Origin of the sequence: Patulibacter sp. NPDC049589 (assembly GCF_040675535.1) — a bacterium.
GTDB lineage: Bacteria > Actinomycetota > Thermoleophilia > Solirubrobacterales > Solirubrobacteraceae > Patulibacter.
Genome location: NZ_JBFAPC010000028.1, coordinates 1 through 45,131, shown reverse-complemented (window position 1 = coordinate 45,131; position 45,131 = coordinate 1). Strand labels below are relative to the sequence as shown.

Here is a 45,131-nt window from a genome sequence, read left to right as displayed (position 1 = left end):
CCGCGGTGGGCACGGCCTGCCGAGCGCCGACACGACTGCCCCGCGGCCGACCCGCGACCCGATCCGGGCCGGGCGCGACGCCCTGCTGGCCTCGCTGGACCGGCCGATCGAGGGCAGCTCCGGTCGCCCGATCGAGCGCCGGCCGGTCGCCGGTGGTGCCGCGGCGCTGCTCGGCGGGGGTTCCGGCTCCGCCTTCGACGACGACGCCGACCTGCCGAAAGAGGTGCCGGCTGTGCCGTCGCTGGCGGTTCTGCGGCCGCGCCGCACGGTGGGCCAGCCCGCCTCGGCCAACGCGGAGTCCGAGGAGAGCGGCAACAAGCCGCGCAAGCGGTTGCCCAGCTGGGACGATGTGCTGTTCGGAGGCGGCCCGGCGGCCCGGGAGTCCTCCTGAGCCTGTTCGTCGCGGTCTTTCCCACCGAGGACGCCCGGTTCGATCTGCAACGCCGGCTGCCGGCCGGCAGCCGGCCCACCCGCCCGGAGAAATGGCACGTCACGCTGGCCTTCCTGGGCGAGGTGCCGGACGAGCGTACGGCTGACGTCGCCCACGCCCTGTCCACGGTGCCGCCGCCAGGCCCGATCACCCTGCGACTGGCCGGCGGCGGCCGCTTCGGTTCGGTGCTCTGGGCCGGCCTGGCCGGCGACCTTGAGGTGCTCGCCGCGTTCCGGGCGCGGATCGGGTCGGCACTGGCCTCGGCCGGCTTCCCGATCGACGGGCGACCGTTTCGCCCGCACCTGACCGTGTCCTACCGCTTCGACCCCGGCATCCAGCAGGCGCTGACGGACTATGCCGGACCGTCCTGGCCGGTCACCGAGCTCGCCCTGGTCCGGAGCGCGGCCGGTGAGTACCACCGGCTGCAGGGATGGCCGGTGACATCGCAGCCCTGTTGATCGGGAGGCTCAGCCGAGGTCGTTGCCGGAGCTCGGCCGTCGCAGGGTCAGGCCGGCCGCTTCCAACTGGCCCTCGACCCGGACCCGCTCGATCTCCCGGTCGACGCCCTGCAACGGCTGCAGGTGCTCGGTCACCCCGAGGCGCCGGCAGGCCAGCTCGAGCCGGGCGTCGTAGGCCCTGAGCACGGCCGCCAGCCACACCGCGGAGTAGCGCGTCGGGCCGCTGCGCCGCTGGTGGTCGAGCCGCCGCAGGTCGTAGGCGATCTGCTCGATCGCCGGATCGTCGAGCGCGGCCAGCCGGGGACCGGGGTCCAGCACCCGCAGCGTCCGGTCGAGCTTGCGCAGCGCCCGCAACTCCTGCCGGCCGTGCCGGGTGAACAGGCGCCGCACGTGGCGCGCGTCGGGGCCGAGGAGGGCGGCCGCGGCGCACGGCAGTAACAGCAGCGCCGACAGCGCCGCCGAGAGCACAGCAATGTGCGCGATTGCCACGGATTCGACGCTAGGCGTTGTCCGGTCAGGCTGGAATACCCGTTTGGTGGAGGTGCTCTGCCAGGTTCCGTCGAGCATTGGCGGATCTTGACGAGTTCGGGTTCGAACTCGCCAAGATCTTGAAATCCGGGTCAGACCCGGGCCACCGGCTCGGGTCGGTTCAGCGGCTCGGCGTGTCCGCGGACCCCCGGCAACGACGGCTCGGACCGGACGGCCAGTCGCGGGGCCTCGCCCGGGTCGATCTCGGCCGCGGATTCCGCCGGAGCGGGCACCAGCCGGACGCTCAGCCGCGGCCGGACCCGTACCTCGATCCGCTCGCTGCTGGCGCGCAGCTGCCAGATCAGCGCGCCCACCGCGGCCGCGAAACTCACCAGACCGGCCGCCCAGATGCTCGACGGCACGCCGTAGTGCTCGCCCCACCAGCCGGCCAGCGACGCGCCGATCGGGGTGGTGCCCAGGAAGACCAGCACGTAGAGGGCCATCACCCGGCCCCGGTACTCCGGGTCGACGCCCATCTGCACCCGGTGGTTGGCACCCTGGGCCAGGTAGATCGAGAAGAAGCCGGTCGGCACCAGCAGCAGCGCTGCCACCACGAAGTTCGGCGCGAACCCGACCGCGAACTCGCACCCTCCGAAGATCAGCGCGGCGCCGATCACCTTGTAGGCGCCGGGCCGGCTGCGCCGCCGGGTGCCGGCCAGCGCGCCGCCGAGTGAGCCGATCGCGAGAGCGGTGGTGAGCAGGCCGAACGACGACGGGCCGGCGTTGAAATTGATCTTCGCGAGGGCGGCCAGGGTGACCGGGAAGTTGAAGCCGATCATGCCGATCGCGGCCATCAGGCAGATCGGCAGCAGCAGGTCGTGCCGCTTACCGACGTACCGCAGGCCGTCGATCACCCGGGCGCTGGCGCCCTTCTTGCGTTCGGTGCGGATCAGGTCTGCCGGGCGCATCCGCACGTAGGTGAAGACCGGGGCGATGGCCAGCGCCGTCGAGATCAGGAACACGCCGGGCGTGGAGAGCACCGCGAGCAGCACGCCGGCCAGCGCCGGGCCGCTGATCCGGGCGGTGTTGAAGGTGGCCGCGGAGAGCGCCAGCGCGTTCGGCAGCAGCCGCAGCTCGACCAGCTCGGAGACGAACGCCTGCCGGACCGGGGTCTCCACCGCGTTCGCGATGCCGAGCAGCAGCGCGAAGACGAACACGTGCCAGAGCTGCACCACCCCGCTGGCGACCAGCACCGCGAAGGCGACCGCGAACACCGCGAAGGCGGCATTCGCCGCGATCAGCAACTTGCGCTTGTCGTACCGGTCGGCCAGGCGACCGCTCCAGAGGGTCAACAGCATCACCGGTACGAACTGGAGCGCGGTCACCGTTCCGAGAGCGCCCGGGGAGTTGTCGGAGAGTTCCAGCACCAGCCAGTCCTGGGCCGTGAACATCATCCACACACCGATCAGCTTCACCAGTTGCCCGCCGGCGAAGAGGCGGTAGTTAGGGACCTGCAGGGATCGGAAGGTGGAGTTCAGGCCTGCCCGCACGTGGCTGCGCCCCCTTGTTCGGTCGTACGCGTCATCGTCATGTGACGAAGCGGAACGACCTTGGGGTCGGGCTTTTCAGCCCTTGGCGATGCGCTGCAGGATCTCCGCAGCCTGCGCCAGGGTGGCCCGTTCCTCGGGGGTCAGCTGCTCCAATTCCTTGGCCAGCCATTCGTTACGTGCCCGCTCGTGCTGTGCGTACACCGTGCGCCCCTGGTCGGTGGCGGCCAGGATGACCTGGCGCCCGTCGGTGGGATGCGGTGTCCGCGCCACCAGCCCACGCTCCTCCAGCTTGCCGACGATCTTGGTCATCGTCGGCGGCTGGACCCGCTCCACGTCGGCGAGCTCACGGGGGGTCAGCGCGCCGGCCAACTGGAGGCTGGTCAGGGCGGAGAGCTGACTGAAGGTGAGATCGCCGACCGGACGGGCCTGGCGGACTCGGCGGCCGAGTCGGGTGATCGCGTCCCGCAGCGTCTTGGCCAGCGGTTCCGCTGTCATACGCTCCGTCGTCATCACCCGCTCCATCACGATCCTTAGCCTAACTAATGAGCATGGCTAACGACCATCTAAATACCCTGAGACCACCGTCACCGGCACGTTAGCGCACCCCGGCGACGGTGGTCATCAGGCGCCGAATCAGAGAATCCCGGCCTCGAGCGGACCCCGGGCGAAGTAGAGGACGAACAGGACAGCGACGCCGTACAGGATCGGGTGGATCTCCCGTGCCTTGCCGGTCGCGGCCTTCAGCACCACGTACGAGATGATCCCGGCCCCGATGCCGTTGGAGATCGAGTACGTGAACGGCATCAGCGTGATCGCCAGGAAGGCCGGCACCGCGATCGAGTAGTCGGTCCAGTCGATCTGCTTCACCGCGGTCATCATCAGGAAGCCGACCACCACCAGAGCGGTCGACGCCGCCTCGAACGGCACCACCTTGACCAGCGGCGACAGGAACATCGCCAGCAGGAACAGCACACCGGTGACGAGGTTGGCCACGCCGGTCCGGGCGCCCTCGCCGACACCCGAGGCACTCTCCACGTACGACGTGTTGCTGGACACACTGGCCGCACCGCCGGCCGCCGCGGCGATCGAGTCGACCAGCAGGATCTCCCGGGTCCGCGGCGGCATGCCCTCGGCGTCGAGCAGGTCGCCCTCCTGGCCGACCGCGACCATGGTGCCCATGGTGTCGAAGAAGTCCGTCACCAGCAGCGTGAAGACGAACATCAGGACGACCAGCCAGCCGGCCGTCGACCACGAGTCCAGCACGTTGAACTGGCCGAGCAGCGAGAGATCCGGCTTGTCGACGATCTTCTCCGGCAGGGCGGGCACGTTCAGCGACCAGCCGTGCGGGTTGTCGACCGAGGAGCCGACCTTGGCGATCGCCTCCACGATGATGGCCAGCACTGTGGTGCCGAGGATGCCGATCAGGATCGCGCCCTTCACCTTGCGGACGAAGAGCACCAGCGTGAAGAGCAGGCCGATGGAGAAGACGAACGTCGGCCAGGTCAGCAGCTTGCCGCCGAGGCCGAGCTCGACCGGCACGGTGGTGTTCGCGGCGTCCGGGATGCGGTGCACGAACCCGGCGTCGACCAGCCCGATGATCATCAGGAAGAGGCCGATGCCCACGCCGATCGCGGTCTTGAGCTGGGTCGGGACCGCCTTGAACACCTGGGTACGCAGCCCGGTCAGCACCAGGATCGCGATCAGCACACCCTCGATCACGACCAGGCCCATCGCGTCGGCCCAGGTCATCTCCGGCGCGATCTCGTACGCGACCAGCGCGTTCACACCGAGGCCGGCGGCCAGCGTCACCGAGGACGATCATCCGTGTCCGCGGCGTCACGACGGCCAGCAGCGCCTCCGGGTCCAGGGACGCCACGCGCACCGGCGTCGCGCCGGTGTCCCGCGCGAGCAGCGGGTAGAGCGGGTAGCCGGGCCAGGGCAGGACGAGCTCGTCGCCCGGCGTCAGCAGCGCGCGGGCCGCGCGGTCCAGGAGGCCCGAGGCCCCGTCCCCGATCGCGACGCGGTCGTCCGCGACGCCATGGCGCTCGGCGAGCGCCGCCTGCAGCTCGGCGTCGCGACCCTCCACGTAGCGGTTGAGGCCCTTGCGGGCGTGGAACGTGATCGCGGAGACGACTTCCGGCGGGGGCAGCTCGTGCCAGGTCGTGCGGGAGAGGTCGAGCGGCTCGACGCGTGCGAGCGCCTTGCCGCGCTCCTCCTGCGCGCGCTCGCGCAGCCCGTGGTTGACCTCCTCCTCGCTGAGGCCCTCGAACTGGCGGTAGTAGCGGAACAGCCCCACGGTCAGAGCCCGCCGGTGGTCGGCTGGAGACCACCGATGAACAGGAGCCAGACGGTGAAGGCGGGCACGACGACGATCGTCGTCAGCAGGAAGAGGCGGCCGAGGACGCCCTGGCGCTGGTCGACGCCGGCGGCGCGGCGGACGAGGATCCAGACGCCGTCCAGGCGCCGGAGCAGCGAGAGCGACCCGAAGACGAAGACGAGGACGAGCGCGAACGCCAGGGCGATCCAGAGCCCGACGTTCTCGGACGCGACCTGCGAGGCGATCCACATCGCGGCGACCGGCAGGGGGCCCCACACGGCGGCGGTGAGCAGGACCATCAGGCCGAGCAGCACGGCCGAGACGACGGCGTCGAACGCGACCCGCCGCGCGGACCCGCGCTCGGGCAGCCGGCCGTAGCGGACGGGCGCGGTCCCGGGACGGCGGCCGAGGAAGAGGCCGCCGTTGTCGGTGGGATCGGTGCGCACGGGACGGATCCTACCCGGGGACGGAAGTCGCCCGGCCGGGGTTCACGACGCGTAGAGCGCGTCGAGCTGGTCGGCGAAGCGCTCGTTGACCACGGCGCGCTTGACCTTCAGGGTCGGCGTCAGCTCGCCGGTCTCCTGGGTCAGGTCGCGGTCGAGGATGAGCACCTTCTTGACCTGCTCGACCGGCGCGAGGCGGGCGTTGGCGGCGTCGACGTCGGCCTGGATCATCGCGACGACCTCGGGGTGGCGCGAGAGCTCCGCCAGGTCGTCCGGCAGCCCGCGCGAGGCCGCCCACGGCACGAGCGTCTCGGCGTCGAGCGTGACGAGCACGACGGGGTACGGACGGCGGTCGCCGTGCATCACCGCCTGGCTGATCCACGGCGAGCGCTTGAGGTCGTTCTCGAGGTTCGCGGGCGTCAGGTTCTTGCCGCCCGCGGTGATGATGATGTCCTTCTTGCGGCCGACGATGAAGACGTAGCCGTCCCCGTCGATCGAGCCGAGGTCGCCGGTGTGCAACCAGCCGCCCTCGATCGCGCCGAACGACGCGTCCTCCATCCCGTGGTAGCCCTGGAAGACGTTGCCGCCGCGGATCAGCAGCTCGCCGTCGTCCGCGATCCGGGCCTCGACGCCCGGCAACGGCCGGCCGACGGAGCCGAAGCGGTGGTCCTCCGGGGTGTTGACCGACGCGCCGGTCGCGGTCTCGGTCATCCCGTAGCCCTCCATCACCGGGACGCCGCAGCCGTAGAAGAACTCGAGGATCTCCTTCGCGATCGGGGCCGCGCCCGTGACGGCGCGCGTGAGGCGGCCGCCGAACAGCGACCGGACGTTCTTGTAGAGCGCCTCCTCGGCCTGGTCGAACGGGCCCTGGAGCTCGGGTGGGACCGGCTCGCCGCGCTGCCGGAGCTCGCGGACCCGGACGCCCAGGCGGGCGGCGCCGAGCATCCGCTCCTGCTCCTCGGCGGGCTTGGAGCCGACGGCGAGCGTGTAGATCTTCTCGAAGATCCGCGGCACCGACGGCAGGACGGTCGGCGCGGTCTGGATCAGCTCGGGGACGATCCGCGCGGGGTCGCCGCCCCAGTAGACGATGGTGGCCCCGCCGTCGAGGGCGCAGAGCTGGAACAGCAGCGCGAACGCGTGGGCGAGCGGCAGGAACAGGTAGAGGACGGCCTCGTCGCCGTTCAGCGGCGTCAGCGCGCTCGACGCCGCGATGATGAAGCGGTAGTTGCCGTGGGAGAGCACGCAGCCCTTCGGCGGGCCGGTCGTCCCCGACGTGTACATGAAGACGTAGGGGTCCTCCGGGCGCACGGCGGCGGCCCGGTCGCGGAGCTCCTGCGCGTCGCGGCCGGCGCCGAGCGCGCGCAGCTCCTCCAGCGACGTCGCGCCCTCGGCCTCGCCCTCCAGCACGACGATCCAGCGCAGGTCGGGCAGCTGGTCGCGGACCGCGTCGATCTTCGCGACCTGCGCGGCGTCCTCGCAGACGATGCCCGTGGAGCCGGAGTCGCCGACGACCCACGCGCACTCCTCGGGGGAGTTCGTCGGGTAGACCGAGACGTGGACGGCGCCGGTGGCGACGATGCCGAGGTGGGCGATCGTCCACAGCGGGCGCGTGGAGCCGAGCACCGACACGCGGTCGCCCGGGCGGATGTCGAGACCGAGCAGCCCGAGGCCGAAGTCGGTGACGTCGTCGGCGAGCTGCCGGTAGGTGCGCTCCGCCCACTGCTCGGGGGCGGTCTGGTGCTTGGCGAAGGCGTGGCCACCGAACGCGTCCGCGGCGCGGAACGCCAGGTCCGCGACGGTGTCGCCGACGACGGACGTGCCGGTGGACGTCTGGGGGCTCGTGCTCATGCGACCTCTTCCGCTGGGGTGGGGGAGCGCCGGCCCCGGAGGGCCCGGCGGCGTCCGTGACGCGATCCTACGCGGGGTAGTGGGGCGCCGGGGAGGTTCTCGACGGGGTGTCGAGCGGGCCGGACCCGGCGCTCGCCGCTCAGATCGGGTTGCCGGTGTCGACGAAGCGGTGGGTCACGCCGAAGCGCTCGGCGAGCCGGGCGCCGAGGGCCTGCACGCCGCCGGTCTCCGTCGCGTGGTGGCCGGCGCAGATCGCGTGGACGCCGTGTTCGCGCGCGAGTCCCCGCGTCTGCTCGCGCGGCTCGCCCGTCAGCAGCCCGTCGAGCCCGTCGGCCGCGGCGCGCGGCAGCATCCCGGCGGCCGCGCCGGAGACGATCGCCAGGCGGAGGACGGTCTCCGGTCCGCCGGGGAAGTGCAGGGGGCCCGGCTGCGTGGCGGCCGCGACGCGCTCCAGCAGCTCGGGGACGGGCAACGGCGCGTCCCAGGTCGCGACCACCCCGATCGGGGGTGACCCCGAGCCCGCCCACGGCTCCCAGGTCGCGCCGAGCGCGTCCGCCAGCAGCGCGTTGTTGCCGACGGTCGCGTGGCCGTCGAGCGGCAGGTGGTAGGCGGCCAGCGCGATGCCGCCCGCCAGGAGGGCCCGCAGGCGGGCCGCGGCGACGCCGTCGAGCGCCCGTGGGTCCCCGTCCCAGAACAGCCCGTGGTGGACGAGCACCAGGTCCGCACCCGCGTCCGCGGCGGCCGTCAGGGCCTGGAGATCCGCGCTCACGGCGCTCACCACGGTGCGGACCTCGGCGTCCGGGCCGTCGGGGTGCGGGACCTGCAGCCCGTTGGGTCCGTAGTCGCGGAACGCGGACGGGTCCAGCAGGTCGTCGAGGTCGTCGAGCAGATCGCCGAGGCGGGCCATCGGCGCATCGTGGCACGCTCCGGCCGGCCGTCCCCGTGTCGACCCGGGTGCGGACGCGTGCGTCGGCCGGTTGGCGGACGTCCGTCCCAAGGGGTGACAGCGCCGGTCCGCGCGACTATCATCGGCGGGGTCGCGATCGGCACCGATCCCCGGGTGACCGTCGCAGGCTGATCACGAGGGTCTCCCCATGCCCGTCACCGCTCCGCACCGCTCGACCCCCACAGGCTCATCGCGTCGGCAGCCGTTCCTCACGGCGGCCACGACCCCGGACTCCACGCTGGTGCAGCTCGCCGCCGCCGGCGACGAGCGGGCGTTCGAGATCCTCTTCCAGCGGCACCGGACGGACGTCCTCGCGTACGCGACCCGGATGCTGCGGGACCACGGCCGCGCGGAGGACGTCGTCCAGGACGTCTTCGTCAGCGCGATGCGCGCCATCCTCGGCGCCGCCCCGGACGAGCAGCCGGTCCACGTGCGCGCCTGGCTGCGGGAGATCGCCCGCCGCACGTGCATCGACCAGTGGCGCGGGACGACGCGCCGCGGCGAGGTCAGCCTCGACGCCCCGGAGCGCCTGCGCCCGGCCGACGCGGACCGCCTGGCCGACGACGACTCGCTCGCCCGCACCACGGACGGTCGCGAGGCCGTCGCCACGCTGCGGCTCGCGTTCGACGACCTGCCCGAGCTGCAGCACGCCGTGCTGGTCCAGCGCGAGCTCGAGGGCCGCTCGATCGCCGAGATCGCCGCCCGGCTCGACGTCTCCCCGACGGTCGTCGAAGGTCAGCTGGCCCGCGGACGCCGGGCCCTCGGCCAGGCCTACAAGGAGCTCGAGAGCGGCCAGCGCTGCATCTCGGTGCGGGCGCTGTGCGACGCGTCGGTCGGCGGACGCCTCGGCGTGCGGGACCGTCATCGCGTCGGCCGGCACGTCCAGGGCTGCGACGGCTGCCGCCGGTACGCCCGCGACGCCGGCGTCGACTCCCGGCTCGTCGACCGCCAGCTGCTCAGCAAGGCGTCGTTCCTGCTGCCGCTGCCCCTGCTGCGCCGCCTGCCGGTCGAGCACGCGGCGGCCGGCGAGGCCGCCGGAGGCGTCCTCGGCGCGAAGGTCCTCGTCGGTGCCGCGGTCCTCGCGGCCGGCAGCAGCGGCGTCTACGCCGCGCGCGTCGTCCCGCCGGCCGACTCGTCGTCATCGTCCACCGACGCGGTCCGCTCGGTCTCCGCCCCGACGCCCCTGCAGACGGACGCCGAGGGCCGGCCGGTGCTGCGGATCTCGGGCCCGGGGGGCCGCACGACGACCGTCCGCCTGCCCGGCGGCGCCGCCGCCCCGCTCACCGGGCGCGGCATCGCGCTCTTCCTGCCGCCCTGGTCCGCCCAGGCCGGCTCCGGCACCGACGCCCCGGAGGCGTCGTCGCCCGCCCCGGCCCGTCCGCCGGTCGCGGACCCGGTCGCGGCCCCCGCGGCCCCGACCTCCGGCGCGACGCCGCCGCCCGCGGCGACGACCGGTCCGTCCCGCGGCGCGACGAACGGCGGGTCCACGACGCCCACCCGCACCGCCCCGCTGACCCCGACGGCCCCCGCCGCCCCGGGCGCGGCCGACACGACGACCGCCGACGACACGCCGTCGACGGCGGCCCCGGCGTCGACCGCCGGCGCGGCCGACGTCCCGTCGGACGACACGCCCGCCCAGGCCGACGCGCCGGTCGTGCCGGAGGCTCCCGCGCCGACGCCCGACACCCCGGCCGACACGCCCGCCGCGGACCAGACGGCCCCGGCGCCCGACGCGCCGATCGCGGACACGCAGGTGCCCGCGGACGAGCCGGTCGCCGACACCGCCACCCCGGTCGCCGACACCGCACCCGACTCCTCGACGACGGCGCCCGACGGGGGCGCCGCCGGTGGCGACTGAGCGGGAGGGCCTGATCGACGTCGCGTCGCACTCGACGATGTACGCGATCGGCGCCTACTTCTGCGACCGGCATCCGGACCTCGTCGACGACGTCCTCGCGGACGCCGACGCCATCGAGGGCGACGGCCTGCGCAGCTGGGCCGCGCGCGAGGGCGTGGCCGTCCAGGACGCCTTCGAGACCCTCGTGACGGGGCTCGCCATCCGCTTCTACACCGCGCTCGCGGGCGAGCCGATCGCCGACGCCGGGTTGCGCGCGGCGTCGACCGGCGGCGCCTGACCCCACGGGCTCCCGCTTCCCAGGGGCGTCCTCGGGACGCGGGGGAGGCAGCGGACGCCGGAGGGGTGATTCGTGCCATACTTTCGGTCGCATCGGGGCGTGGCGCAGCTTGGTAGCGCGCGCCGTTCGGGTCGGCGAGGTCGGAGGTTCAAATCCTCTCGCCCCGACTGCAACACATGAGGCCCGCCGTCCATTGGACGGCGGGCCTCAGTGGTTCTCCGGGGCCCGGGGCCGGCTCAGATCGGCAGCGGCTGGGGCGTCGGGCGCGGTGTCGGCGGCGACGGATCGGGCGCCGGGGTCGGCGGCAGCGGGTCCGGGAAGGGCGCGGGCGGCACCGGGTCGGGCCCGGGCCCGGGCGGCGCGGGATCGGGGTGCGGCACGGGCGGGGCCGGGACTCCGGCGGTCGTCGGGGGCACGAGCGTCTCTTCTGCAGGGGGATGCGGTCGCCCGTCGGCTACCCACGAGACCGCCCGCCGAAAACGGCGGGCGGGGCTGCTGCCGGACGTCGAGGGCGACGACCGGGACGGCGGTCGCCCCGCGGGGGAGCGGCGAGAGGGCCGGGTCGGGAAGCGGCGCGGCGGGCGGTGCACGGGGCGCCGCGGGTCAGGGCGCGGTGGTGGTGCTCGCCGCCGTCGTGGTGTCGGGGCGGGTCCCGAGCTGCACCTTCGCCGTGTGCTGCTGGCCGCCGCGGGTGTAGGTCACCTCGACGGTCTCGCCCGGGGCGTGGGCGTCGACGGCGGTGCCCATGATCTCGGCGTTGGTGATCGTCGTGTCACCGATCTTCGTGATGACGTCGCCGGTGCGCAGGCCGGCGTCGGCGGCGGGGCCGCCGGACGCGACCGACGCGACGGCCGACCCGACGACGTTCGAGGTGCTCGTCGCCTCGTCCGCGGTGCCGACGCCGAGGTAGGCGTGCTTGGCGGTGCCGGTCTGACGCAGCTGGCTGACCACCCGGGTCACGGTGTCGGACGGCACGGCGAAGCCGATCCCGACGTTGCCGCCGCTGCTGCCGTCCGACGTCGACCCGGACGTCGCGATCTGGGAGTTCACGCCGATGACCTGGCCCTCGGCGTTCAGGAGCGGCCCGCCCGAGTTGCCGGGGTTGATCGCCGCGTCGGTCTGCAGGACGCCGTTGATCGCGTAGCCGTTGGGCGACTGGATGCTGCGGTGCAGCGCGGAGACGACGCCGGTGGTCAGCGTGCGGTCCAGGCCGTAGGGGTTGCCGATCGCGTAGGTCGCGTCGCCGACCTGGACATCGTTGGACTCGCCGAGCTGCAGCGCCGTCAGCGGCTTCGGGGTGCTCACCTTGAGCAGCGCGATGTCCGTGGACTGGTCGACGCCGACGACCTTGGCGGTCAGCGTCGCCCCGTCGCCGACCTTGACCTTCACGGAGTCGGCGCCGTCGATGACGTGGGCGTTGGTGACGACGTAGCCGTCGGAGGAGACGACGAAGCCGGAGCCGGTGGCCGTGCCCGCGGAGGATCCCTGGTCCTGGCCGTCGGAGCCGCCGTAGGGATCGGCGCCTGAGCCGCCGAGCCCCAGGCCCTGCGACGTCGACTGCGAGGAGCTGCCGTTCGTGGTCGCCGTGATGTACGCCACGGAGTCGCGGCTCTGCGCGTAGATCTGGCCGGCGGTCAGCGTGCCGGTGGGGTTCGAGGCGTTGCGGGTGACGACCTCCGGGGCCGTGGCCGTCGCCGTGACGGTCCGGACGTGGTCCCCCGTCGCGTCCGAGGCGATCACCGCGCCGCCGGTCCCGCCGACGAGAGCGGCGGCGCACATGACGATGATCGAGCGGGTCGGCTGCTTCATGTCCGACACGCTGACGGGCCGCCCTGACCCGACCCCCAAGCGACCCGAAGACCTTCCCCAAGCGGCCCGAAGACCTTCCCCAAGGGCGGCGAAGAGCCGCCGAAGGGACGAGCGGACCACGGTCCGTCTACGACGGGCGCGATCGACCGGAGCGCGTGCGACGATCGCCCCGTGGCCGAGACGATCGAGCTGCGGCTGCCGCGCCGCGAGCCCTACGCCGGCCGGGCGCTCCTGGCGGTGCTCGACGCCCGGGCGGTGACGGGACTGGAGCGGATGGGGCCGGACGGCTCCTACGTCCGGACGCTCGCCCTCCCCGGCGGTCCCGGCGTCGCGCACCTGCGTCCCGCCGACGGCCCCGACGTGCGGGGCGAGCTCCGGCTGACCGACCCGCGCGACGCCGACGAGGCGGTGCGGCGGCTGCGCCACCTGCTGGACCTCGACGCCGACCCCGGCGTGGTCGACGCCCTGCTCGGGGCCGACCCCGCGCTCGCCGCCTCCGTCCGGGAGCGTCCCGGGCTGCGGGTGCTCGGGACCGTCGACGGCCTCGAGCTCGCCCTGCGCGCCGTGATCGGGCAGCAGGTGTCGGTGGCCGCCGCCCGCACGGTCCTGGGCCGCGTCGTCGTCGCCCACGGCCCGGCCGTGCCCGCCGCGCTGGACCCCGAGCCCGGCCCGGAGCCGCTGCGACTGTTGCCCGCCGCCGCGACGATCGCCGCGCTGCCCGACGAGGCGCTCGCGATGCCGCGCTCCCGGGCGGCCACCGTCCGCCGGGTCGCCGCAGCCGTCTCCGACGGCACGCTGGATCTGCGGGCGGGCGGCGACCCCGCCGCGGCGACCGCCGCGCTCCTGGCCGTGTCGGGCGTCGGGCCGTGGACGGCGGGCTACGTCGCGATGCGCGCGCTCGGCGACCGCGACGCGTTCCCCGCCACCGACCTCGTGCTCCGGCAGGCCGCGGCGCTGCTCGGCCTGCCGTCGGAGGCCCGCGCGCTGGCCCGCCACGCCGGGCGCTGGGCGCCGTGGCGCGCCTACGCCGCCCAGCACCTGTGGGCCGTCGCGGCGGCGTCGCGGGTCGCCCCGCGGGGGTGAGAGTCCGTCGGCCGCCGCCGGGCGCTGGGAGCAGGGGTCGCGTTCGGTGCGGCGGCGGTGTCGGGCGATGGCGTGCGGCGCCGCTGCCGACGGCGCTGGCCTCAGTCCGCCCGGGCCGGGGTCGTCGTCGCCGTCGTGGCGCCCGCCGCGCGCAGCTCGTCGACCGCCCGATCGCCGTCGCCCGGCGCGACGTCGACCGCGGCCACCGCGTCGGTGATCAGCACGGTCTCCAGGCCGCCGTCCAGGGCGTCCAGGACCGTCGCGCGCACGCAGTAGTCCGTCGCCAGGCCGCAGACGACGGCCCGGCGGACGCCGGCGGCCCGCAGTCGGTCCAGGAGGCCCGTCCCGTCGAAGGCGGAGTACGCGTCGCGGTCGACGTCGGTCCCCTTCTCGAGGACGACGCCGCCGGTGAGATCGAGGTCGGGGTGCAGCTCGGCGCCGGTCGTGCCCGCGACGCAGTGCGGGGGCCACGGGCCGCCCCGGGCGGCGAAGGAGACGTGGCCCTCGGGGTGCCGGTCGCGGGACGCGACGATCGTCGCTCCGGCCTCGCGCGCGCGGTCCAGCAGGCGGCCGATCGGCGCCAGGACCCGGTCGCCGTCCGGCACGCCGAGCGCGCCGCCGGGCAGGAAGTCGTGCTGGACGTCGACGACCACGAGCGCGTCGTCGGGGCCCAGGAGCAGTTCGCCGGAGAGCCCGGAGCGCAGCTCGCGCAGCGCCCGCGACCGGCGGACGGGCGGGGCGGTCGTGCCGGCGCGGGCGAGCTCGGACGCCGCGCGCTCGCGGGCGGCGGAGAGGTCGAGCGCCGCGTCTACGGGCACACCGAGGCGCACGACGGGCCGCAGCAGCGGCTCGCCGGGGGTCGCCTCGTGCGCGAGGTGGATCTCGAGCTCCGTGTCGTCCCCGGTGCCGCGCCGCGCGAGCCCGTGGACGCCGGGATCGGTCTCCTTGCCCGGCGAGCGCTTCATCACGACCCGGCGGGCCGGGTCGTCGACGTCGTGCTGGGCGCAGAGCTTGTAGACGCCGCCGAGCGGCTCGCCGGCGCGCAGGCGCGTGCCGAGGCCGAAGTCGTCGACGGGGACCCCCTCCCGGACCATCGCGCCGATCGACGCGGCGTCGAGGTCGCCGCTCAGCATGATCCGGGTGTCGCCGAAGCCCGCGGCGTCGAGCCGGGCCCGGGCGTCGCGGGCGCCGGCGGCGAGGTCGCCGGAGTCGATGCGGATGCCGCGCAGCGGGCTGCCGGTCCGCCGGGACGCCGCGATCGCTCGGTCGATCCCGCGCGGGGTGTCGTAGGTGTCCACGAGGACGGCGGTGCCCTCGGGGTGGTCGGCGAGCGTCTCGGCGAAGGCGTCCTCCTCGTGCTCTTCGCCGTGGGCCATCACCGCGTGGTGGGCCATCGTGCCGACCGTCGGGATGCCGTGGAGCAGGCCGGCGAGCGGCAGCGCGGTGCCGGCGAACCCGGCGACCCACGCCGCCCGCGCGGTGGCGGGGCCGGCCTCGGGCCCGTCGAGGCGGCGGAGCGAGAAGTCGTAGATCGGCCGCCCTGCCGCGGCGCGGACGGCCTCGGCGGCGGTGGTGGCCACCCGGGTCCCGTAGTTCAGCGCCGCCAGGACGACGGGCTCCACGATCGTCGCCTGCACGCGCGGCGCGGTGACGCGCAGCAGCGGCACGCCGGCCGGCAGGCAGGTGCCCTCGGCGACCGCCCAGACCGTCCCGGTGAAGCGCAGGCCCGCGAGGGCGTCGAGCAGCGCGGCGGAGAAGCGCCCGTCGTCGCGCAGCCACGCGAGCTCCTCGGTCGTGGCGGACAGGCCGAGCAGCCCGTCGACGACTTCGCGGACGCCGGCGACCATCATCCACGGCCGGCCCGGTGGCGGGCGGCGGACGGTGACCTCGAACGACACCAGGTCGTCGCGCCCGTGGCGGACGAAGGTGTCGGCCATCGTCAGCGTGTAGAGGTCGGTGGTGAGGACGCTCACGGCTCCTGCCCTGCCTTTCGGGGGGACGACGGACGGGTCTTTCGGGCGCCTTGACGCTCGTCCGCTACCCTTCCGCCGGAGAAGGGCAGTATCCCGCAAGCGACGTCGCCGTCATCACGGCCCTCCGGGGCCCGGTGCGTCCACCCCGGCGGTGGGAGAGACCTTCGACCCATCCACCCCACGGTCGGAGTTCCCTCCATGTCCCATCTCCTGCTCGCCAGCGGCGGCGGTGCCCCCGGTGCCGGCGAGACGCACTCGATCTTCGTCTGGATCGGCTTCACGGCGTTCATCGTCGCGATGCTCGTCCTCGACCTCGTGCTCCACTCCAAGACGGAGGGCACGCCGGAGGACCCGCACACGCCGCCCTTCCGCTCGACGGTGATCTGGAGCATCTTCTGGACGCTCCTGGCGCTCGCGTTCACCGGCTACATCGCCCTGACGATGGGCGGCCGTGAGGCCAGCGAGTACGTCACCGGCTACGTCATCGAGCGCAGCCTCTCGCTCGACAACCTCTTCGTCTTCACGATCCTCTTCAGCTTCTTCGCGGTCCCGATCGCGTCGCAGCGGAAGGTGCTCTTCTACGGGATCATCGGCGCGATCGTGCTGCGCGCGATCTTCATCCTCGTCGGCGGCGCGTTGCTCGACACCTTCTCGTGGATGATCTACGTCTTCGGCGTGTTCCTGGTCATCACCGGCATCCGCCTGGCGACGTCGCACGACACCGAGGTCGACCCGGAGTCCAACCCGGTCCTGAAGCTCCTGCGCAAGGTCGTCCCGATGTCCGACGACTACGACCGCGACCGGATCTTCACGATGCAGAACGGCAAGCGGCTCGCGACGCCGATGTTCGCGGCGCTCGCCATGGTCGCGACGTTCGACGTCGTCTTCGCGATCGACTCGATCCCCGCGATCTTCGCCGTCACGCAGGACACGTTCATCGTCTTCGCCGCCAACGCGTTCGCGCTGCTCGGCCTGACGTCGCTGTTCTTCCTCGTGGCCGGCCTGCTCGAACGCTTCCACTTCCTGAGCTACGGGCTCGCGTTCATCCTCACGTTCGTCGGCGTGAAGATGCTCCTGACCGACGTCTGGCACATGCCGCCGTGGGTCTCGCTGCTCGTCATCGTCGCGACGCTGGGCGTCGCCGCCTGGGCGTCGCAGAAGTGGCCGAAGGACGAGGACGGCGACGGCGGCGACTCCGGCACGCCGGCCGGCACGGGCGACGCCGTGCCCGCGCCGACCGTCTGAGCCTGTCGGGGCGCCGGGCGGAGGGCCCGCCGGGCCGCCGGCCGGCGGCGCCCCCGCCGGACGCACGGCGCCGGCCGTCGGCGCCGCCCTCGCGCCGGATGGCGACGGATACGCTGCCCGGCGTGTCCGCGCCCGTCGTCTCCGTGGTCGTCCCGACCCGCGACCGCGCGGTCCGGCTCGGCCGGCTGCTCGAGGCGCTGCGGGGCCAGACGCTGGACCCGGCGTCGTTCGAGGTGATCGTCTGCGACGACGCGTCCGCCGGCCCGGAGCCCGGGCGCGTGCTCGATGCGGTCGCCGCCGAGGGCGTGCTGGACCTGCGGGTCCTGCGCCACGACGTGCCCGCCGGGCCGGCGGTGGCCCGCAACCGCGCATGGCGGACGGCCCGCGCGCCGCTCGTCGCGTTCGTCGACGACGACTGCGTGCCGAGCCCCCGGTGGCTCGAGGCCCTGCTGGACGCGTGGGACGCCGCGGGGCTGGCGGACCGCGACCTCGCCGTCCTGCGCGGCCCGGTCGCCCCGGACCCCGCGGAGTACCCGCACGAGTTCGGGCCGTTCGCGACGACGCTCTGGGTGCAGAAGGGCACCCCGCGCTTCGAGACGGCGAACATCGCGTACCCGCGCGCGCTGCTGGAGCGGCTGGGCGGCTTCGACGAGCGGCTCGTGATCGCCGGGGAGGACACCGACCTCGGCTGGCGCGCGATCGAGGCCGGGGCCGCCGTCGTCTGGGCCGGCGACGCGCTCGTGCACCACGGCGTCGTCCAGCAGGGGCCCTGGGGGCGGCTGCGCAAGGGCTGGCGCTGGCGCTACGTCCCCGCGGTCTTCGCCCGCCACCCCGGCCTGCGGCGCGAGCTCGAGCTCGGCGTCTTCTGGGGCCCGGCCCACCGGTGGCTGTTCGGCGGGCTGCTCGCGCTGCTCCTGCGGCGCCGGACCGGCGTCGCGTGGTCCTTCGTGCGCTGGTGGGTGGGCGGCCCGTACCTGCGGCGGCTCACGCACTACCGGACGGGGCCGCTGCTGGCGCCCTACCGGCTGGCCTGCGACCTGGTCGAGGTCGCGGCGATCGGCGCCGGGGCGGTGCGCCACCGCGTGCCGATGATCTGAGCGGCGTCCGACGACCGGGCGACCGGCCGGTCGTTGTGCTGCGTCCGGCACCGGAGGGGTTCGTGCGCCGCGTCCGCCGGCGGGTCCCGGGCCCGGTGGCCGCGGGCTCCGGGGGCGCCCGCGCTAGGGTCCGCCGATGCCCGACGCACCGGCGCTCGCCGCCCGGGGGATCGCGCTGCTGCGCGCCGACAACCCCGGACCGAAGACCCTCGAGGGCACGAACACGTGGCTGCTCACGCGCGACGGCCGCGTCTGGGTCGTCGACCCGGGGCCCGACCTGCCCGAGCACCTCGACGCGGTGGCCGCCGCCGCGAAGGCCCTCGGCGACGTCGCCGGCATCGCGCTGACGCACCGGCACGACGACCACGCCGACGGCGTCCTCGGCCTCCTGCAGCGGGTCGGGCCGGTCCCCGTCGCGTCGAGCACGGGCTGGCTCCCCGACGGCGCGCCGGAGGGCACGGTCGCGACGGCGGTGGGGGAGGGCGACGCCTTCGGCCCGTTCGCGGTCGTCGCCACGCCGGGGCACGCCGCCGACCACGTCGTCTTCGTCGCCGGCGACGCGGCGTTCGTGGGCGACACGGTCCTCGGCCGCGGAAGCGTGCTGCTGGTGCCGCACGAGCACGCGCTGCGCGGCTACCTCGACGCGCTCCGCCGCCTGCGCGCCCGCGGCCTCGCGATCCTGCTGCCCGGCCACGGCCCGGTCGTCGAGGACGCCGACGCGAAGCTCGACGAGTACGTCGCCCACCGCCTGGACCGCGAGCGGCGCGTCGTCGAGGCGCTCGACGGCGGTGCGCGGTCCGCGGACGAGATCCTCGACGCGGTGTGGGACGACGCGCCCGGCATCCTGCGGATCGCCGCGGCCGTCACCCTGCGCGCGCACCTGGACAAGCTCGCCGACGAGGGCCGGCTGCCCGACGGGGTGGAGCTGCAGGAGTTCGGGGACTTCGACGGGCTGTAGGCCCGACGACGACCGCGGGGAGAGACGCCGCGCGGAGCCGGACGCCGCCGTCCTCAGTCGACGGCGCCGCCGGCCGCGCGGGCCTCGAGCCCCGCGAGCTGGATCCCGACCAGCCGCGCGAAGGACGCCTCCCGCGGCGCCGGCAGGCCGAAGCCGCCGCCGGACTCCAGCGCGACGAAGCCGTGCAGCGCGCTGCGCACGGCGCGGACCAGGTGCACGAGCTCCTCGTCGTCCCGCTCCCAGTGACGGACGACGGCGAAGACGACCTCGGTGGTCCGCTCCGCGGCCGCCCGCAGCTCGGCGTCGTCCGCCGTCGGCGCCCGCTGCGTCGCGGCGTACGCGCCGGGGTGGGCGAGCGCGTAGGCGCGGTAGGCGTCGGCGAGCGCGGTCAGGGCCCCGGGGCCGGACCGGCCGATCGCCGCGTCCCGCAGCGCGGTGCCGAGGTCGCGCATGCCGCGCAGCGCGACGGCCCGGTGCGCCCCGTCCAGCCCGTCGACGTGGTGGTACAGGGACGGGGTCCGGACCCCGAGCTCGGCCGCCAGGCGGGCGAGCGTCAGCGCCGGCAGGCCCTCCGCGTCGGCGATCGCGACCGCGGCGTCCACCACCCGCTCGGCGTCGAGCCCGGGGCGCGTCCGGCTGCCCGGGGTGCGACGGGCGGGAATCCCGGCGGCCACCTCAGACGCCGCGCGCGATCGCGCGGTCCATCTCGGCGCCGGGGTCCTCGACCACCGGGCCGTGGCCGGGCGCCAGGCGCCGGGGCTCGAGCGCCCGCAGCTCGCGCGCCGTCGCCAGGGCGGTCGGCTTGTGCCACGTCGCCAGCGCCGGCAGGGGGAAGGCGGCCTTGCTCCTCGCGCACGTCGCGACGCCGAAGAGCGTCGCGTAGGCGTCGCCGCACAGGAGGGTGCCGTCGCGCTCGTCGAGGAACGCGAGCTGGCCGGGGGTGTGGCCCGGGGCGGCGACCGCGAGCAGCGAGCCGACGCGGTCGCCGGCGACGATGGTGCGGGTGGGAGCGGTCTTCGCGCCCTTGAGGCCGCCGCGGATCTTGTCCTGCGGCTCGTCGGCGTCGAGCGTCAGGTCGCCCGCGAGCAGCCGGGCGTCGCGGGCGGAGATGATCACCTCGACCCCGGGGAGCCGCTCGGCGAGCGCGTCGAGCCCGCCGACGTGGTCGTCGTGGGCGTGGGTCAGGAGGACGCGGACGATCGGCTTCCCGAGCGCCTCGGCGGCGGCGACGATCTTCTTCACGCCGCCCTTCATCGTCGTGTCGACGAGGGTCAGGCCGTCGTCCTCGGGGACGAGGTAGGCGTTGACGGCGCCGAGCAGCGCGACGCGCACGGTGCCGGCGGGGGTGGGGTGACTCTTGCCCATAGGGAGAAGACTAATGTCATGAGTCTCCAACGGCAAGTCCTCGTCCCGGGAACCGCGCGGACGCCGCTCCCGCGCCGGTCGCTAGGCTTGCCGCCTGCTCTCCTCCCGGCGCTGCCGGGGGCCTTCGCACGGGCGCCGGGCCACCGGCCCGCCGCCCCATCACCTCGCAACCGCAGGAGCTCCACATGACCGGTGTCGTCATCGCCTCGGCCGCTCGCACAGCGATCGGCAGCTACGGGAAGTCCTTGAAGGACGTGCCCGCGACCGCGCTGGGGGTGACCGCGGCGAAGGCCGCGATCGAGCGCGCGAACCTCGAGCCCGGGCAGATCGAGCACGTCGTGTTCGGCAACGTGATCCACAGCAACACGAACGACATCTACATGTCGCGCGTCGTGGGCATCGAGTCCGGCATCCCGATCGAGACGCCGGCCCTGACCGTCAACCGCCTCTGCGGCTCGGGCGTGCAGTCGATCGTCACCGCCGCGATGCACATCCAGACCGGCGACGCCGAGGTCGCCCTGGCCGGCGGCGCCGAGTCGATGTCGCAGGCCCCGTACTGGGTCCCGACCGGTCGCTGGGGCGCGCGCCTCGGCCCGTCGGAGTACATCGACCCGGTCGTCGGCACGCTGCAGGACCCGTTCAAGAAGAACCACATGGGCGTGACGGCGGAGAACCTCTCCGTCCGCGACACGATCTCCCGCGAGGACCAGGACGCCTTCGCGTACCGCTCGCACCAGCGCGCCGCCGCCGCCCGCGCCGCCGGCAAGTTCGCCGACGAGATCGCGCCGCACACCATCGCGTCGCGCCGCGGCGACGTGATCTTCGACGTCGACGAGCACATCCGCGAGGACATCTCGATCGAGGGCCTCGCGAAGCTGAAGCCCGCGTTCAAGAAGGACGGCACGGTCACCGCCGGCAACGCGTCCGGCCTCAACGACGCCGGCGCCGCGGTGACGCTGCTGTCCGCCGACAAGGCCGCCGAGCTCGGCACCCCGGTGCTCGCGAAGATCGTCGGCTACGCGACGACCGGCGTCGACCCGGACATCATGGGCATCGGCCCCGTCACGGCGATCCAGAAGGTCCTCGAGCGCACCGGCGTGTCGCTCGACGACGTCGGCGTCATCGAGCTCAACGAGGCCTTCGCCGCCCAGGCGCTGGCCGTCACGCGCGCGCTCGGCTTCGCGGACGACGACTCCCGCGTCAACCCCAACGGCGGCGCCATCGCCCTGGGCCACCCGATCGCCGCCTCCGGCACCGCGATCACGGTCAAGGCGCTCAGCGAGCTCAAGCGGACGGGCGAGCGCTACGCGCTGGTCTCGCTCTGCATCGGCGGCGGGCAGGGCATCGCCCTGCTGCTCGAGCGCCCCTAGTCACCGACCCGGTGGGCACGGGGTCCGCCCTGCCCGCCGGGATCGCTCCCGTCCGCCGCTGCGGCGTCGCCGCTCGCGGCCGACGGGTCGGCGGGACGTCCTATCGACGTCGCGCCCGCGGCGTCACTTCCACTCGGCGATGGCGATCACGACGATCGTCGCCATCATGACGACGACCCCGCCGACGGCGGAGACGAACATGCCGACGAGGCGGCGGTAGGTGGCGTCGGCCTGGCGTTCTTCGAGCATGCATCGATGGTAGTTCCATGCGCAAGCGTCTATCCGCCAGGATCGAGCGGCCATCCGCCAGGTGCGCGCCGGGCCGCCGTCCGGGGCACGCTCTGGCCGCCGGGGCCCGTCGGAACGGCCGCCGGGGCGGCGGGGGACGAGGCCACGCGTTAGGGTCCGGGGCCCGCGGCGACAGCCGTCCCCGTACCGAGGTCCCGCCCGTGCTCTTCACCACCGCAGACGACGTCCACGACAGCCTCGGCCGGCTCATGGAGGAGCTCGCCACCGACTCCGACGTCGGGCTGCGCCTGTCCCGCCTGGACACCGTCGTGCAGCTGCGGTACCGCAACCCGGACACGAAGGTCACGCTCGTGGCCCGCGAGGGCGACGCCCCCACCGTGCACCTGGGCGAGGTGCCGCAGGGCACCCCGAATCCCGAGGTCATCCTCACGCTCGACGCCGACACCGGGCACCTGTTGTGGCTCGGCCGGCAGAACGTCGCGATCGGCATCGCCCGCGGCGCGATCCAGGCGAAGGGCGAGACCCGCAAGGTCGTCGACCTCCTGTCGCTGACGACGGCGATCGCCCCCCACTACGAGCACCTGCTGCGCGCCACCGGCCGTGAGGCGCTGCTGGACCCCGACGCCGGCTACGCCGTCGAGGAGGCCCCGGCCGACGAGGCCGCGCCCGACGCCGAGGGTGCCGCGGACGGCGCCGAGGTCACGGGTACCGAGGGCGAGGCCGCGCCGGAGTCCGAGGGCACGACGCCCGACGCCGAGGCCACGCCGGACGTCCCCGCCGAGGGCGACGCGCCCGCGGCGGACCCGACCGCCTGAGGACGACGCCGGCCGCGGCCGGGCCGTCGGGCCCGCGCCGCGACCCCACGGGACCGGGGTGCCGCCCGCCGCCGCCCGTGCGGGTCGGCGGCAGGGGCCGGGCGCGCTCCGGGGCCCGCCCGGACCGGGGGCCTCAGCCCTTCAGGTCCTGCGGCCGCTCGCCGACCGGGATCGCGCCGCTGCGGTAGTGCACGAGGTCCCCGTCGGGGCCCGGGATCGAGAGGACCGGGTCGCCCTCCTGCTCGGAGATCACGGGCAGCGTGGCGTCCGGCAGGCCGTCCGGGCAGGCGCTGAGCGCGTCGGCGACCGACGCGTGGACGGCCAGCGCCTCGAGCTGGCGCATCGTCGGGAAGGCCAGGACGGCCGTGCCCTCGGCCGCGTCGCGGAGCAGCGCCGCGGGGGTCGCCCAGCGGCTGTCGACGATCTCCTCGCCGTCGATGGCCGCCTCGGCGCCCGCGGGTGCCGGCGCGAGGAAGAAGACGGTGTCGAAGCGGCGCGGCAGGGCCTCCGGCGTGACCCAGCGGTCGAAGGCGCGCAGCGCGTCGACCGGGATCTCGATCCCGACCTCCTCGCGGACCTCGCGGGCCGCGGCGACGGGCCAGGCGGCCTCCCCGTCGCCGTCCTCGGGGTCGACGCGCCCGCCGGGGAAGACCCAGAAGCCGCCCATGAACTTGGCCTTCGGCGTGCGCTGCCCGACGAGGACCTCGAACCCGTCCGGCCCGTCGCGGACGACGATCACGGCCGCGGCCATCTTCGGGGTGACCGGGGTCTCGCTCATCTCAGGGATCCTTCGTGGTCTCGGCGAACGCCGCGTAGTCGAGCTTCCAGTCGCCGCCGACGCGGGCCATCGGCACGGGTGCCTCGCTGCCGACGCTGATCGTGGCGCGGTCGCCGGCGACGACGACGTCGGCGCCGGAGATCAGCGCGATGTCGCGCGGCGACGGGCCGGCGGAGGTGTTGCCGATCGCCGGCAGCAGGGTCTGGCAGTCGCCCTGCTGACCGCGGGCGCGCAGCAGCGCCTCGAAGCCCGTGACGTGGGAGCACGCCGCGGCCGCGTCACGGTCGAGGACGCCCCGGGCGAAGCCCCGGAAGCCGGCGCGGACCGCCCTCGCCACGGGCGCGGAGGCCGCGCGGCCGCCGGACGCGTAGTCCTTCAGCGGGGTCGCGGCCGGCGCGCTGCCGGTCTCGGTGCCGCCGCGGTCGCCTTGTGCGGCCAGCGCGGGCGGGACGGTCGACGCGGAGGTCGTCGTCGCGCCGTCGTCGCCGCACCCGGTCACCGACGTGGCCGCCAGGAGGAGGCACAGGAGCGGCGGGAGCAGGCGGGGGGCGGGCATCGATCGGACGGGCCCCGGCGGGGGCCCGGGCGCGATCCCACCCTAGATGATCCCCGTCGGCGCGGATCGGGTTCGCGGCGGCGGGGCGCGTTCGGGCCGCGCGGGTCGCGCGGGGTCGGTCGGTCCGCCGACTCGCCTCGTCCCACCGGCCCCGCCGGTCAGCCGACGGCCACCGGCTCGGCGCCCTCGCCCGCGCCGTGGTCGGCCGCCTCGTCGTCCGTGGCGATCGCGACGGGATCCGCGGCCGGGCGCCGGCCGGGCGTCAGGAGCCCGATCAGCGCGCCGACGGCGAGCACCGCACCGCCGATCGGGATCGCCGCCCGCAGCCCGTCGGCGAACTCCTGCGGCGACAGGTACGACCCGCTCGACGCGAAGACGGTCGCGAGGATCGCGACGCCGAAGACCCCGCCGGTCTCGCGGATCGCGTTCGTCGCGCCGGACGCCTTGCCGGCCAGGGCCGTGGGGGCGGCGGCGAGGACGGCGCCGGTGACCGGGGCGATGACGAGACCCATGCCCGCACCCGAGAGGACGAACGGCACGATCAGCGCGCCGTAGGCCACGTCGACGCGGGTGACGGACGCCAGCCAGAGCAGCCCGATCGCCTGGAGGGCCATGCCGGCCACGAGCAGCGGCCGGGCGCCGATCCGGTCGGCGAGGATCCCGGCGATCGGGGCGACGATCACCGGCATGCCGGTCCAGGGGAGGGTCCGCAGCCCGGCCTCCAGCGGGCCCATGCCCTGCGCGACCTGGAAGAACTGGCCGAGCAGGAAGATCGAGCCGAACATCCCGAAGAACATCGCGAAGACGAGCAGGTTGGTCGCCGAGAACGGCACCGAGCGGAAGAGTCGCAGCGGGAGCATCGGGGCGACGGTCCGGCGCTGCCAGAGCAGGAAGGCGGCGAGGACGACGATCCCCGTGGCGATCGAGACGAGCACGGTCGTGCTGCCCCAGCCGAGCACCTGGCTGCGGACGATGCCGAACGTCAGGCCGAAGAGGCCGACGGAGGAGAGGACGAGGCCCGGCCGGTCGATCGGCGTGCTGCGCCCACCTTCGCCGTAGGACTCGCGCAGTCCGCGCCAGGCGATCGGCAGCAGGAGCAGGCCGACCGGGACGTTGAGCCAGAAGATCCAGGACCAGTGGGTGCCCTCGACGACGGCGCCGCCGACGGCCGGCCCGAGCGCGACGCCGAGGCCGGAGACCGCGCCCCACAGGCCGATCGCGGGGCCGCGGCGGTCGGCCGGGACGGCGTCGGCGAGGATCGCCAGGGAGAGCGGCGTGATGATGGCGGCGCCGAGGCCCTGCACGGCGCGGGCGCCGACGAGGACCTCGACGCTGCCGGCCATCGCCGCGACGGCGCTGGCGCCCGTGAAGAGCGTCAGCCCGACCAGGAACGTCCGCTTGCGACCGAAGCGGTCGCCGAGCGCGGCACCGGTGAGCAGGAAGACCGCGAACGCGAGCGTGTAGGCGTTGACCGTCCACTCGAGCGCCTCGAGCGAGCCGCCGAGGTCGGCCTTGATGGACGGCAGGGCGACGCCGACGACGAGGTTGTCGAGCGACGTCATGAAGACCGCGACGGCCACGATGAGCACGGCGCGGAACGGATTGGAGAGGGCGGGTGGCGGGGACATCGGCGTTGCCTTTCTAGTGAGTGCTCACTCTCTTTCGGGGCGAGAGCGGGGTCCGGTGGATGGGTCGAAGGGAGTGCCCGGCGGCGGTGGCCGGTCGCGAGGGTGGGGCCTGCGGGGCCTGGTCGCCGCCGGCGGGTGAGACGGGGGCGGGCCCCGGGGCCGTCGGCGGTCAGTCGGGGGAGCGGGCCCCCGCGACGGCGAGGTCGTCGGCGACGAGGCCGGAGGACGCGGGGGAGACGGCGCAGGCCGGGTCGGTGTCGTCGGCGCCCGAGATGCCGGTGAGCGTGTGTGCCCACGGCTCGTCCACCGCGAACAGGTCGAGTGCCACCGAGATGTTCATCAGCATCCCCTTGGCGAAGAACGCGTTGATGGCGTCGGGGGCGGCGCCCGTCGTGTCCCGCACGAGCTCGACGAGGTCGCGGAAGGCCTCGCGCATCGCCGCGCGGATCTCGGGGTGCGTCGGCGACGCGGCGTGCGCGTGCATCTGGACGAGGATGATGTCGCGCTCCTGCAGCAGCTCGCCGTAGGCGGTCCCCATCGCCGGACCGGGCTCCTCGCCACGGGCCACGGCGGCCTCGGCGGCGTGGACGAAGCGCTGGTGGATCACCGCGTTGCAGTGGGTGACGAGGGCGACCCCGAGGTCCTCCTTGGACGGGAAGAGCCGGAAGAGATAGGCGTGCGAGATGCCGGCGGCCTTGGCGATCGCCAGGGTCGGCGTCGCGTCGAAGCCGCGCTGCGCCACGAGGCCCATCGCGGCCTCGATGATCGCGGAGCGGCGCTCCTCGGCGGACATGCGGGTCGTCGACATCGAAAGTGAGTGTCCACTTACTTCGTCGAGTTGTCAAGGGCGGAAGCACACGGGGTTCACGTCTCGGCCGCACTCGGGGCCGGACGACCCGTGATCGTCGTGGCCGTGCCCCCGTCGACCGTCCCCGCGGCCGGCCGCGCCCTCCCGGGCGGGTTGTCCGACGCCCTCGGCCGCGAGTGGTCGGTCGCCGTCCGCGAGTCGGTGCGGGCGTTCGCGCTCTCCCGTGCGGTCGTCTGGATCACCGGCCTCGTCGTCATCGCGGCGTTCGGCTGGGCGGACTCGCGCGGCGCGCGCCTGGACCCGCTGTGGGCGTGCCGCCCGACCGGGACGCCCGGGATCGACGCGCTCGTCGCGCCCGGCTGCCGCTGGGACAGCACGTGGTACCTCGACGTCGCCCGCGGCGGGTACCGCTCCGCGGTGCCGGCGCGCTCGGCGTTCTTCCCGCTGTATCCGCTGCTGGTGTCGATCGTCTCGACGCCCCTGGGCGGCGCCCTCGTGCCGGCGGGGCTGCTGGTCTCGTGGTCCGCGGCGCTCGGCTTCCTGACGCTCCTGCACCGCGTCGTCGCCCGGGCCCGCGACGCGGCGACGGCCACCACGGTCGTCCGCGTCGCCGCCTACGTCCCGCCGGCGATCTTCCTGTCGGCCGTCTACACCGAGGCGCTGTTCCTGCTGCTGTCGCTCGGGGCGCTGGTCGCCGCCCGCCGGGACCGGTGGGCGCTGGCGGGGGTGCTCGGACTCGTCGCCGCGTCGTGCCGCAGCATCGGCGTGCTGCTCGTGGTCCCGCTGGCGGTCGAGTACCTGTGGGGGCGGCGCGGGGGCCCGCAGACGCGAGCGTCGGAGGGATGGAGTCCGTGGGCGCGGCTCGCGGGCGGGCGGCGCCCGGCGCCCGCCGGCCGGTCCTTCGGACGGCGTGGCGCGGTGGCCGCGACGGCGATGGAGGGCCGTGGCTGGAGCCCCGCGGCCGGCGTCGGGACGCTGCCGGGCGCGCGGGCCTGGCTCCCCCGGCGCGGCCTGCGCCCCGACGTGCTGTGGATCGCCCTCGTGCCCCTCGGTGTGGCGCTCTACGCCGCGTACCTCGGGGTCGCGACCGGCGACCCGATGGGCGCGGTCGCGGCCCAGGGCGACTGGGAGCGGCGGTTCCTGACGCCCGTCGGCGGGCTGCTGGAGGGCGCGTGGGCGGTGCTCGGCCGGCTCGGCGACTACGCGGGCCTCTGGCACGTGGCGCCGCTGATCCCCGACCAGATGCCGTCGGTGACGCTCGCGCGCGACGTCGTGCTGCTGGCGTTCGTCGTCGCGGCGATCACCGTCCTCTGGTGGGCGCGGCGGCGCCTGCCGGCCAGCTGGGTGGCGTGGGGCGTCGTCTCGCTCGCCTACCCGCTGTCGGTGCCGTCGGTGCAGCAGCCGCTGATGTCGCTGCCGCGGTTCACGATGGCGTGCTTCCCGCTCGTCGTCGCGCTCGGCCTGTGGGCGCACCGCGGCCGCCGGATGCGCTGGATGGCGCCGCTGCTGCTGACGCTCCAGGCCGGGTGGGCGGTGATCTTCGTCGCCTGGATCTGGGCGCCGTAGGCGGAGCTCCGACAGCGGTCGCTCATCCGGGTGCCCTTCGAGGAGGTTCGGGAGTTGCGAGCACGCAGCCACCCGGGCCGCGCGGCCTGACGACGCGGGCCGAACGGCAGCGGCGCGTGGCGGTGGGGTCGCGATCGCGCTGCGCTACGGTCGGTGTCGGGTACCACGCTCTGCAGCGGCCCGCCGAAGCCGCGTGACCGACCGTGGCGCGGCGATGTACCTCCCCCGACCGACGAACACCGATGCGAGAGAACCACGTCGCCAAGCTGATCGCGCGGTCCGTCGCCGACTTGCGTGCGGAGGGGGACGACATCGACGACACCGCCCCGCGGATGGGGCTCCGCGCCCGGCCGGTCGGCCCCGTCGACGGGGACGATCCGGCCGCCGACGGCCCGGCACTCGACCCCGACGAGCTCTCCGCCCGGCTGCGGCGTCCCGTGGCCGGCCACCACCACAACCCGACGACGATCGCCCACGTCGAGGCGGCCCGGCAGCTCGGGCAGCTCCGGGCGGCCGGCGTCGCCGACCACGAGATGTCCTGGGCGCTCTTCGCCGCGGTCCGCCGCCGGCTGGTGGAGACCTACGACCTGCCCGGCTCGTTCGCCACCGCGCTGGCCCACCGGGCCACCGCCGAGGTCGACCCGCACCTGCGCGGGCGGTAGACGGGGCTCAGTCCAGGTCGACCACGAGCGGGACGTGGTCGGAGGGCTTCTCGCCCTTGCGGTAGTCCCGCGCGATCCAGACCGAGTCGATCCGCTCGGCGGTCTGCGCGTCGAGCATCGCGAGGTCGATCCGCAGGCCCCAGTTCTTGTGGAACGACCCGGCGCGGTAGTCCCACCAGGTGAAGACGGGCTCGCCGGCGGCGTCCAGCGCGCCGTTGTACGCCTCGTGGGCGTCGACCAGCGGGCCCGCCTCCAGGACGGAGCGCAGCGCGGCGCGCTCGGGCTCGGAGGTGTGCGTCGAGCCCTCGAACTGCGCGGGGTTCCAGCAGTCCTGGTCCGTCGGGCAGACGTTCACGTCACCGAGCACCGCGACGGGGCCGGCGTCGGCGAGCACGCGGACGCGGTCGGCCATCGCGCGGAAGAACTGGAGCTTCGCCTGGTAGTCGGGGTGGTCCAGCGCCTTGCCGTTGACCACGTAGGCGGAGCAGACGACGGTGTCGCCGACGCGGGTCTCGACCCAGCGCGCCTGCTCCGGGTCGTGCTCGCCCTGCAGCCCGCGGACGGTGTGCGAGCTGGCGTCGAGCGCCGGGTCGCCGTCGCCCGGCTCGGCGTCCTCGATCCGGGTCAGCACCGCGACGCCGTTCCAGCGGCCGCCGGAGTGGTCGTCGATCCGGTAGCCGTAGGACGCGATCGCCTCGCGCGGCAGCTGGTCGGCGGAGCACTTCGTCTCCTGCAGGCACAGCGCGTCGGGCTCGAGCTCCTCGAGCAGCTCGAGGACGCGGGGCAGGCGGGCCCGGAGGGAGGCGACGTTCCAGCTGATCAGGCGCACGGGGCCATCGTGCCGGGTCGGGCGGTCGGGGTGTCGGGCGGCCGGGTGCCGACCGCTGTTCGGCGGCGCTGCACCGTCCGCATCGGCGTCTGCAGCGTCGGGGTCAGCCCGAGGGATCTGCGTCACGGTGGGCGGTCTGGGCCTTCGTGCCGCGCCGGAAGCACGCCAGCAGCAGACGCCGGTGGTCGCGCATCGTCGTGATCGACGCATGGACGCGCCGCTCGGCGTCGACGGCCGCTTCGACGTCGGGAACACGCCACGCCGCGGTCTGGGCCTCCGTGGATCGGACGTGCTCGGTGAGTCCCTCGGCCGTGAGCCGGAGCAACGCGAGGTCCGCGCACGGGTCGTCCTGGAGCTCGCGAAGCCCCGCGAGCGCGTCGCTGAGGAGTCCGCGCCGCAGCGCGTCATAGCGCGTCTCGATGGCCTCCAGGCCCGTCCAGAGCGCGGCGGCGAGACGTCGGTCGGCGCTTGCGTCCGGGTCCTCGACATCCGGCGCCGTGGCGAGGACGGTCGCGCGCAGCTCGAGCTCGGCGCGGATCTTCGCCCGTCGATCGGCATCCGCCTCCGGGGGCGGGGCAACGAGGTCGCTCGCCCCGACGTCCGCTGGTTCGGCGCCGAACCCCTCGAGGTACGCGGCAAGGCGCGCATACAGGCCGCCGGCGCCGCTCCGAGGTCCGAGGGCGGCGTACGCGGCGATGACGGAGCGAGCGACGCGCCGGCGTTCGGCGGCGACCGCCCTCTGGCGATCGTCGAACGCGTCGCCGACGCCGGCGACGCGTTCGAGCCACCGTCGCTGCTCACGGTCCACGAACAGCCGCCCCCTCGCGGCTCGCCACACACGTCGCACGCACCGAGTGTGGCAGGCACCGGGCGGCGTACACGGGGGCGAGGCCGCGCGGCCCGACTCAGCGCCCCCGCCACACCGGCGGCCGCTTCTCCCGGAACGCCGTGACGCCCTCGAGCAGGTCGTCGCTCTGGAAGCTCTCCTCGCGCAGGGCGACGAGCTCGGCCTCCAGGGCCGGGCCGACGTCGCCCTCGGCGGCCAGCAGCGCGCGCAGCATCCGCTTGTTGCCGCGCAGGGAGAGGGGCGCGCCGCCGGCGAGGTCGGTCGCGAGCGCGAGGACCTCGTCCTGCAGGTCCTCGGCGTCGGAGACCCCGTTGATCAGGCCCCACGCCAGCGCGGTGCCGGGGTCGATCGAGTGGCCGAGGAGGAACAGCTCGCGGGTGCGGGCGACGCCGATCGCGTCGACGAAGCGGCGCAGGCCGGTGTGCGGGTAGACGAGTCCGAGCTTGGCGGGCGGCATCGCCAGCTCGATGTGGTCGGCCGCGACGCGCAGGTCGCAGGCCAGCGCGAGCTCGAGGCCGCCGCCCATCGTGTGACCGGGCAGCGCGGCGACCGTCGGGACGTCCGTGGCCTCGAGGGCCTCGATCGCGGCGGTGAACGGGTGGGCGATCAGGGCCTCGGCCCGGCGGACGAACTCCTCGCGCGCCAGGTCGCCCAGTCCGCTGAGGTCGTACCCGGAGGAGAACCGGCCGCCGGCACCGGTCAGGACGATCGCGCGGACGCCGGCGGCGATCCCGGCCTCGCCGCCGTGCTCGCGGACGGCCGCGGCGAGCGCGTCGAGGATCGGGTGGTCCAGCGCGCCGTGGCGCGACGGGTTGGAGATCGTCAGGCGGACGACCCCGTCGGCGGGGTGGTCCGTGAGCAGCTCGCCGGGCATGAGGCGCGGACCATAGCCGCGTCGGCGGGGCGCGGGAGAGGTTGCGACCGCCGGTAGGGCGTCCTGTGTCGGGTCGCACTCCCGTGGCGCGCGGAGGACCGCGTACGCCCGCAGGTAGGGTCCCCGCATGTCCTCCGTGGTGCGCGAACCGACGGTGCACGAGTTCGGTCCCCCGAGCCCGCAGACCGTGAAGCTCGGCGGCCGGACGCGGCGCTTCTGGCTGCCGATCGCCAAGGGCTGGCGCATGACGCCGCGCGGCATCCGGATGCTCCAGCGCATGATGGACCCGACCGACCACGTGCCGATCCTGCGCGGCACCGCGGTCGAGAAGACGGAGATCGGCGGCGTCCACTGCGAGCGGATCCGCGCCCGCCGCGCGATGAAGGGCCACCCGGAGCAGCCCGCCCCGGCCTCGCCGCGCGACGGCGAGCCGCTGATCCTCTACCTGCACGGCGGCGGCTACGTCTTCGGCTCCGTCCGTACGCACCGCGGCCTCGTCGCCCGGCTCTCGCACGTGACCGGGCTGCCCGCCGTCTCGGTCGACTACCGCCTGCCGCCGGAGTGGACGCTGCCCGCCCCGATCGAGGACGCGCTTGCCGTCTACCGGGCCGTCCTGGAGCACACCGACGCCTCGCGGATCGTCGTCGCGGGGGACTCGGCGGGCGGCAACCTCGCCCACCAGCTCGTCCTGCACGCCGCCGAGGCCGGGCTGCCGCTGCCGGCCGCGCTCGTGCTGCTCTCGCCCTGGAGCGACCTGTCCGCCAGCGGCGAGTCGATCAGGCTGAACGCCGCCGAGGACCCGTTCATCCCCGAGGTCGGCCTGCGCCGCTGCGCGCGGGTCGCGGCCGGCGGGGAGGACCCGAAGAGCTGGCGGATCTCGCCGCTGTTCGCCCCCGACGAGCTGCAGGCGCAGCTGCCGCCGACGCTCGTCCAGGTCGGGGCGGGGGAGGTGCTGCGCGACGACGGCGCCCGGGTCGCCCGGACGCTCGCGGCCGCCGGCGTGCCGGCGACGCTCGAGGTCTACGAGGGCGCGCTGCACGTCGTCCCCGCGTGGGCCGGTACGCCCGAGGCCCGCGACGCGCTGCACCGGATCGCGGACTTCGTCGCGACGCTGCTGCCCGGCGCCCCCGCGCCGGACGCCGAGGCTGCCGACGAGGCGACCGACCGGTCCGCCGACGGCATCGTGCCCGGTCCTCCCGGCGCCCCGGGGCGCACGTGATGCCCACGCGCCGCCCGTCCTGCATGCCCGGCGTCCCCGCCCGCGCCCGCGCCACGTCCGGGCCGGCGCCGGCCCACCCGCCGACCAGGAGCAGCCGATGATCCTCGCGATCGACCAGGGCACCACGGGCACCACGTGCTTCGTGGTCGACGAGGACGGCGTGCCGATGGGCCGCGCCTACCGCGAGTTCGCCCAGCACTTCCCGCAGCCGGGCTGGGTCGAGCACGACGCCGGCGAGATCTGGGCGACGACCCGGGCCGTCGCGCTGGAGGCCTGCGACGACGCCGGCCTCGACCCCGCGCAGCTGGCGGCCGTCGGGATCACGAACCAGCGAGAGACCGTCTGCGTCTGGGACCCGGCGACGGGCGAGCCGCTGCACCGGGCGATCGTCTGGCAGGACCGCCGCACCGCCGGGATGTGCGACCGGCTGCGCGACGAGGGCCACGAGCCGCTCGTCCGGCGCAAGACCGGCCTCGTGCTCGACCCGTACTTCTCGGGGACGAAGATCGCGTGGCTGCTCGAGCACCTGCCGGAGCTCCGGGAGCGCGCCGAGCGCGGCACCGCGGTCTTCGGGACGATCGACTCCTGGCTGCTCTTCAACCTCACGGGCGAGCACGTCACCGAGCCGTCCAACGCGTCGAGGACGATGCTCTTCGACCTGAAGGCCGGCGACTGGGACCCGGAGCTCTGCGAGCTGCTCGGCGTCCCGATCCGCGCGCTGCCGGAGGTCCGTCCCTCGATCGGCGGCTTCGGCCGGGTGCGCGAGGGCGTCCTCGGCGGCGCGACGTGCCCCGTCGGCGGCGCGGCGGGCGACCAGCAGGCCGCGCTCTACGGCCAGGCGTGCCTGGATCGCGGCGAGGGCAAGAACACGTACGGCACGGGCTCGTTCGTGCTGCTGAACACCGGCACCGCGGACGACTTCCCCGAGGGCGAGCCGACGGTCCACGACGGGTTGATCACCACCGTCGCGTGGCAGATCGGCGCCCGCACCGTCTACGCGCTGGAGGCCTCGGTCTTCGCGACCGGCGCCGCCGTGCAGTGGCTGCGCGACGGGCTGCGGATCATCGACAGCGCGGGCGAGACGGAGGGGCTCGCCGGGTCGCTGACGTCCAACGACGGCGTCTACCTCGTCCCCGCGTTCGCGGGCCTCGGCGCGCCGCACTGGGACCCCTACGCCCGCGGCACGATCACCGGCCTGACGCGCGGCAGCACCCGCGCGCACCTGGCACGGGCGACGCTCGAGTCGATCGCGTTCCAGACCGTCGACGCGGTGCGCGCGATGGAGGCCGCCGCCGGCGACGACCTGCGCGTGCTGAAGGCCGACGGCGGCGCGACCGCCAACCGCTGGCTGATGCAGTTCCAGGCCGACGTCCTGGGCGTGCCGGTCGTGGTGCCGGCGATCCACGAGACGACCGCGCTCGGGGCCGCGTTCCTGGCCGGCGTCGGCGTCGGCGCGTGGAGCCAGCGCGACGTCTCGCGGACGTGGCGCCAGGCCGCCGAGTACACGCCGCGGATGTCCCGCGACGAGGCGGCGACGCTCCACGTCGGCTGGACCGACGCCGTGCGGCGCTCGCTGCGGCAGGCCGTGCCGGACTGATCGGGATGGGGTGGGGTCCGCACCCCGAGCGTCTCGGGTCGCGATCGCATGGGTCTGCGGCGGGGCTCGGGGCACCCGCGCGGGTCCGCGGCGGGCTAGGATCCGGCCGATGGCGGACGACCTGGTCAAGCTCAAGGAACAGGTCTACGTCGACCCGCGGCCCGCGGAGCTGTTCGACAAGTACCACGTCCGGACGCGGCAGAAGGAACCCGGCCCGGCGTACGACCTGACGCGGCTGTTCACCTCGCTGGTCGGCGTCGGCTTCTACCGCACGGTCGCCTACGGCACCGAGCGGATCCCGGCGTCGGGCCCGCTGGTGATCGCGCCGAACCACTTCTCGAACTTCGACCACTTCTTCATGGGCCTCGGCACGCGCCGGAAGATCCACTTCATGGCGAAGTCGCAGATGTTCAAGCCGCCGATCGACCGGCTGTACGCCAACGGCGGGACGTTCCCGGTGCGCCGCGGCCAGCGGGACACCGAGACCTTCAAGACCGTGCACGCGATCCTCGACCGCGGCGGCTGCATGGCGATGTACTGCGAGGGCGGCCGGTCGCGCAGCGGCAAGCTCGCGGAGCGCGCGAAGCCCGGCATCGGCCGGATCGCGCTGGAGAGCGGCGCCACGATCATCCCGTGCGCGATCCACGGCAGCTCGCACGTGCGCAACCTCAAGCGCGGCCACTTCCCGAAGATCACGATCCTCTTCGGCGAGCCGCTGCGCTGGGAGCGCCGGGGACCCGGCGGCGCGGACCGCGACGACTCGCAGGCCGTCGCCGACGGCATCTTCGACGAGATCAAGACGCTCTACGGCGTCGTCGAGGACGGCGGCCGGCCCGCCGCGAAGGCCTGGCGGCCGCCGGGCGCCTGACCGGTCTGAGGTTCTCCGCCCACGCCGCCCGGCGGTCGCCGACGGGCGCGGGCCGGCAAGTGCGGGGCGGCGGGCGCGGGCCGGCAGGGACGGGCCGACGGGCGCGGGCCGGCAAGGACGACGGCGCGGAGGGCGACCGGGAAGGACCTGCGCCGCGCGTGGCGAAGCCCGGGACAGATCGCCCCCGACGCACCGTCCGGCGCAGCGGATCCCGCCGCGCCGGCCGCGTCGGGGCGACGAGCGCTCCTCCGGGTACGCCGCGCCCCGTCGCCCTGGGGCGCGTTCTGTGCCCGAGTCGCGCGGGGCGGGCCCCCGTCCCTCAGCCGGTCATGCCGCCCGACGCGCCGCCCGTGACGTGCAGCGTCTGGCCGTGGACGTAGTCCGCCCACGGCGAGCAGAGGAAGAAGACGCCGCCGGCGGCCTCCTCCGGGGTGCCGGCGCGGCCGAGCGGCACGCCGAGCGCGGCGGCGTCGCGGGCGGCCTCCGGCATCCCGAGTCGGACCTGCTGCCCGTCGATCTCGGTGACGTTGTCGTCGCCCGACAGCGCGGTCAGACGGGTCTCGATCCAGCCGAACGCGACGGCGTTGACGTTGACCTTGAACTGACCCCACTCCTTGGCGAGGGTCTTCGTCAGGCCGACGATGGCGCTCTTGCCGGCGGCGTAGTTCGCCTGGCCGGCGTTGCCGAAGGTGCCGGAGATCGAGGACACGTTGACGATCTTGCGGAAGACCTCGACGCCCTCCGCCCGTTCCTTCTTCGCCGGCTCGCGCAGGTGCGGGGCGGCCGCGCGGATCAGTCGGAACGGCGCGATCGTGTGGATGTCGAGCATCCGCTGGAACGCCTCGTCGGTGAGCTTGTGCAACGGCGCGTCGAGCGTGTAGCCGGCGTTGTTGACGAGGATGTCGATCCGCCCGTGGGCCGCGATCGTCTCCTCGACGAGGCGGTCCGGGACGCCGGGCTTCGTCAGGTCGCCGGTGACGACGCTCGTCTCGCCGGCGATCCCGTCGGCGGCCTCGCGGGCGACGTCGGGGTCCAGGTCGTTGACCACGACGGTCGCGCCCTGCTCGCCGAGCAGCCGCGCGGTCGCCAGCCCGATCCCGCGGCCCGATCCGGTGACGATCGCCACCTTGCCGTCCAGTACGCCCATGTCCCGCTCCTCCGTCGTGGTGCCTGCCGGGGAGGATCGCGCACGGCGCTGCCGCGGGCCGTCCGAGGTCGGTGGGGGAGGCCGGCGTGGTGGCGAGCACGGCGCGGGAAGCGCGCCGCCCGAGGTCCGGAGCGACCGCGACGCGGAGCCCGGCGAGGCGGCGCTCGGGGTGCGCGTGGGGGCGCGGACGGCGACGGCGGAGCCCGTGTCGGGCGGGCGCCGTCCGCTCCGGCGCCGCGTCGCGGTCAGGCGCCCTCGAGGGCGCGGGCGAGCGCCGCGCGCCCGTCCCGCAGGACCGGATCTCCGTGCGAGACGAGGACCCGCTCGACGGGCAGGTCCAGCAGCGGCGTCAGCAACGCCCGCAGCTCGGCGGCGGCGAGCGGCCGCGGCATGTAGCCCGTCCACGACTCCGGGCTGGGGCGGACGCCGCCGTCCGAGTCGCCGAGGAGGCGGTCGCCGGGCACGAGGGCCCGGGGCCCGGGGAGCCAGAACATCGTCTCGCCGGCGTCGGGCAGCGGGATCGCCTCGACGCCCGCCGGCGGCGCGTCCGGCTCGCCGAGGACCGCGCCGTCGTAGCGGGCGAGCACGGCGTCGCGGCTGCGGTCGTGGAACGCGATCGTCGTCAGGACCACGACCGGCCGGCCGCGCGCCCGGACGACGTCGTCCAGCGGCTCCCACGCGCCGGCCTCGTCGGCGACGAGCGGGTCGATCAGGATGGTGGCGTCCTCGGTCGCGAGGAGCACGCAGCCGACGTCCCGGTCCCACCCGTCGGGCGAGTCGGGATCGGCGTCGGCGACCCAGTCGGGATGCGGGGCGGTCCAGCGCCAGAGGCCGGGCGTGATCTCCTGCAGCTCCATGGCCCGAACCGGTACCCGGTCGGCCGGCGCGGGCACCGACCCGGGCCGGCCGGAGGCGCCGGCGCCCGCGGACGATCGTGGACACCGCGTGGCCGGGGATCGACCGACCCCCGTCGGGCACCGGCGTCTCCCGGGGACCCGCGGACGATCGTGGACACCATGTGGCCGGGGATCGACCGACCCCCGTCGGGCACCGGCGTCTCCCGGGGACCCGCGGACGATCGTGGACACCGCGTGGCCGGGGATCGGCCGACCCCCGTCGGGCACCGGCGTCTCCCGGGGACCCGCGGACGATCGTGGACACCGCGTGGCCGGGGATCGGCCGACCCCGTTCCGCCGGCCGCGGACCCGCCACCACCGACGTGGCAGCTCCGCCCCCAGGCGGGTCCGTGTCTGCCCGCGTCAGACCCTCCACCCGCGTCAGACCCCCATCAGCCGCCCGATGACGTCCTTCATGATCTCGTCGGTGCCGCCGCCGATCGGGCCCAGGCGCGCGTCGCGCAGGGCGCGCTCGATGCCGTACTCCTTCATGTAGCCGGCGCCGCCGTGCAGCTGGAGGCAGCCGTCGGCGACCTCGACCATCGCGCGCTGGGTCAGGAGCTTCACCTGCGCGACCTCCATCGGGGTCACGACGCCGAGCTCGTGCTTGCGGAGCGCCGCGAACGTCAGGGCGCGGCAGGCCTCGGCCTTCGTGCCCATCTCGGCCAGCGCCCAGCGGGTGCCCTGGAAGTCGGCGATCCGGCGGCCGAACGCCCGGCGCTGCGCGACGTAGGCCTTCGTCGTCTCGAGCACCGCCTCCATGCCCGCGACCGCGCCGAGCGCCATCGAGATCCGCTCCCACGCGAAGTTGCTCATGATCAGCTTGAACGCGCCGTGCAGCTCACCCAGCAGGTGGTCGTCGGGGACGAAGACGTCCTGCAGGCTGATCAGCGCCGTGTCGGACGCGTGCCAGCCGAGCTTCTGCAGCGGCCGGGCGGTGATGCCGTCTCCGCGGTCCGCGCCCAGCGCCGCCGGGTCGTCCTCGGACCCCTCCGGTGCCGGGGGGCGCTCGATCACGAGGAACGAGATGCCGCCGTGGCGGGCGGGCGGGTCCGCGTCCTTGGTCTTCACCGCCGCGACCAGGTGGTCGGCCCGGACGCCGCCCGTGATGTAGCACTTCTCCCCGGTGACGACGAAGCCGCCGTCGACCTTCCGTGCGGTGGTCTGCACGCCCGCGACGTCGCTGCCGGTGCCGGGCTCGGTGATCGCCAGCGCGGCGACCTTCTCGCCCGCGAGGACCGGCGGGACCCAGCGGACCTGCTGCTCCGGCGTCCCGAACTTCAGGATCGGCGGGGTCGCGATCGTGATCGGCGCGCCGAGCGCGGCGGCCAGGCCGGCCGAGCCGGAGCGCGCGAGCTCCTGTTGCAGCACCGCCTCGTGGATCGGGCCGCCGCCCTGGCCACCGAGCTCGGCGGGGTAGGCGAGGCCGAGGAACCCGAGCTCGCCCGCGCGCCGGAAGACCGACGACGGCACCCACTCGGCGTCCTCCCACTCCTGCACGTGCGGCTGCAGCTCCGTCTCCACCCAGCGGCGGATCGAGCCGCGCAGCTCCTCGTGCTCGGCCGTGAACGGCGGGTCGGGGAGACGGGCGGCGCGGTGGTCAACCCCGGCGGATGCCGCGGCCGTCGCGCCCTTGCCGTCCGGCGTGTCGCCCTCGCCCTCGCCCTCGCCAGCAGCCGGGCGCGCGCCGGTGCTGGTCCCGTCTCCTGCCCCGGGGGACCCCGCCCGCTCCGCCGTGCTCACAGCCCGTACGACCGGCCGATGACCTCGAGCAACGTCTCGTCCGTGCCCGCGCCGATGCGGTTCAGGCGCAGGTCGCGCCAGGCCCGCTCGATGCCGTACTCCTTCATGTAGCCGGCGCCGCCGTGGATCTGCAGGCACTCGTCGGCGACCTCGCACGCCATGCGCGAGGTGTAGAGCTTCGCCATCGAGATCTCGCGCACCGGGTACTCGCCCTGCATCACGCGCCAGGCGGTGTTGTAGGTCATCTGGCGGCCGGCCTCGATCTTCGTGGCCATCTCCGCGAACTTCCAGCGGATGCCCTGGAACGTGCCGATCGAGCGGCCGAACGCCTGGCGCTGGCGGGCGAACTCCAGCGTGCGCTCGACGAGCCGGTCGGCGGCCGCGACGGCGCCCGCGGCGGCGATCAGCCGCTCGCCCTGGAGCTCCCACATGATGTGGTAGAAGCCCTTGCCCTCCTCGCCCAGCAGGTTCCCGGCGGGCACGCGCACGTCCTGGAAGGCCAACAGCGCCGTGTCGGACGCGTGCATCCCGAGCTTCTCGAGGCGCTTCTCCCGGACGACGCCGGGGGAGTCCATGTCGACCAGCAGCAGGCTGAAGCCGCCGTAACCCGCGTCGGGGTCGGTCTTGACGACGAGGACGATGTAGTCGGCGCGGTGGCCGTTGGTGATGTAGAGCTTCGAGCCGTTGACGACCCACTCGTCGCCGTCCCGCACGGCGGTCGTCTGGATGCCCGCGACGTCGGAGCCCGCGCCCGGCTCGGTGATGCCGAGGCAGGCGATCTTCTCGCCCTTCAGCGCCGGCACGAGGTAGTGCAGCTTCTGCTCGTGGGTGCCCAGGAGCTTCAGCGGCGGGTTCGCCATGTCGGTGTGGACGGCGACGCCCATCACGAGGCCGCCGGAGTGCGAGCGGGACATCTCCTCCGCCAGCACGATCTGGGTGGCGTAGTCGCCGCCCTGGCCTCCGTACTCCTCGGGGTAGTGCAGGCCGAGGTAGCCGAGCTCGCCCATCCGCGTGAACACGGAGTCGGGGAACGTCGTCTCCTCCCACTCGTCCGCGTGCGGGGCGAGCTCCTTCTCGACGAACGATCGGATCGACGCCCGCAGCTCTTCGTGCTCGTCGGTGAAGATCGGGTGGCGCCCCGACGCCGCGTGGTCGGGCTTGATGACGCTGTCGGTGGCCATACCGCGAAAGTAGCATGTGGCACCTCTTACTTGGGATGGATGTCCGGCGCTCGGGATCCGCCGGATGACCGATGGCGGTGGCCGCACCCCGGGACTAGGGTCGCCCGATGCGCGTCCCCGACTCCCGCCCAGCCAGCTCCCGTCGCCGGGCGGGCGCCGCGGCGGCCCTCGCCGTCGCCGTCCTCGCCGCGGGCTCGGCCGGGGCCCTCGCCGCGGGGTCGGACCCCGCGCCGGCGGATCCCGACGGCGCCGCCGCGCTCTGCCCGCCGCTGCGCGACGCCGAGGGCTGCGTCGACGGCGGCGGCCGGACGACGCCCGGGGGCGGCGATACCGGCAAGGTCAGCCACGCGGGCTGGCCGAAGGTCACGGGGATCCTCTGGAAGGTGAACGACTCCCGCGACTCGACCAAGACCGGCGGCGCCCGCAACGACGAGCTGCTCGGCCACCACGGCTCCGACCGGATGATCGGCAAGGGCGGCAAGGACATCCTCTGGGGCGACTGGGACCCGAAGAACAACGGCACGAAGCAGGTCGACGTCCTCGACGGCGGCGCCGGGAACGACTGGCTCTACTCCAGCCACGGCCGCAACGTCATCCGCGGCGGTGCCGGGAACGACTACGTGTGGGCCTACTACGGCCGCGGGACCATCGACTGCGGGCCCGGGAAGGACACCCTGCGCGTGCGCCTGGAGAACGACTACACGTACCGCAACTGCGAGACGATCAAGAACTTCTGCGCGTTCGGGTCCAAGCCCGGCGGCGGGTGCTACAAGCCGGGCGAGAAGCCCAAGGCCGCCCGGGTCCGGGCCGCGCGCCCGGCGCCGGCCGCGGCGCGCTGACCCGCGGGCGCCGCGGTCCGGGTCACTCGCCGCCGAGCGCGGTGAGCCGCTCCGCCGCGTCGGTCTGCTCGCCGTCCTCGAGGTCCTCCAGCTCGATCGCGCGGGAGTAGGCCGCGCGGGCCTCCGCGGTCTCGCCGATCGCCTCGGCGGCGCGGCCGTACCAGCACCAGTTCCACGCGCCCATCGGGGCGATCTCGGTGTAGTGGCGCAGGTGTCGGTAGGCCTCGGCGTGCCGGCCCAGCTCGAACAGCGTGTAGCCGAGCGCGAAGTGCGCCATCCCGTCGCCGGCCTCCAGGCAGTGTCGCCAGCGCTCGACGGCCTCCTCGCCGTCGACCTCGGTCGCCATCCCGAAGATCGAGCGGTTGATCGAGTCGCGCCCCGCGAAGAACGTGCGCGCCGCCAGGACGATCTCGCCGGCGGTCGCGTCGGACAGGCCGAGGACCGGCGCGTCGAACCGCGGGTCCTGCCAGATCGCCGCGTGCTCCGGGGCGTCCTCGTCGAACTCCGGGAAGTCCTCGATCAGGAACCCGACGATCCGCCCGCCGGCCTCCTCGGCGAGGTACGCGAAGCCCGGGCTCAGGGCGTGCCAGCGGTCGGCCGGCTGGTCCTCCGTCACCCGACCGAACTCGACGGCGCGGAGCCAGTCGAAGTCGACGTCGTGGTTGAGGTACAGGCGGGGCCGGGCGTCCACCCCTCAAGAATCGCGCATCGGGCGGCCGGGCCCGCCGCCGAGGCGGCTTCGCGCCGGTCGTGCGTGCCGGAGCGCAGCGTCGCGGCGGCCCGCCTAGGACCGCCTTCGTGCGCCGCCCGGACACGAGGGCGAGTCGGGCCCGCCCCGTCCGGGACCGTCAGCCGCACCCGGCCCGGACACGAGGGCGAGTCGTCCCTGGCCCGGCCGGGCCCGCGGTCCATGGTCACGCGGACGCGTCCGCGCGAGGCTCTGAGGCGTGCACGGAACCCCCGACGACCCTGCGCCCCGCAACGGCCACCGGACCCGGGCGACTCCCGCCTGGGACGCCCGCGGCGCGGGGCCGGCCGGGCCGCGGATCGCGGTCGTGCTGCCCGGCGGCGGCGCGCGCGGCGCGTACGAGGTCGGCGCGCTGTCGGTCCTGACGCCGGCGCTCGAGGCCCGGGGCGAGCGGATCTCCGTCTTCTGCGGGACGTCGGTCGGGGCGATCAACGCCGTCTTCTACGCGTCGGTGGCGCACCTGCCGCCCGAGAAGGCCGCGGCGCTCGCGCTCGAGACGTGGCGCGGCATGCGCAAGGACGACGTGATCCGGCCGTTCCTCGGCCCGTCGCTCGTGCCGACGATCGCGCGGATGATCGGCGAGATGCTCGAGGTGCCGGGCGTGCGCCTCTCGGGCCTCATGGACCCGTCGCCGCTGGCCCGCTCGCTCGACCGCTGGATCGACTGGGAGGCCGTGCGCACGAACATCCGGCACGGCCGGGTCGACGCGGTCTGCGTCATCGCCACGGCGCTCAGCGGCGGCGGGCCCGTCGGCTTCGTCCAGTCCGGCGGGCCGGTGCCGAGCGGCGGCCCGTCCGACGACCTGCGCTACGTCGCCGTCGACGAGCTGAAGCCCGAGCACGTGCGCGCCAGCGCGGCGATCCCGCTGCTGTTCCCGCCCGTGCAGGTCAGCTCGCCGCCGGAGGCCGCCGACTCGTACATCGACGGCGGGGTGCGGCTGAACTCGCCGATCGCCCCGGCGCTGGCGCTGGGCGCCGAGCGCGTCGTCGTCATCGGCTTCGAGCCGTTCGCCGCGCGTTCGCCGATGCCCGAGCCGCTGCACGCGCCGCGCCTCGCGGACGTCACGGCGAACATCCTCGACGGGCTGCTCGTCGACCAGGTCGCCGACGACCTGCACCGCCTGGCGGCGATCAACAGCTTCATGGTCGAGGACGGCGGCGGGCCGACCGCCTCGGCGCGCGCGGCCCGGACCGAGCGGCTGGCGCGCGGCAAGCCCGCGTACCGGCGCATCCCCTACGCGCTGGTGGCGCCGGCCGAGCGCGGCCGGATCGCGGCGATCGCCGAGCAGGTCTTCGGCGAGCGCTACACCGGCCTCAAGGGCCTGCGCAGCCCCGACCTGCCGGTGCTCTCGCGGATCCTCGGCGGCGGGCGGTCCCGCGCGCGGGGCGAGCTGCTGAGCTTCCTGCTGTTCGACGAGCGCTTCGTGGAGCTGCTGGTCGAGCAGGGCGCCGCCGACGCCGAGCGCTGGCTGGAGCGTCACCCGGGCGTCTGGTGCTCGGACGCCGCCCACGACCTGCACGTGGACCGCTCCGGCGAGTCGGTCGCGCGCGAGCAGGACACGATCGACGAGTGGCGGGCGCTGCGGCGGCGGTGAGGGGCCGGGTGCGCCGTGCCCGGCCGAATCGGGGATCAGGCTCCGCCCCCGAGACGCACGGGGTGGGACCCGGTCCTGTCCTCAGCCCTGCAGGTGCTCGCCGAAGAACGCGATCGTCCGCTGCCAGGCGTCGCGGGCCGGCGCGGGGCGGAAGGCCGAGCGCGCGTCGCAGTGGAAGCCGTGGCCGGCGTCGGGGTAGCGCACGACGTCGGTGTCCACCAGGGCCTCGGCCGCGGCGGCGCGCAGCGTCTCGACCTGGTCGACGGGGATGCCGGTGTCCTCGTCGCCGAACACGCCGAGCCACGGCGTCTGCAGCCCGGGCGCGAGCTCCATCAGCGGCGGCTCGCCGAAGCGGCCCTCGACGATCCCGCCGCCGTAGAACGTGACGCTCGCGCCCAGCGGGTGGCGCGCCCCGGTGACCAGCGACAGCGTCCCGCCCATGCAGAACCCGACGGTCCCGATCGCGTGGTCCTCGAAGCCCAGGCGCCGCAGGTGCTCGAGCGTCTGCTCGACGTCCTCCTCGATCCCGCGCGACGTCAGCTCGCCCATGTGCGGGTACACCTGCTGGATGTCGTCGTACCCCATGCGCGGGGAGCCCGAGCGGTGGAAGAGCGCGGGGGCGACGGCGAGGAACCCCTCGTCGGCGAACCGCCGGGTGACGTCCTCGATGTGGTCGTTGACCCCGAAGGCCTCCTGGAAGACGAACACGGCCCGGGTGGGCGTGTCGTCGGGCCGGGCCTCGTAGACGCCCATCGGGCCGTCCGCGGTCGGCAGGTCCACGGTGCGCGTCTCGCCCATGCCGCGGACGCTAGCCGAGTCGGCGGCGGGCCCCGCGGCGCAGCGGCCGGAGGCGGGGCGCCGGCGGACGGTCGGTGGATCGCGTGGGCCACGCCAGCGGCCGGCCGACGGGGCGGACCCGCCGGCCCCCGTCAGCAGCTCTCGCGCACGTACCCGGGGCGACCGGTGGCGACGAGGTCGCGGTCGCGCAGCAGCAGCAGCTCGGGGCGGCGGCGGCGCCACCAGGCGATCTCGGCGTCCTGGGTCTGGAAGCCGTTGACGTAGCAGACGCCGTAGGCGTCGGCCGGGGCCGGGGCGGTCCGGTCGCGCTCGACGACGCCCGCGTCGGCCGGCGGCGGGTAGTCACCGCCGAGCTGCAGGTCGAACCCGGTGTTCCCCGGCGGCGGCTGCACCGCCGCCGAGTGGGCGCTCGCGCCGGCGAGGACGATCCCCAGGGCGCTGATCCCGGCGACCGCGCCGGCCCCGCGGGCCGCGGCGCGCAGTCGCCTGCGCAGCGGGGTCGCGGGGTCGTTCACGCGCGTCAGACCGCGTGCTCGAGGAACGCCCCGCCGCGGACCATCTCCATGCGGGTGACGAGGCGGGAGGCCTCGTCGGCGGTCGCGGGCAGGTGGGCGTCCAGCAGGGCGTTGACGAGCGTCGAGCGGTGCACGGACGCGACGCGGCCGGTGGCGCCGGCGACGACCTCGTCGAGCTCGCCGCGCAGCGGCTCGGGCAGGCGCGCGTTGCGCTCCTCCCACGGGTGGTCGAGCGCCTCGAGCTTGCGGCGGCGGTAGGCGCCGATCGTGCGGGCGGCGGCCTCGCCGTCGGCGGGCAGGTGGAAGTGCAGGATCGCGGTGACGACCGCCGCGAACGTGACGCGCGGGCCCGTCGCCGCGACGAGCGCGTCGGCGCGCGTCGACAGGTCGCGGTCGAGGATCAGGGCCGTCTGCTTCGGGCGGCCGAGCAGGCGGGCCGGAGCGAGCGCGACGGCGTCGAGGCCGAGCGCCCAGGGCGGCAGGCCGGCCGTGTCGACGGCGGCCGAGGCCGGGGCGACCGCGGAGGGTCGGGCGGCCGGCTCCGCGGACGGTGCGGCGGGGGCCTCCGACGGTGCGGCGGCGCCGGCGAACGACGTGGCGGCGGACGGGCCGGCGCTCACGGACGTCGGGAGGTCGGCCGGGGCGGGCGCCGGGGCGGGCGCCGGGGCGGCGGACGCCGACGCGAGCGGGGCGTCGGTCGTCGCGCCCGCGGCCGGAGCGGCGGGGGCGTCGACGGTCGGCGCGGCGGGCGCGGGGGCCGTCGCGAAGGCCTGCGCCTCAGGACGCCGGGGCGTCGTGCGGGCGACGCGCGGCTCCACGTCCCCCCGCCCCCCCGCCGCGCGGGGGGTCGACAGGTCCAGCGGGCTGCGGAGCCCCCGG

The 45,131-nt window shown here is 75.2% G+C and carries 41 protein-coding genes, 1 tRNA gene and 4 pseudogenes; 18 read left to right on the top strand and 28 right to left on the bottom strand.

What is annotated here, in order from left to right; translation table 11 throughout:
• Window positions 1-391: pseudogene (locus tag AB0L40_RS07720) on the top strand (DUF3071 domain-containing protein); the annotation flags it as partial.
• Entirely contained in the window at window positions 340-888 is a 549-nt protein-coding gene (thpR, locus tag AB0L40_RS07715) for an RNA 2',3'-cyclic phosphodiesterase (protein WP_364351652.1), read from the top strand. The pseudogene AB0L40_RS07720 and the gene thpR, both read left to right, overlap by 52 nt.
• 9 nt (window positions 889-897) lie before the next feature.
• On the opposite strand, the gene AB0L40_RS07710 is transcribed toward thpR, so the two are convergent.
• The 8 genes and pseudogenes from AB0L40_RS07710 to AB0L40_RS07675 form a co-directional block, all read right to left on the bottom strand.
• On the bottom strand, window positions 898-1,377 hold the full coding sequence (locus tag AB0L40_RS07710; protein WP_364351649.1) for a hypothetical protein: 480 nt from the start codon (window positions 1,375-1,377) through the stop codon (window positions 898-900).
• A gap of 131 nt (window positions 1,378-1,508) precedes the next feature.
• On the bottom strand, window positions 1,509-2,906 hold the full coding sequence (locus AB0L40_RS07705) for an MFS transporter (RefSeq protein WP_364351646.1): 1,398 nt from the start codon (window positions 2,904-2,906) through the stop codon (window positions 1,509-1,511).
• A gap of 75 nt (window positions 2,907-2,981) precedes the next feature.
• Window positions 2,982-3,428, bottom strand: coding sequence for a MarR family transcriptional regulator (locus tag AB0L40_RS07700; RefSeq protein ID WP_364351643.1), 447 nt, complete (start codon window positions 3,426-3,428; stop codon window positions 2,982-2,984).
• 111 nt (window positions 3,429-3,539) lie between these two features.
• Window positions 3,540-4,709: pseudogene (locus AB0L40_RS07695) on the bottom strand (NCS2 family permease); the annotation flags it as partial.
• Between the two features lie 19 nt (window positions 4,710-4,728).
• A pseudogene (locus AB0L40_RS07690) lies at window positions 4,729-5,202 on the bottom strand (aminotransferase class I/II-fold pyridoxal phosphate-dependent enzyme); the annotation flags it as partial.
• A 2-nt stretch (window positions 5,203-5,204) separates the two neighbouring features.
• Window positions 5,205-5,669, bottom strand: coding sequence for a hypothetical protein (locus AB0L40_RS07685; RefSeq protein WP_364351640.1), 465 nt, complete (start codon window positions 5,667-5,669; stop codon window positions 5,205-5,207).
• A 42-nt stretch (window positions 5,670-5,711) separates the two neighbouring features.
• Window positions 5,712-7,514 carry an AMP-dependent synthetase/ligase gene (locus AB0L40_RS07680; RefSeq protein ID WP_364351637.1) on the bottom strand — a complete coding sequence of 601 codons (1,803 nt, stop codon included), beginning with the start codon at window positions 7,512-7,514 and terminating at the stop codon, window positions 5,712-5,714.
• A gap of 139 nt (window positions 7,515-7,653) precedes the next feature.
• Window positions 7,654-8,421 (bottom strand): Nif3-like dinuclear metal center hexameric protein, encoded by a 768-nt coding sequence (locus tag AB0L40_RS07675; RefSeq protein WP_364351634.1) that lies wholly within the window; start codon window positions 8,419-8,421, stop codon window positions 7,654-7,656.
• Between the two features lie 187 nt (window positions 8,422-8,608).
• Here AB0L40_RS07675 and AB0L40_RS07670 point away from each other — a divergent pair, with 187 nt between their 5' ends.
• The 3 genes from AB0L40_RS07670 to AB0L40_RS07660 all read left to right on the top strand — a co-directional run bounded on the left by AB0L40_RS07670 (window position 8,609) and on the right by AB0L40_RS07660 (window position 10,762).
• On the top strand, window positions 8,609-10,318 hold the full coding sequence (locus AB0L40_RS07670; RefSeq protein ID WP_364351631.1) for a sigma-70 family RNA polymerase sigma factor: 1,710 nt from the start codon (window positions 8,609-8,611) through the stop codon (window positions 10,316-10,318).
• Entirely contained in the window at window positions 10,308-10,595 is a 288-nt protein-coding gene (locus AB0L40_RS07665; protein WP_364351628.1) for a hypothetical protein, read from the top strand. The genes AB0L40_RS07670 and AB0L40_RS07665 overlap by 11 nt, the downstream gene beginning before the upstream one ends.
• 93 nt (window positions 10,596-10,688) lie before the next feature.
• A tRNA-Pro gene (locus AB0L40_RS07660) sits at window positions 10,689-10,762 on the top strand.
• Between the two features lie 436 nt (window positions 10,763-11,198).
• Here AB0L40_RS07660 and AB0L40_RS07655 read toward each other — a convergent pair.
• Window positions 11,199-12,404: a trypsin-like peptidase domain-containing protein gene (locus tag AB0L40_RS07655; protein WP_364351625.1), complete on the bottom strand. Its 1,206-nt coding sequence runs from the start codon at window positions 12,402-12,404 to the stop codon at window positions 11,199-11,201.
• A gap of 171 nt (window positions 12,405-12,575) precedes the next feature.
• Between AB0L40_RS07655 and AB0L40_RS07650 the strand changes: the two genes are divergently transcribed.
• Complete coding sequence (locus AB0L40_RS07650; protein ID WP_364351622.1) at window positions 12,576-13,487, top strand: AlkA N-terminal domain-containing protein; 912 nt, start codon at window positions 12,576-12,578, stop codon at window positions 13,485-13,487.
• Between the two features lie 101 nt (window positions 13,488-13,588).
• Here the strand turns inward: AB0L40_RS07650 and AB0L40_RS07645 are convergent, their stop codons facing one another.
• A complete protein-coding gene (locus AB0L40_RS07645; RefSeq protein ID WP_364351619.1) occupies window positions 13,589-15,460 on the bottom strand; it encodes a nicotinate phosphoribosyltransferase in 1,872 nt (623 codons plus the stop codon).
• A gap of 198 nt (window positions 15,461-15,658) precedes the next feature.
• On the opposite strand from AB0L40_RS07645, the gene AB0L40_RS07640 reads away from it, so the two are divergent.
• From AB0L40_RS07640 to AB0L40_RS07630, 3 genes are all read left to right on the top strand, one after another.
• Window positions 15,659-16,705: a TerC family protein gene (locus tag AB0L40_RS07640; RefSeq protein WP_364351616.1), complete on the top strand. Its 1,047-nt coding sequence runs from the start codon at window positions 15,659-15,661 to the stop codon at window positions 16,703-16,705.
• Window positions 16,706-16,827: 122 nt separating this feature from the next.
• A complete protein-coding gene (locus AB0L40_RS07635) occupies window positions 16,828-17,802 on the top strand; it encodes a glycosyltransferase (protein ID WP_364351613.1) in 975 nt (324 codons plus the stop codon).
• A 136-nt stretch (window positions 17,803-17,938) separates the two neighbouring features.
• The gene (locus tag AB0L40_RS07630) at window positions 17,939-18,760 is read left to right on the top strand and encodes an MBL fold metallo-hydrolase (protein ID WP_364351610.1); all 822 of its coding nucleotides are present in this window, start codon (window positions 17,939-17,941) and stop codon (window positions 18,758-18,760) included.
• A 53-nt stretch (window positions 18,761-18,813) separates the two neighbouring features.
• Here AB0L40_RS07630 and AB0L40_RS07625 read toward each other — a convergent pair whose 3' ends face one another.
• Window positions 18,814-19,434: a TetR-like C-terminal domain-containing protein gene (locus AB0L40_RS07625; RefSeq protein WP_364351607.1), complete on the bottom strand. Its 621-nt coding sequence runs from the start codon at window positions 19,432-19,434 to the stop codon at window positions 18,814-18,816.
• Window position 19,435: 1 nt separating this feature from the next.
• Window positions 19,436-20,125, bottom strand: a complete 690-nt coding sequence (locus AB0L40_RS07620; protein WP_364351604.1) for an MBL fold metallo-hydrolase — start codon at window positions 20,123-20,125, stop codon at window positions 19,436-19,438.
• A gap of 185 nt (window positions 20,126-20,310) precedes the next feature.
• Between AB0L40_RS07620 and AB0L40_RS07615 the strand changes: the two genes are divergently transcribed.
• Window positions 20,311-21,495 carry an acetyl-CoA C-acyltransferase gene (locus AB0L40_RS07615; RefSeq protein ID WP_364351601.1) on the top strand — a complete coding sequence of 395 codons (1,185 nt, stop codon included), beginning with the start codon at window positions 20,311-20,313 and terminating at the stop codon, window positions 21,493-21,495.
• A gap of 123 nt (window positions 21,496-21,618) precedes the next feature.
• On the opposite strand, the gene AB0L40_RS07610 is transcribed toward AB0L40_RS07615, so the two are convergent.
• Window positions 21,619-21,744 carry a hypothetical protein gene (locus tag AB0L40_RS07610; protein WP_364351598.1) on the bottom strand — a complete coding sequence of 42 codons (126 nt, stop codon included), beginning with the start codon at window positions 21,742-21,744 and terminating at the stop codon, window positions 21,619-21,621.
• Between the two features lie 200 nt (window positions 21,745-21,944).
• Between AB0L40_RS07610 and AB0L40_RS07605 the strand changes: the two genes are divergently transcribed.
• Window positions 21,945-22,559: a hypothetical protein gene (locus AB0L40_RS07605; RefSeq protein WP_364351595.1), complete on the top strand. Its 615-nt coding sequence runs from the start codon at window positions 21,945-21,947 to the stop codon at window positions 22,557-22,559.
• 133 nt (window positions 22,560-22,692) lie between these two features.
• Here the strand turns inward: AB0L40_RS07605 and AB0L40_RS07600 are convergent, their stop codons facing one another.
• The 4 genes from AB0L40_RS07600 to AB0L40_RS07585 form a co-directional block, all read right to left on the bottom strand.
• The gene (locus tag AB0L40_RS07600) at window positions 22,693-23,337 is read right to left on the bottom strand and encodes an NUDIX hydrolase (RefSeq protein ID WP_364351592.1); all 645 of its coding nucleotides are present in this window, start codon (window positions 23,335-23,337) and stop codon (window positions 22,693-22,695) included.
• Window position 23,338: 1 nt separating this feature from the next.
• A complete protein-coding gene (locus tag AB0L40_RS07595) occupies window positions 23,339-23,893 on the bottom strand; it encodes a hypothetical protein (RefSeq protein ID WP_364351589.1) in 555 nt (184 codons plus the stop codon).
• 158 nt (window positions 23,894-24,051) lie between these two features.
• The gene (locus tag AB0L40_RS07590; RefSeq protein ID WP_364351586.1) at window positions 24,052-25,521 is read right to left on the bottom strand and encodes a DHA2 family efflux MFS transporter permease subunit; all 1,470 of its coding nucleotides are present in this window, start codon (window positions 25,519-25,521) and stop codon (window positions 24,052-24,054) included.
• Window positions 25,522-25,690: 169 nt separating this feature from the next.
• Window positions 25,691-26,329: a TetR/AcrR family transcriptional regulator gene (locus tag AB0L40_RS07585; RefSeq protein ID WP_364351583.1), complete on the bottom strand. Its 639-nt coding sequence runs from the start codon at window positions 26,327-26,329 to the stop codon at window positions 25,691-25,693.
• A gap of 105 nt (window positions 26,330-26,434) precedes the next feature.
• Here AB0L40_RS07585 and AB0L40_RS07580 point away from each other — a divergent pair, with 105 nt between their 5' ends.
• On the top strand, window positions 26,435-27,895 hold the full coding sequence (locus AB0L40_RS07580) for a mannosyltransferase family protein (protein ID WP_364351580.1): 1,461 nt from the start codon (window positions 26,435-26,437) through the stop codon (window positions 27,893-27,895).
• 242 nt (window positions 27,896-28,137) lie between these two features.
• Window positions 28,138-28,557, top strand: a complete 420-nt coding sequence (locus AB0L40_RS07575; protein WP_364351577.1) for a hypothetical protein — start codon at window positions 28,138-28,140, stop codon at window positions 28,555-28,557.
• A gap of 7 nt (window positions 28,558-28,564) precedes the next feature.
• On the opposite strand, the gene AB0L40_RS07570 is transcribed toward AB0L40_RS07575, so the two are convergent.
• From AB0L40_RS07570 to AB0L40_RS07560, 3 genes are all read right to left on the bottom strand, one after another.
• Window positions 28,565-29,386: an exodeoxyribonuclease III gene (locus AB0L40_RS07570; protein ID WP_364351574.1), complete on the bottom strand. Its 822-nt coding sequence runs from the start codon at window positions 29,384-29,386 to the stop codon at window positions 28,565-28,567.
• A gap of 103 nt (window positions 29,387-29,489) precedes the next feature.
• Window positions 29,490-30,194, bottom strand: a complete 705-nt coding sequence (locus AB0L40_RS07565) for a hypothetical protein (protein WP_364351571.1) — start codon at window positions 30,192-30,194, stop codon at window positions 29,490-29,492.
• Between the two features lie 97 nt (window positions 30,195-30,291).
• Complete coding sequence (locus AB0L40_RS07560) at window positions 30,292-31,107, bottom strand: enoyl-CoA hydratase-related protein (protein WP_364351568.1); 816 nt, start codon at window positions 31,105-31,107, stop codon at window positions 30,292-30,294.
• A gap of 127 nt (window positions 31,108-31,234) precedes the next feature.
• On the opposite strand from AB0L40_RS07560, the gene AB0L40_RS07555 reads away from it, so the two are divergent.
• From AB0L40_RS07555 to AB0L40_RS07545, 3 genes are all read left to right on the top strand, one after another.
• Window positions 31,235-32,326, top strand: coding sequence for an alpha/beta hydrolase (locus AB0L40_RS07555; RefSeq protein ID WP_364351565.1), 1,092 nt, complete (start codon window positions 31,235-31,237; stop codon window positions 32,324-32,326).
• A 97-nt stretch (window positions 32,327-32,423) separates the two neighbouring features.
• On the top strand, window positions 32,424-33,923 hold the full coding sequence (gene glpK, locus AB0L40_RS07550; RefSeq protein WP_364351562.1) for a glycerol kinase GlpK: 1,500 nt from the start codon (window positions 32,424-32,426) through the stop codon (window positions 33,921-33,923).
• A 109-nt stretch (window positions 33,924-34,032) separates the two neighbouring features.
• A complete protein-coding gene (locus AB0L40_RS07545) occupies window positions 34,033-34,791 on the top strand; it encodes a lysophospholipid acyltransferase family protein (protein WP_364351559.1) in 759 nt (252 codons plus the stop codon).
• 319 nt (window positions 34,792-35,110) lie between these two features.
• On the opposite strand, the gene AB0L40_RS07540 is transcribed toward AB0L40_RS07545, so the two are convergent.
• From AB0L40_RS07540 to AB0L40_RS07525, 4 genes are all read right to left on the bottom strand, one after another.
• On the bottom strand, window positions 35,111-35,938 hold the full coding sequence (locus AB0L40_RS07540; protein WP_364351556.1) for an SDR family NAD(P)-dependent oxidoreductase: 828 nt from the start codon (window positions 35,936-35,938) through the stop codon (window positions 35,111-35,113).
• Between the two features lie 245 nt (window positions 35,939-36,183).
• Window positions 36,184-36,795 (bottom strand): hypothetical protein, encoded by a 612-nt coding sequence (locus AB0L40_RS07535; protein ID WP_364351553.1) that lies wholly within the window; start codon window positions 36,793-36,795, stop codon window positions 36,184-36,186.
• A gap of 420 nt (window positions 36,796-37,215) precedes the next feature.
• Window positions 37,216-38,577 carry an acyl-CoA dehydrogenase family protein gene (locus AB0L40_RS07530; RefSeq protein ID WP_364351550.1) on the bottom strand — a complete coding sequence of 454 codons (1,362 nt, stop codon included), beginning with the start codon at window positions 38,575-38,577 and terminating at the stop codon, window positions 37,216-37,218.
• A complete protein-coding gene (locus AB0L40_RS07525) occupies window positions 38,574-39,758 on the bottom strand; it encodes an acyl-CoA dehydrogenase family protein (protein WP_364351547.1) in 1,185 nt (394 codons plus the stop codon). The genes AB0L40_RS07530 and AB0L40_RS07525 overlap by 4 nt, the downstream gene beginning before the upstream one ends.
• A gap of 107 nt (window positions 39,759-39,865) precedes the next feature.
• On the opposite strand from AB0L40_RS07525, the gene AB0L40_RS07520 reads away from it, so the two are divergent.
• On the top strand, window positions 39,866-40,597 hold the full coding sequence (locus AB0L40_RS07520; protein WP_364351544.1) for a calcium-binding protein: 732 nt from the start codon (window positions 39,866-39,868) through the stop codon (window positions 40,595-40,597).
• 22 nt (window positions 40,598-40,619) lie between these two features.
• On the opposite strand, the gene AB0L40_RS07515 is transcribed toward AB0L40_RS07520, so the two are convergent.
• Window positions 40,620-41,288 carry a hypothetical protein gene (locus AB0L40_RS07515; protein WP_364351541.1) on the bottom strand — a complete coding sequence of 223 codons (669 nt, stop codon included), beginning with the start codon at window positions 41,286-41,288 and terminating at the stop codon, window positions 40,620-40,622.
• Window positions 41,289-41,544: 256 nt separating this feature from the next.
• Between AB0L40_RS07515 and AB0L40_RS07510 the strand changes: the two genes are divergently transcribed.
• Window positions 41,545-42,939: a patatin-like phospholipase family protein gene (locus AB0L40_RS07510; protein ID WP_364351538.1), complete on the top strand. Its 1,395-nt coding sequence runs from the start codon at window positions 41,545-41,547 to the stop codon at window positions 42,937-42,939.
• A gap of 81 nt (window positions 42,940-43,020) precedes the next feature.
• Here AB0L40_RS07510 and AB0L40_RS07505 read toward each other — a convergent pair whose 3' ends face one another.
• The 3 genes and pseudogenes from AB0L40_RS07505 to AB0L40_RS07495 all read right to left on the bottom strand — a co-directional run.
• Window positions 43,021-43,737 carry a dienelactone hydrolase family protein gene (locus AB0L40_RS07505; protein ID WP_364351535.1) on the bottom strand — a complete coding sequence of 239 codons (717 nt, stop codon included), beginning with the start codon at window positions 43,735-43,737 and terminating at the stop codon, window positions 43,021-43,023.
• A 131-nt stretch (window positions 43,738-43,868) separates the two neighbouring features.
• Entirely contained in the window at window positions 43,869-44,252 is a 384-nt protein-coding gene (locus AB0L40_RS07500; RefSeq protein WP_364351532.1) for a hypothetical protein, read from the bottom strand.
• A 5-nt stretch (window positions 44,253-44,257) separates the two neighbouring features.
• Window positions 44,258-45,131 (bottom strand): annotated as a pseudogene (locus tag AB0L40_RS07495) (hypothetical protein); the annotation flags it as partial.

Excerpts from the sequence above, each read along its gene's own strand:
- AB0L40_RS07700 (WP_364351643.1), bottom strand. The coding sequence starts at position 3,428 with ATGGAGCGGGTGATGACGACGGAGCGTATGACAGCGGAACCGCTGGCC.
- AB0L40_RS07680 (WP_364351637.1), bottom strand. The coding sequence starts at position 7,514 with ATGAGCACGAGCCCCCAGACGTCCACCGGCACGTCCGTCGTCGGCGAC.
- AB0L40_RS07675 (WP_364351634.1), bottom strand. The coding sequence starts at position 8,421 with ATGGCCCGCCTCGGCGATCTGCTCGACGACCTCGACGACCTGCTGGAC.
- AB0L40_RS07670 (WP_364351631.1), top strand. The coding sequence starts at position 8,609 with ATGCCCGTCACCGCTCCGCACCGCTCGACCCCCACAGGCTCATCGCGT.
- AB0L40_RS07655 (WP_364351625.1), bottom strand. The coding sequence starts at position 12,404 with ATGAAGCAGCCGACCCGCTCGATCATCGTCATGTGCGCCGCCGCTCTC.
- AB0L40_RS07640 (WP_364351616.1), top strand. The coding sequence starts at position 15,659 with ATGTCCCATCTCCTGCTCGCCAGCGGCGGCGGTGCCCCCGGTGCCGGC.
- AB0L40_RS07630 (WP_364351610.1), top strand. The coding sequence starts at position 17,939 with ATGCCCGACGCACCGGCGCTCGCCGCCCGGGGGATCGCGCTGCTGCGC.
- AB0L40_RS07620 (WP_364351604.1), bottom strand. The coding sequence starts at position 20,125 with ATGGGCAAGAGTCACCCCACCCCCGCCGGCACCGTGCGCGTCGCGCTG.
- AB0L40_RS07615 (WP_364351601.1), top strand. The coding sequence starts at position 20,311 with ATGACCGGTGTCGTCATCGCCTCGGCCGCTCGCACAGCGATCGGCAGC.
- AB0L40_RS07610 (WP_364351598.1), bottom strand. The coding sequence starts at position 21,744 with ATGCTCGAAGAACGCCAGGCCGACGCCACCTACCGCCGCCTCGTCGGC.
- AB0L40_RS07600 (WP_364351592.1), bottom strand. The coding sequence starts at position 23,337 with ATGAGCGAGACCCCGGTCACCCCGAAGATGGCCGCGGCCGTGATCGTC.
- AB0L40_RS07595 (WP_364351589.1), bottom strand. The coding sequence starts at position 23,893 with ATGCCCGCCCCCCGCCTGCTCCCGCCGCTCCTGTGCCTCCTCCTGGCG.
- AB0L40_RS07590 (WP_364351586.1), bottom strand. The coding sequence starts at position 25,521 with ATGTCCCCGCCACCCGCCCTCTCCAATCCGTTCCGCGCCGTGCTCATC.
- AB0L40_RS07585 (WP_364351583.1), bottom strand. The coding sequence starts at position 26,329 with ATGTCGACGACCCGCATGTCCGCCGAGGAGCGCCGCTCCGCGATCATC.
- AB0L40_RS07575 (WP_364351577.1), top strand. The coding sequence starts at position 28,138 with ATGCGAGAGAACCACGTCGCCAAGCTGATCGCGCGGTCCGTCGCCGAC.
- AB0L40_RS07560 (WP_364351568.1), bottom strand. The coding sequence starts at position 31,107 with ATGCCCGGCGAGCTGCTCACGGACCACCCCGCCGACGGGGTCGTCCGC.
- AB0L40_RS07555 (WP_364351565.1), top strand. The coding sequence starts at position 31,235 with ATGTCCTCCGTGGTGCGCGAACCGACGGTGCACGAGTTCGGTCCCCCG.
- glpK (WP_364351562.1), top strand. The coding sequence starts at position 32,424 with ATGATCCTCGCGATCGACCAGGGCACCACGGGCACCACGTGCTTCGTG.
- AB0L40_RS07545 (WP_364351559.1), top strand. The coding sequence starts at position 34,033 with ATGGCGGACGACCTGGTCAAGCTCAAGGAACAGGTCTACGTCGACCCG.
- AB0L40_RS07540 (WP_364351556.1), bottom strand. The coding sequence starts at position 35,938 with ATGGGCGTACTGGACGGCAAGGTGGCGATCGTCACCGGATCGGGCCGC.
- AB0L40_RS07535 (WP_364351553.1), bottom strand. The coding sequence starts at position 36,795 with ATGGAGCTGCAGGAGATCACGCCCGGCCTCTGGCGCTGGACCGCCCCG.
- AB0L40_RS07525 (WP_364351547.1), bottom strand. The coding sequence starts at position 39,758 with ATGGCCACCGACAGCGTCATCAAGCCCGACCACGCGGCGTCGGGGCGC.
- AB0L40_RS07520 (WP_364351544.1), top strand. The coding sequence starts at position 39,866 with ATGCGCGTCCCCGACTCCCGCCCAGCCAGCTCCCGTCGCCGGGCGGGC.
- AB0L40_RS07505 (WP_364351535.1), bottom strand. The coding sequence starts at position 43,737 with ATGGGCGAGACGCGCACCGTGGACCTGCCGACCGCGGACGGCCCGATG.